The sequence below is a fragment of the Ammoniphilus soli genome (assembly GCF_040813775.1).
In genome coordinates this window covers 343,475-401,145 of sequence record NZ_JBEGDL010000002.1, presented here as the reverse complement: position 1 = coordinate 401,145, position 57,671 = coordinate 343,475, and the positions used below count along the sequence as shown (strand labels likewise).

Annotated in this window: 49 protein-coding genes and 1 pseudogene (2 of these 50 running past the window's edge); 13 read left to right on the top strand and 37 right to left on the bottom strand. The window is 43.9% G+C overall.

All coding sequences use genetic code 11. The features are described from left to right. On the bottom strand, positions 1-2,070 hold the 5' portion of the coding sequence (gene nirB, locus ABLT31_RS06710) for a nitrite reductase large subunit NirB (protein WP_367749955.1). Its footprint begins 336 nt before the window's first position; the window shows 2,070 of its 2,406 coding nt (coding positions 1-2,070); its start codon is at positions 2,068-2,070; the stop codon falls past the left edge of the window. Between the two features lie 207 nt (positions 2,071-2,277). On the opposite strand from nirB, the gene ABLT31_RS06705 reads away from it, so the two are divergent. Next, complete coding sequence (locus tag ABLT31_RS06705; RefSeq protein WP_367749953.1) at positions 2,278-2,664, top strand: MarR family winged helix-turn-helix transcriptional regulator; 387 nt, start codon at positions 2,278-2,280, stop codon at positions 2,662-2,664. A 68-nt stretch (positions 2,665-2,732) separates the two neighbouring features. Here the strand turns inward: ABLT31_RS06705 and ABLT31_RS06700 are convergent, their stop codons facing one another. The 6 genes from ABLT31_RS06700 to ABLT31_RS06675 all read right to left on the bottom strand — a co-directional run bounded on the left by ABLT31_RS06700 (position 2,733) and on the right by ABLT31_RS06675 (position 8,179). Beyond that, a complete protein-coding gene (locus ABLT31_RS06700) occupies positions 2,733-3,911 on the bottom strand; it encodes an MFS transporter (RefSeq protein WP_367749951.1) in 1,179 nt (392 codons plus the stop codon). A gap of 215 nt (positions 3,912-4,126) precedes the next feature. Continuing rightward, on the bottom strand, positions 4,127-4,795 hold the full coding sequence (locus tag ABLT31_RS06695) for a TetR/AcrR family transcriptional regulator (protein WP_367749949.1): 669 nt from the start codon (positions 4,793-4,795) through the stop codon (positions 4,127-4,129). 16 nt (positions 4,796-4,811) lie between these two features. Then, a complete protein-coding gene (locus tag ABLT31_RS06690; RefSeq protein WP_367749947.1) occupies positions 4,812-5,972 on the bottom strand; it encodes an ABC transporter permease in 1,161 nt (386 codons plus the stop codon). Beyond that, on the bottom strand, positions 5,969-6,727 hold the full coding sequence (locus tag ABLT31_RS06685; protein ID WP_367749945.1) for an ABC transporter ATP-binding protein: 759 nt from the start codon (positions 6,725-6,727) through the stop codon (positions 5,969-5,971). The genes ABLT31_RS06690 and ABLT31_RS06685 overlap by 4 nt, the downstream gene beginning before the upstream one ends. Further along, positions 6,724-7,905, bottom strand: coding sequence for an HlyD family secretion protein (locus ABLT31_RS06680; RefSeq protein ID WP_367749942.1), 1,182 nt, complete (start codon positions 7,903-7,905; stop codon positions 6,724-6,726). The genes ABLT31_RS06685 and ABLT31_RS06680 overlap by 4 nt, the downstream gene beginning before the upstream one ends. 121 nt (positions 7,906-8,026) lie before the next feature. Then, complete coding sequence (locus ABLT31_RS06675) at positions 8,027-8,179, bottom strand: hypothetical protein (protein ID WP_367749940.1); 153 nt, start codon at positions 8,177-8,179, stop codon at positions 8,027-8,029. 664 nt (positions 8,180-8,843) lie between these two features. Between ABLT31_RS06675 and ABLT31_RS06670 the strand changes: the two genes are divergently transcribed. The 3 genes from ABLT31_RS06670 to ABLT31_RS06660 are packed head-to-tail and all read left to right on the top strand — an operon-like array spanning position 8,844 to position 14,012. After that, positions 8,844-11,543 (top strand): ATP-binding protein, encoded by a 2,700-nt coding sequence (locus ABLT31_RS06670; RefSeq protein ID WP_367749938.1) that lies wholly within the window; start codon positions 8,844-8,846, stop codon positions 11,541-11,543. Between the two features lie 11 nt (positions 11,544-11,554). Continuing rightward, a complete protein-coding gene (locus ABLT31_RS06665) occupies positions 11,555-12,415 on the top strand; it encodes a CheR family methyltransferase (protein ID WP_367749936.1) in 861 nt (286 codons plus the stop codon). Then, positions 12,369-14,012 carry a response regulator gene (locus ABLT31_RS06660; RefSeq protein WP_367749934.1) on the top strand — a complete coding sequence of 548 codons (1,644 nt, stop codon included), beginning with the start codon at positions 12,369-12,371 and terminating at the stop codon, positions 14,010-14,012. The genes ABLT31_RS06665 and ABLT31_RS06660 overlap by 47 nt, the downstream gene beginning before the upstream one ends. Before the next feature lie 49 nt (positions 14,013-14,061). Here the strand turns inward: ABLT31_RS06660 and ABLT31_RS06655 are convergent, their stop codons facing one another. From ABLT31_RS06655 to ABLT31_RS06645, 3 genes are all read right to left on the bottom strand, one after another. After that, on the bottom strand, positions 14,062-15,333 hold the full coding sequence (locus ABLT31_RS06655; RefSeq protein ID WP_367750245.1) for an ammonium transporter: 1,272 nt from the start codon (positions 15,331-15,333) through the stop codon (positions 14,062-14,064). Between the two features lie 129 nt (positions 15,334-15,462). Then, on the bottom strand, positions 15,463-16,038 hold the full coding sequence (locus ABLT31_RS06650) for a hypothetical protein (RefSeq protein ID WP_367749932.1): 576 nt from the start codon (positions 16,036-16,038) through the stop codon (positions 15,463-15,465). A gap of 80 nt (positions 16,039-16,118) precedes the next feature. Next, positions 16,119-18,050: a primary-amine oxidase gene (locus ABLT31_RS06645; protein WP_367749931.1), complete on the bottom strand. Its 1,932-nt coding sequence runs from the start codon at positions 18,048-18,050 to the stop codon at positions 16,119-16,121. Between the two features lie 187 nt (positions 18,051-18,237). Between ABLT31_RS06645 and ABLT31_RS06640 the strand changes: the two genes are divergently transcribed. Next, positions 18,238-19,053 (top strand): helix-turn-helix domain-containing protein, encoded by an 816-nt coding sequence (locus tag ABLT31_RS06640; RefSeq protein ID WP_367749929.1) that lies wholly within the window; start codon positions 18,238-18,240, stop codon positions 19,051-19,053. A 114-nt stretch (positions 19,054-19,167) separates the two neighbouring features. On the opposite strand, the gene ABLT31_RS06635 is transcribed toward ABLT31_RS06640, so the two are convergent. The 7 genes from ABLT31_RS06635 to allB all read right to left on the bottom strand — a co-directional run bounded on the left by ABLT31_RS06635 (position 19,168) and on the right by allB (position 25,933). Then, on the bottom strand, positions 19,168-19,659 hold the full coding sequence (locus ABLT31_RS06635) for a hypothetical protein (protein ID WP_367749927.1): 492 nt from the start codon (positions 19,657-19,659) through the stop codon (positions 19,168-19,170). Positions 19,660-20,021: 362 nt separating this feature from the next. Beyond that, a complete protein-coding gene (locus ABLT31_RS06630; protein ID WP_367749926.1) occupies positions 20,022-20,672 on the bottom strand; it encodes a GntR family transcriptional regulator in 651 nt (216 codons plus the stop codon). Between the two features lie 145 nt (positions 20,673-20,817). Then, positions 20,818-22,026 carry a CaiB/BaiF CoA transferase family protein gene (locus tag ABLT31_RS06625; protein WP_367749924.1) on the bottom strand — a complete coding sequence of 403 codons (1,209 nt, stop codon included), beginning with the start codon at positions 22,024-22,026 and terminating at the stop codon, positions 20,818-20,820. Between the two features lie 31 nt (positions 22,027-22,057). Next, entirely contained in the window at positions 22,058-22,819 is a 762-nt protein-coding gene (madM, locus tag ABLT31_RS06620) for a malonate transporter subunit MadM (protein WP_367749922.1), read from the bottom strand. After that, positions 22,819-23,220 (bottom strand): malonate transporter subunit MadL, encoded by a 402-nt coding sequence (gene madL, locus ABLT31_RS06615; RefSeq protein ID WP_367749920.1) that lies wholly within the window; start codon positions 23,218-23,220, stop codon positions 22,819-22,821. The genes madM and madL overlap by 1 nt, the downstream gene beginning before the upstream one ends. A gap of 116 nt (positions 23,221-23,336) precedes the next feature. Beyond that, positions 23,337-24,104 (bottom strand): enoyl-CoA hydratase/isomerase family protein, encoded by a 768-nt coding sequence (locus ABLT31_RS06610; protein ID WP_367749918.1) that lies wholly within the window; start codon positions 24,102-24,104, stop codon positions 23,337-23,339. 431 nt (positions 24,105-24,535) lie between these two features. Then, complete coding sequence (gene allB, locus ABLT31_RS06605; RefSeq protein WP_367749916.1) at positions 24,536-25,933, bottom strand: allantoinase AllB; 1,398 nt, start codon at positions 25,931-25,933, stop codon at positions 24,536-24,538. Between the two features lie 192 nt (positions 25,934-26,125). Here allB and ABLT31_RS06600 point away from each other — a divergent pair, with 192 nt between their 5' ends. Then, positions 26,126-27,028 carry a LysR family transcriptional regulator gene (locus tag ABLT31_RS06600; RefSeq protein ID WP_367749914.1) on the top strand — a complete coding sequence of 301 codons (903 nt, stop codon included), beginning with the start codon at positions 26,126-26,128 and terminating at the stop codon, positions 27,026-27,028. 28 nt (positions 27,029-27,056) lie between these two features. Here the strand turns inward: ABLT31_RS06600 and ABLT31_RS06595 are convergent, their stop codons facing one another. Both ABLT31_RS06595 and ABLT31_RS06590 read right to left on the bottom strand, forming a co-directional pair. Beyond that, positions 27,057-27,197: a hypothetical protein gene (locus ABLT31_RS06595; protein WP_367749912.1), complete on the bottom strand. Its 141-nt coding sequence runs from the start codon at positions 27,195-27,197 to the stop codon at positions 27,057-27,059. A gap of 328 nt (positions 27,198-27,525) precedes the next feature. Beyond that, positions 27,526-28,098, bottom strand: a pseudogene (locus ABLT31_RS06590) (peptide-methionine (S)-S-oxide reductase); the annotation flags it as partial. Between the two features lie 198 nt (positions 28,099-28,296). On the opposite strand from ABLT31_RS06590, the gene ABLT31_RS06585 reads away from it, so the two are divergent. The 3 genes from ABLT31_RS06585 to ABLT31_RS06575 all read left to right on the top strand — a co-directional run bounded on the left by ABLT31_RS06585 (position 28,297) and on the right by ABLT31_RS06575 (position 31,493). After that, on the top strand, positions 28,297-29,517 hold the full coding sequence (locus tag ABLT31_RS06585; protein ID WP_367749910.1) for a CynX/NimT family MFS transporter: 1,221 nt from the start codon (positions 28,297-28,299) through the stop codon (positions 29,515-29,517). A gap of 187 nt (positions 29,518-29,704) precedes the next feature. After that, the gene (gene thrC, locus ABLT31_RS06580; protein ID WP_367749908.1) at positions 29,705-31,096 is read left to right on the top strand and encodes a threonine synthase; all 1,392 of its coding nucleotides are present in this window, start codon (positions 29,705-29,707) and stop codon (positions 31,094-31,096) included. A gap of 220 nt (positions 31,097-31,316) precedes the next feature. Further along, the gene (locus tag ABLT31_RS06575; RefSeq protein WP_367749906.1) at positions 31,317-31,493 is read left to right on the top strand and encodes a hypothetical protein; all 177 of its coding nucleotides are present in this window, start codon (positions 31,317-31,319) and stop codon (positions 31,491-31,493) included. Positions 31,494-31,557: 64 nt separating this feature from the next. Here ABLT31_RS06575 and ABLT31_RS06570 read toward each other — a convergent pair whose 3' ends face one another. After that, positions 31,558-33,423: a CocE/NonD family hydrolase gene (locus tag ABLT31_RS06570; protein WP_367749904.1), complete on the bottom strand. Its 1,866-nt coding sequence runs from the start codon at positions 33,421-33,423 to the stop codon at positions 31,558-31,560. 250 nt (positions 33,424-33,673) lie between these two features. Then, entirely contained in the window at positions 33,674-34,288 is a 615-nt protein-coding gene (locus ABLT31_RS06565) for a YitT family protein (RefSeq protein ID WP_367749902.1), read from the bottom strand. A 433-nt stretch (positions 34,289-34,721) separates the two neighbouring features. Between ABLT31_RS06565 and ABLT31_RS06560 the strand changes: the two genes are divergently transcribed. After that, complete coding sequence (locus tag ABLT31_RS06560; protein ID WP_367749900.1) at positions 34,722-35,654, top strand: aldo/keto reductase; 933 nt, start codon at positions 34,722-34,724, stop codon at positions 35,652-35,654. Positions 35,655-35,715: 61 nt separating this feature from the next. On the opposite strand, the gene ABLT31_RS06555 is transcribed toward ABLT31_RS06560, so the two are convergent. The 15 genes from ABLT31_RS06555 to ABLT31_RS06485 form a co-directional block, all read right to left on the bottom strand. Continuing rightward, entirely contained in the window at positions 35,716-39,258 is a 3,543-nt protein-coding gene (locus tag ABLT31_RS06555; protein ID WP_367749898.1) for a UvrD-helicase domain-containing protein, read from the bottom strand. 1 nt (position 39,259) lies between these two features. Further along, positions 39,260-42,253 (bottom strand): PD-(D/E)XK nuclease family protein, encoded by a 2,994-nt coding sequence (locus tag ABLT31_RS06550; protein ID WP_367749896.1) that lies wholly within the window; start codon positions 42,251-42,253, stop codon positions 39,260-39,262. Positions 42,254-42,479: 226 nt separating this feature from the next. Continuing rightward, on the bottom strand, positions 42,480-43,406 hold the full coding sequence (locus ABLT31_RS06545; RefSeq protein WP_367749894.1) for a DMT family transporter: 927 nt from the start codon (positions 43,404-43,406) through the stop codon (positions 42,480-42,482). Positions 43,407-43,578: 172 nt separating this feature from the next. Then, positions 43,579-44,262, bottom strand: a complete 684-nt coding sequence (locus tag ABLT31_RS06540; RefSeq protein WP_367749892.1) for a lysyl oxidase family protein — start codon at positions 44,260-44,262, stop codon at positions 43,579-43,581. Between the two features lie 88 nt (positions 44,263-44,350). Continuing rightward, a complete protein-coding gene (locus ABLT31_RS06535) occupies positions 44,351-44,941 on the bottom strand; it encodes a class I SAM-dependent methyltransferase (RefSeq protein WP_367749889.1) in 591 nt (196 codons plus the stop codon). A gap of 41 nt (positions 44,942-44,982) precedes the next feature. Further along, complete coding sequence (locus ABLT31_RS06530; RefSeq protein ID WP_367749887.1) at positions 44,983-46,377, bottom strand: FAD-dependent oxidoreductase; 1,395 nt, start codon at positions 46,375-46,377, stop codon at positions 44,983-44,985. Beyond that, the gene (locus ABLT31_RS06525; RefSeq protein WP_367749885.1) at positions 46,365-46,928 is read right to left on the bottom strand and encodes a GDSL-type esterase/lipase family protein; all 564 of its coding nucleotides are present in this window, start codon (positions 46,926-46,928) and stop codon (positions 46,365-46,367) included. Before ABLT31_RS06525 ends, ABLT31_RS06530 begins: the two co-directional genes overlap by 13 nt. A 124-nt stretch (positions 46,929-47,052) precedes the next feature. Further along, entirely contained in the window at positions 47,053-48,516 is a 1,464-nt protein-coding gene (locus ABLT31_RS06520) for an aldehyde dehydrogenase family protein (protein ID WP_367749883.1), read from the bottom strand. 18 nt (positions 48,517-48,534) lie between these two features. Further along, positions 48,535-49,356 carry an MBL fold metallo-hydrolase gene (locus tag ABLT31_RS06515; protein WP_367749881.1) on the bottom strand — a complete coding sequence of 274 codons (822 nt, stop codon included), beginning with the start codon at positions 49,354-49,356 and terminating at the stop codon, positions 48,535-48,537. A gap of 23 nt (positions 49,357-49,379) precedes the next feature. Continuing rightward, the gene (locus ABLT31_RS06510; protein WP_367749879.1) at positions 49,380-50,120 is read right to left on the bottom strand and encodes a sulfite exporter TauE/SafE family protein; all 741 of its coding nucleotides are present in this window, start codon (positions 50,118-50,120) and stop codon (positions 49,380-49,382) included. Between the two features lie 47 nt (positions 50,121-50,167). Further along, positions 50,168-50,425 (bottom strand): hypothetical protein, encoded by a 258-nt coding sequence (locus tag ABLT31_RS06505; RefSeq protein ID WP_367749877.1) that lies wholly within the window; start codon positions 50,423-50,425, stop codon positions 50,168-50,170. A gap of 62 nt (positions 50,426-50,487) precedes the next feature. Further along, positions 50,488-51,264, bottom strand: a complete 777-nt coding sequence (locus tag ABLT31_RS06500) for a hypothetical protein (RefSeq protein ID WP_367749875.1) — start codon at positions 51,262-51,264, stop codon at positions 50,488-50,490. A 31-nt stretch (positions 51,265-51,295) separates the two neighbouring features. Then, positions 51,296-52,615 (bottom strand): MFS transporter, encoded by a 1,320-nt coding sequence (locus ABLT31_RS06495; protein ID WP_367749873.1) that lies wholly within the window; start codon positions 52,613-52,615, stop codon positions 51,296-51,298. Between the two features lie 63 nt (positions 52,616-52,678). Further along, positions 52,679-53,773 carry an NAD(P)-dependent alcohol dehydrogenase gene (locus ABLT31_RS06490; RefSeq protein WP_367749871.1) on the bottom strand — a complete coding sequence of 365 codons (1,095 nt, stop codon included), beginning with the start codon at positions 53,771-53,773 and terminating at the stop codon, positions 52,679-52,681. A 360-nt stretch (positions 53,774-54,133) separates the two neighbouring features. Further along, positions 54,134-55,315: an ROK family transcriptional regulator gene (locus ABLT31_RS06485; RefSeq protein WP_367749869.1), complete on the bottom strand. Its 1,182-nt coding sequence runs from the start codon at positions 55,313-55,315 to the stop codon at positions 54,134-54,136. Positions 55,316-55,845: 530 nt separating this feature from the next. Here ABLT31_RS06485 and ABLT31_RS06480 point away from each other — a divergent pair. The 3 genes from ABLT31_RS06480 to ABLT31_RS06470 all read left to right on the top strand — a co-directional run bounded on the left by ABLT31_RS06480 (position 55,846) and on the right by ABLT31_RS06470 (position 57,094). Beyond that, complete coding sequence (locus ABLT31_RS06480) at positions 55,846-56,220, top strand: sensor histidine kinase (RefSeq protein WP_367749867.1); 375 nt, start codon at positions 55,846-55,848, stop codon at positions 56,218-56,220. Between the two features lie 131 nt (positions 56,221-56,351). Continuing rightward, on the top strand, positions 56,352-56,522 hold the full coding sequence (locus ABLT31_RS06475) for a hypothetical protein (protein ID WP_367749865.1): 171 nt from the start codon (positions 56,352-56,354) through the stop codon (positions 56,520-56,522). A gap of 392 nt (positions 56,523-56,914) precedes the next feature. Then, on the top strand, positions 56,915-57,094 hold the full coding sequence (locus tag ABLT31_RS06470; protein ID WP_367749863.1) for a hypothetical protein: 180 nt from the start codon (positions 56,915-56,917) through the stop codon (positions 57,092-57,094). A gap of 57 nt (positions 57,095-57,151) precedes the next feature. Here ABLT31_RS06470 and ABLT31_RS06465 read toward each other — a convergent pair whose 3' ends face one another. Beyond that, a protein-coding gene (locus tag ABLT31_RS06465) for a hypothetical protein (RefSeq protein WP_367749861.1) crosses the window boundary here: on the bottom strand, positions 57,152-57,671 show its 3' portion. 80 nt of this gene lie beyond the right edge of the window; 520 of the gene's 600 nt are visible here — the last part of the coding sequence; the start codon falls outside the window, past its right edge; its stop codon occupies positions 57,152-57,154.

The window sequence follows — 57,671 nt, the reverse complement described above, 5'->3', positions numbered from 1 at the left end:
TACTCCAACCACTCCGATATCTTTAATGCCCGATTCTGCACAATTTCGCGGACAAGCGGATACGGCCATCTTGACCTTGTGCGGCGTCCAAAGACGCTCGAAACGCTTTTCCATATCGATTCCCATCTGGATGGAATCCTGTGTGCCGAAGCGGCAGAACGTTTCACCCACACAAGTTTTTACCGTGCGCAAGGCTTTAGCATAGGCATAACCGGATGGCATATCAAGATCAGCCCACATCTTCGGTAAATCTTCTTTTTTCACACCTAACAAATCAATCCGTTGACCGCCCGTTATTTTAACCATAGGAACCTGATATTTATCTGCCACATCCGCAATTTTGCGCAGCTGATCTGGGTTCGTTACCCCGCCATAGATTCGTGGAATCACCGAGTAGGTTCCATCATTTTGTATATTGGCATGAAGACGTTCATTAACAAAGCGTGAGTGACGTTCGTCCTCATGAGCTTCCGGCCATACCATTCCTAAGTAATAGTTCAAGGCAGGGCGACATTTGGAACAACCCTCTTCTTGCGTCCATTCCAGCACATTCATGACTTCCTTGCTCGAGGTCAGCTTCATGGAACGAATGGCCTCCACGACCTCATCTCGGCTTAGCGTTGTGCAGGAACAAATCGGCTCTTTTTCTACAGCCTGAAAGCTATCCCCTAGCGTGCATTTTAAGAGGTCTTCTACCAGCGGTTTACAGCCTCCGCAAGATCTTGAAGCTCCTGTACAGCCCTTTATAGCCTCAACTGTATTTAGGCCCTGCCCTTCTATGGCCTCTACAATCGTTCCTTTGGATACCCCATTACAGCCACAAATGAGTTCATCATTGGCCATGTCTGCCACATGGGAAACAGGGGCTTTCTTTCCTTCTCCCGCACCGAATATTTCTTTTAACTGAGATGCATCCGCTCCGTTCCGAATCATTTGGAACAGCCGCGTACCATCAGTTGTATCCCCAAAAAGTACAGCACCAGCGATTTTGTTTTCCTTCACTAGTACTTTTTTATAAACCCCACTGAAGTCATCTTGATAGCGATAGGCCCGAGTATCCGGTCCATCCATAAACTCTCCGGCAGAGAACACATCCACTCCGGAAACTTTTAATTTGGTAGAAAGAACAGACCCTTCATAAGGCGTGGTTTCGGCTCCGCAGATTCGCTTCGCCAGTACGGCTCCTTGTTCATACAGCGGAGCCACTAAGCCATAGACCATTCCACGGTGCTCGGCACATTCCCCTACTGCATATACATGTTCTACATTGGTTTCGAGGTAGTCATTGACTACAATCCCACGGTTCACTTCAATTCCATGATCTTTTGCTAGTGAAACGTTCGGCCGGACTCCTACAGCCATTACTACTAGGTCTGCGTCTAATTCGCTGCCATCTTTAAAGCGAAGTCCTTCGACGCGGTCCGTTCCGTATAGTTCCTCTGTTTGCTTGCTCATTAGAAACTTCATGCCTTGTTCTTCTAATGTGGCTTGCAAGAGTTTACTAGCGGTCGGATCCAGCTGGCGTTCCATTAAGTTATCAAAAACGTGGATGACCGTAACGTCCATTGATAGGTTCAATAGACCGCGTGCTGCTTCCAAACCCAACAGCCCGCCTCCAATTACAGCAGCCTTTTTGTAAGTTTTGGAGGCCTCCATCATCATTTCGCAATCTTTTATATCGCGATACGATATAACTCCCGGCAGATCAGCGCCTGGTAAAGGCAGAATAAAAGGATTCGATCCTGTAGCCAAAATCAGCTCATCATATGGCTGAGTCATCCCGCCATCGGTATGAATGCATTTCATTTCCGTATCAATTTTGGTCACGGTTTGGCCGGTATGCAGCTCAATGTTATTGTCTTTATACCAATCCCAATCGTTAATAATAATGTCTTCGAGCTTAGAGTCTCCTGCCAGTACATAAGAGAGCTGAATCCGATTATAGTTCGGATAAGGCTCCGCACCAAAAATCGTAATTTCAAATTCCTCATCGGAAAGCTTCAGGATATGCTCGATACAATTGACACCTGCCATACCATTTCCAACTAAAACTAGTTTTCTTTTACCCACCGTTTCTCCCCCTCGTATTTGTTCTGTTCAGGATTATGGATTCATTGTATACGCAAAGGAAAGGAGTCTCTATAACTATGTTAAGTTTCCTGACATAGATTTTCACCTGTTTAACCCGTGTTAAAGGTAGAAAAGGTTCAAACCCTAGTCCTGAAGCGTTTTTTCATGATAAGATAGAATCAATATTTTGAAAGAAGGTCTATCTTTGTGAAAGCTCCCTTATCGAAAGACATTTATGAATATTTAGCGGAATTCAGATACCGTTTGAGGAAATTTCTTCATTTCAGTGAAACGGCAGCCCGCAATGAAGGGCTTACTCCTCAACAGCATCAACTTCTTTTGGCGGTAAAAGGGTTTCCAGGAAAGGATAATGTGACGCCAAGAGAGCTTGCGGAACGTTTGCAGATTACGCACCACGCTTGTGTAGGATTAATCGATCGGTGCGAACAGCTTGGTCTGGTCATTCGCAAGCCTAATCCCGAAGATGGGCGCAGTGTTCTGGTTGAAGTCACGGCTGAAGGGCTTGCCAAACTGGAAAGGCTGTCTGAAATTCATTGGGAAGAAATCACGCGCATCGGCTTGTTTAAGAAATAGGTTTCAAAAGAAAAATTAGCAGAAAGGGCAAAAGTCCCTTCCTGCTAATTTGCTGTCGCTATACTCCCTTATCTCCCAAGACTCGCTTGTTTGTGCAGAGAAGATTTGTAGAATCCGCTATTTAAAACCAGACAGATTACAGCAAGCAGGGATAATAAGATAAAACCCATGGTATAATCCCCACTGAAATCTTTAATCACGCCGAGCAGGATCGGCGGGAAAAATCCGCCTAAGCCTCCTGCAGCCCCTACAAATCCTGTTACTGCCCCCGTATTTCCTGCCGATACCTCTGGTACCCGCTTGAATACTGCCCCGTTTCCTATTCCCAGCGTGACTGCCATAACGAGACAGCCCATGCAAAATACCAGCAGGTTTTCAATCCCGAAGCCAATCGCTAGGGCACTTACGAAGATGACGAAAAAAACAGTCGTTAAGATATTGGCTGCTCCATGCCGATCGGATAAATAGCCTCCCAGCGGTCTTACCAAGGTGGCAGCTAGTACAAAAACCCCCGTTACAAATCCGGCGTAAATTGCGCTAAGTTCGTGTACTTCTTGCAAAAGCACGGGCAAATATACGCTAAAGGCTACAAAACCTCCAAACGTCAGAAAATAATAAAGTGACAATACCCATGTATCCTTATACTTTACAACGAATAAGGAATCTTTCAGCGATCGCTTCACCATTGGGCGCGGATGCTCACTGGTTCCCTTCCAGAAAAAGACCGCCATGAGAACAAGAGCGATGGCAAATAAGCGAAACGTCCAAGCAATTCCCCATTGACTGACTAGCCATGGTACGGAAAAGCTGGCCACGGCCGACCCTAGATTCCCGATTCCGGCAATTCCCAGGACTAGCCCCTGCTTTTCAGGCGAATACCATTTTGAGATATAAGCGATGGATATGGCAAAGGTCGTGCCCGCCATTCCTATCCAAAAGGCCCAAAATAAAAGACCAGCATACGACTGGGAAAAACTTGCCCCAAGCAAAGGAATCACGAGCAATAGCAGGATTGCGGCATAAACCTTTCGACCGCCCATCCAATCGGTTGCAATGCCCATCGGTATGCGCATGATGGAGCCCAGCAGTACGGGAATGGCTATTAAGATACTTTTTTCTGTAGAACTTAGCCCATATAGCTTTTGCAATTCTCCGGCCATCGGAGAGAAGATAGACCATACCGAAAACGCGACAATCATCGAAAGCGTAGAAAGCAACAGCGCTGAATTTTGACTTTTGATCTTCATGTCCTAATCCCCCATACAATTCTTGTATCAACGTTTGCTGGCTTCGAGTTATATCTGAATGCGATATATCCAGGCCAAGCAGTTATTTTGTATGGGGAAATTATAACTTTTTTCTTGAATTTTCATGTGTTTAATGTCAAGTTTTATGACATGGTTTTTGCAATGCATAAAAAAAGACGAAGAAAACAATCAATTTCTTCGTCTGAATATTTCTTTTAGGCTTTGACCCCATGGAGCAATATATCTACCATGTGTTCAATCTCTTCCTCATCATCCAATTGCATGCCTTCTTCAGGAAAGATAATATATTTAAAAAAGACATAGCCAATCATCATCGACACCATCGCTCGTGTAACGGCCAGAGGAGGAAGCGGACGAAATTCGCCTCCAGCTATTTTTTGTTGAATAAACGTCTCCGCCCAATTCCGCACTACGCGAATTAAGTTCTCGACCACGATCTCCCTCAATTCAGGATGAAATTGAATCTCTTGGAGAATCAGCCTGATACGGTCCCAATTTTTCTCAATGAGCGATAGCCTGTTTTGATAGAGTTGCTTTAGCAATTCTTCAATAGGCAAATCGCTGTCCATGATTTTTTTAACATCTCTCAGGATGAGAGGCGCTGCAAATCGAAGGACCATAGGGGCAACCAGGCTGATCAGGATATCCTTCTTTGTCTTAAAATGGCGGAAGATCGTTCCTTCTGCAACTCCTGCAGCTTTTGCAATTTCACTCGTAGAAGCTGCATGAAAGCCCTTCTCCGAAAACAGCTTTATTGAGGCCTCCATAATCCTCCGCTGTTTTTCAGTTAGATTGTCTTCGTCCTTTATTTCTTCCAAAAACTTTTTCATAATATCATCAAAGTAAAGACTCTCTTCTTTCATCCCGACCTCCATAGAATCAATCTAGAGTTTTTCTGAATTTTAAAATCGCTATGATACAAATCAAGAACGTAAAGCCTGAGAGGATAAGCGTCTCCTCCCAAAGCTGCTCTAAGCTTATTCCTTTTAAGAAGATCCCTCGCAATATCTCTAGAAAATACGTCAAGGGGATGGCCCCTCCCATCCATTGAATCAGTGTGGGCATGGTTTCTCTTGGGAACATAAATCCTGACAGCAGGACGCTCGGCAGAATGATGGCAAAGGCCATTTGCATTGCTTGAAGCTGCGTTTTGGCTACGGCAGAGATAAGCATTCCGATAGCCAAGGTTGTGACGAGAAATAAGGCACTCAAAAGGAGGAGCAAAGGAATACTACCCTTAACAGGAACACCGAACCAAGCAACTCCAGTAAGGAGAACGATACTGAAGGAGATGATGCCGACGCCGACATAGGGAAGCAATTTTCCGATGATCAGTTCGATGGGACGTATGGGCGTGACCGATAACTGTTCCATCGTACCGCGCTCTTTCTCCCGAACAAGGGAAAAAGCGGTTAAAATGGCGGTAACATTCTGCATGATGAGCCCGATCAAAGCCGGGATGTTAAAGACCAAGCTCTCCATATTAGGGTTATATAAAACTCTCGGCTCAAGTGACAGCGGGAGTTCCAGTGGGCCTAACCCTTGTTTTTCTAGTTTTTGCAGCTGAATCGAGGAAGATTTGTTTTGTACGATCAATTGAGCATTGGCTAAGGCAGTACGCGCTGCATTCGGATCAGCCCCATCGAACAAAAGCTGAAGCTTAGCTTCCTTACCCGTATCTAAATTCTTGGCATAGTTTGAGGGAATAACCAAAGCGACTTTAATCTTCCCTTCATCCATTAGGTTTTGAAGTTCCTGATAACCATTCGCTTGATAAACATAGTCGTAATACTCGGTATTGATGAACTGCTGAATCAGCTCCCTGCTATGAAGACTGCGATCCTGGTCCCAAACTGCCGTAGGCAGATGATCCACATCCGTATTCACTGCATACCCAAAAAGAAGAATCATCATAATAGGCATCACAAGAGCAATAGCGATAGAAGGAGGATCTCGACGAATATGGACGATTTCCTTGCGCATAATGGCGATCAACCGCAAGAAACTGAACCCTTTATGATAGCTCCGAGCCTTATTCATCGTTCCCCTCTCCCCTCCGACTGTTCCTGTCGAACAAGATGAAGAAATACTTCTTCCAGATTGGAGAGTCCATATTTCTGCTTCAGTTCCTTCGGGGTCCCTTCCACCAGCAGCTTGCCAAAAAAGATAAATCCAATTCGATCACAGGCCTCAGCTTCATCCATGTAATGGGTACTGACAAGGACACTGATCCCCTTATCCGCAAGGGATCGGATTACATCCCAAAATATTCTTCGTGATACAGGATCGACTCCTGCCGTGGGTTCATCTAAAATCAAAATATCCGGCTCGTGAATCAAGGCGCAGGACAAAGCTAACCGCTGTTTCCAGCCTCCAGACAGCGAATGGGCTAATTGATTTTCCCTGCCGTTCAAACCAGCCATGCTAATGAGTTCCTGTTTCCGTTCCTCCGCTTGTTTGCCGGAAATGCCATAGATTCCCGAATAGAAATCAAGATTTTCCTTAACGGTAAGGTCTTCGTAGAGACTGAATCTTTGGGACATATATCCGATATGATGCTTGATTGTCTCGGTATCCTTCACAATATCATATTGAAGGGCGTGGCCTTCCCCAGCGGTAGGGGTCATTAAACCGCAAATCATGCGAATCGTGGTCGACTTTCCGGATCCATTGGGCCCAAGGAATCCGTAGATGGACCCCTTTGGTATGGCCATGCTGATTTGATCGACTGCTGTGAAATGGCCGAACTTTTTGGTTAAATTCCTGCATTGAATGGCCCATTCCTTTTCATTCATGGAGTTTGCCCTCCATTCCAGGGTACATCTGCAGGCATGCCAGGTTTCAGCTTATCTAGTCCTTCTACCATTTGTAAGGTAACCGCAAAAACCATTTTTGTCCGCTCCGCTGCCGTCTGTACGTTTTTCGGAGTGAACTCTGCTTGCTCGGAGATGTGTATCACTTTCCCTTGGAAAGTTTCACCTGGGTAGGCATCAACAGTGACTTCGACACTCTGTCCACTTTTGACAAGATTCAGCCGGTTTTCTGGAATATAGACCGTGAGTTCAAGCTGATCAGCCTCCAAAAGGGTAAATAGCTGATAAGATGGCTTTACCACTTCCCCTAAAGCTATATTCTTCCGAGCCACTACCCCATCAACGGGCGAATGAATAAGAGCTTTGGATTCCTGGATCTTGGCTTGCTCCAGTTTGGCTACAGCCATCTTCTTTTGGGCTTCTAATTGCTTCAATGTATGAGAAGTGGCTCCTTCCTTCAGCAGATGATATTGGGCTTGAGCGGACTTCACCTGGGCTCTAATGGACTCAATCTGCGGGCCCATAGCTTCCCATTCCTTGATCGCTATGGCTAACTGGGCCTCTTGGGAAAGCTTTTGGGATTGGAGTGTTTCGACCGCAATGGCAGCCTGCTGGACCGTCTCCCTTTGGGCTGTGACGTGTTCTTCTGCTACTGCCCCATGGCCGGCCAAAGCCTCTAGGTCTTTTAGCTTATCCATTTGAAACTGCAAAGATGATTTTGCGCCTTTCCACTGGATACCTACCTGCTCAAGCATGGCCTCTTTTTGCTGGATCCCCGCTTTTAACTTTTCCTGCTGCATCTGCAGCTGGCGAATTTGTGCTTCGTTTTGCTCGATCAGCGATGCAGATTTGGAAAGCTCCTGTCCCCGGGTTCCGGCATGGGCTTCATCCAACTGAGCTTGAGCAGACTCTACAAATGCTTCCGCTTCAAGGATCTGCTGGTGGATCAGCCGTTGATCGAGTACAGCAAGAATTTCCCCTTTTGTTACTTTCTGCCCCTCTTTAACCCCTAGTTCAAGAATAGTTCCTCCGATTTCGGTTAATACCGGAACCTCTACCCCTTCAATCGTTCCCGAATAAAGCTCTGTCTCCGTTCGGCTGCAACCGAGTAGGCCAGTAAAAGATATAGCAACTAAAATCCACTTCCAAGTGGGCATCATTTTCTTCCTCCCCCGAAAATGAGTGATTACTCACTTCAACAATACGACGCGAAGAGGCAATGGTCAATCTTGAATTAATAAAATTCAAAATCATGCCACAAAAAAGCAGGCCAATCGCTTGTTACGATTGGCCTTGGATAATCATAAATGCACCAACAATCCCCCACAAGGCTGCCGCAAAATAAAAGGCAATTCTCATCCGGCCTTGCTTCTTTCTTGCAAAATAAAGATTAGCCAGGATCATAAGTCCAAACAGCAGAATATTTGCATTCATATAAAATCCTCCATTGAATATATTGCCCTTCAGTATAATTTGCGCCTAGATATTCATGAATAAAGGGTTGTTCGCCGAGGGTCGATTCGCCCTCTCCACCCATCCATTCAGCGAATAGGATAATTAAGAGAATGATTCTGAAAGGGGCGCTAAGATGAAATCTTATACTGGTTATAAATCATGCCGCAAAGCCCAGAAAGTCAGCAAAACAAGCAGGCCACCCAATCCGCCGAAAACTCGTCTTTCTTCTACTAAGAAAGCGAGTATCAGTCAAAACGTCGGCGGCGTATGGTGTTGCCGCTGTGTAGGATACACCTGGGTTTGCAGATGCAGACCTAACCGTTACTCATGCAACTTTGGCGAAATAAAAAACGGTTTCTGTCAATCCTGTCTTCCATTGTAGCATAGATGTACCCTCCCTCTCCTCAAGAATAGGGGCAGGGAGGTTTATAAAAAATAGATCCCTGTCATAAATAATGGTCGATAAACTAATAACTGCATGGATGCAGCAGTTTTGGCACAATTTCAAAAAGTATAAATTTCAATGACGGCAAAGTTTTTTACCTATTACTATCATCTCAAAGCTTATTGTATTAGTACATAAAACGAGTATAATAAAAAATTATAACTAAGTATCATAAGATTAACGCGAAAGGAAAAATAGATGAAATTCAAAACAAAACTATATGTTGGTTTGGGCTTTATTTTATCTCTCATCGTCATTCTCTTATGGATGCTATTGAATATGCTAAGCCAGCTCAATCAAAATATGCATCATGTAGTAAAAGAACGCTATGAGATGGTGCGGCTGGCTAACATCGTCGTCTATGAGCTAAACGTCTTCAGCAGAGAATCAAGAGGCTTGGCTGCCAATCCTCCTCCTGAGCTTCGGGAAACATTGATAGAAAATAGGGAAAAAGCTCTCCTAAACGCTAACATGGCGCTATCTTCCCTCGAACAATTGGATACCAGTGATAAATCAAGGGAACTGGTGCAAAAATTGAAAGCGCTAAGCCAAAACTATAACCAGATCAGAACAAAATCTGATGAATTGAATCTAGACTTGACACAAGGGTCTATCGAGTTTATGTGGTATGACGGCAGAGAAGTCCGGGAACAAATGCAAGTCTTGATTGAAGAGCTTCGAACTTTTCAGGAACAGGACATGGAAGCAGCGCTGAACAAGTCTCAAGAAACCTATCAGTTTGCGGTAAAAGTCATCTCTATTTATATCGTGGTCTGGCTTCTCATTGCGATTGGAGTAAGCATCTGGCTAATCCGCAGCATCTCTAGCAATTTAGGGAAAGTGACTTCTGTGATGTCAAGCTTCGCTTATGGGGAAACGGAGAAGCTTCCGCGAATTGAAATCGCTGTTAGGGATGAGATCGGCGCCATTGCCGAAGCCTTTAATGCTATGGCAACTACTCTAGAACAGCATGCCCGTCAGGAAAAAGAATTAATGGAAGCCGCGCAACAGCAGAGTTGGTTGAAGACAAAAGTCGCTGAAATTGCAACGATGTATGCAGGAGTTCAGGATTTGCAGACCCTTGCACAGCTGTTCATCGCGAAGATTACACCGATGGTGGGCGCCAGTTACGGGGTATTCTACATCAAAGGAACGGAAGAAAGTGATTCGTCTCTTTATAAAATGGCTGCTTACGCGGATACGGGGCAAGACATCGGTAAGGACAGATTTCAATTAGGAGAAGGGCTAGTTGGACAATGCGCGCTGGAGAACCACATTATCCAGCTTACCCATCTGCCTGACCGATATATCACCATTTCATCCGGAACGGGCAACGCATCTCCTACTGCTGTTATCATTCTTCCTGCGGAATATGAAGGCGAAGTATTAGCTGTCATAGAATTGGCCTCTTTTGAACCGTTCTGTCCTCTCCACCAGATGGTTCTGCAAGAGGTAATGGCCAATGTAGGCATCACGATCCACAGCATAACGAATCATATGAAAGTAGAGAGGTTGCTTCAAGAGTCGCAAGCGCTAACAGAAGAATTGCAGCGGCAATCGGAAGAGCTTCAAATGCAGCAAGAAGAGCTAAGAACGATCAATGAAGAGCTGGAAGAGCAATATGAGCATTCACAGCAGAAAAGCCAAGAGCTAGAGAAAGTACGGTTAGTACTTGAAGAAAAGGCTCAACAATTAACGCAAAGCTCTCAATATAAATCGGAGTTTTTGGCCAATATGTCCCATGAGCTGCGGACGCCGCTTAACAGCTTGTTAATCCTAGCCCAAATGCTAGCCCAAAACCAAGAAGGAAATCTTACGGATAAGCAAGTAGAATTTGCTCGAACTATTTTTTCATCTGGCAATGATTTGCTTCTGTTAATTAATGACATTTTGGATTTAGCGAAAGTGGAAGCAGGAAAAATGGACGTCTTTCCTGAATCAATAGAGGTTAGAGAGGTGCAATCCTTTATAGAAGGTCAGTTCACTCCCCTCGCCAACAAAAAGGGAATTGCTTTTAACGTTCAATTAGCTTCCGATTTGCCAGACATGTTCTATACGGATAAGCATCGCTTATTGCAAATACTAAAGAATTTGTTATCTAATGCTTTTAAATTTACCAAGCAAGGTCATGTTCGCATGCAGGTACGGAGGTCGGAAGGAACCCTAGCCTTCTCCGTTTCCGATACGGGAATAGGGATTCCGCAAAATAAGCTGAATATTATTTTTGAAGCCTTCCAACAGGCTAACGGGACAACCAGCCGCCATTACGGCGGAACAGGACTCGGCCTCTCTATCAGCAGAGAAATTGCCCAATTGCTGGGAGGTAGAATTGAAGTCAAAAGCATAGAAGGAATAGGAAGCACTTTTACCTTATATTTACCGATCCACGATGATGCTTGGAGGCTGAAGGAGTTGAGCACTCTCACCCAGGAAGCCGCTGCAAGCTCTATTATGGAAGCTGAACCGTCCCAGCTTTTGGAATCTGTCGTGGATGTGGGTTCGGGTCCAATGAAGGAGTCCTTATTGGTTGGCAAGAAAGTTTTGATCGTGGATGACGATATGCGTAATATCTTTGCATTGACAACGGCCTTTGAAAGCTACCAAATGGAAGTGATATTTGCAGAAAACGGCAAAGAGGGAATTAAGGCTCTAAAGGAAAATCCGGACACTCATTTGGTCCTCATGGATATCATGATGCCTGAGATGGATGGTTTTGATACGATGCGGAACATCCGCAAGATCCAGCAATTTCAATCCTTGCCCATTATTGCGCTAACGGCGAAAGCGATGAAGTCTGACAGAGAACAATGCATAGATGCAGGGGCATCTGATTATATTAGTAAGCCTATCAACTTGGAACAACTATTATCCCTGATGAGGGTATGGCTTTATAAGTAGGTGGAAAACCAATGAATATAGCAGAAAACCAGTTGAATAAGTCCATTCGTGAACAACAAGAAATGGAGAAAATTGAAATTGAGTTGCTGTTGGAAGGGATTTTTCGCTACTATGGGTTTGATTTTAGAAATTATGCTTACCCCTTCCTTCAGCGCAGAATCTTGCACCGTGTTCGTTCTGAGAAGCTGAATAGTATTTCAGCGCTGCTAGAACGAGTGTTGCATCAACCGGCCATGATGGAGAAACTGATTGCTGACTTTTCTATCAATGTAACGGAGATGTTTCGGGATCCTAGCTTTTTTCGAGCTTTTCGAGCTCATGTCGTTCCCCAGTTGAAAACGCATCCGTATATTCGGATCTGGCACGTCGGTTGCGCTACCGGAGAAGAGGTGTATTCTATGGCCATCCTGCTCCATGAGGAAGGTCTCTATGAAAAAACTAAAATCTATGCCACCGACATGAATCAATACGTACTAGAAAAGGCCAAACAAGGCATTTTTACATTGGACAGGATGCAAGAATATACGAAGAATTATATGAGTGCGGCAGGAACTAGAGCGTTTTCTGAATACTACAAGGCCGAGCAAGGACACGTTTCGTTCCATTCCTTCCTGAAGAAAAACGTAATCTTTGCCCAACATAATTTAGTCACCGATCGTTCCTTTAACGAATTTCACGTTATTATATGCCGGAACGTTCTCATTTACTTTAATAAAATGCTGCAAAACCATGTACACAATCTCATTTATGAGAGCCTGAGTCTGTCAGGATTTCTCGGATTGGGTATTAGAGAGGGGGTGGCCTATACAAGCCATGGTCACAAATATGAAGAATTTCAACCAGCTGATAAAATATACCGAAAAATCAATTGAGTCGGAACCTTCTAAGGCGGAAAAACCGGTAAACATTTTGATGGTTGATGATCGACCGGAAAATTTGATCGCCTTGGAGGCTGTCCTTCTATCCCCCAATTACCGTTTGGTTCGTGCCAATTCAGGTGAAGAAGCATTAAAGCGGGTTCTTATGGAAGACTTTGCTATTATTCTATTAGATGTACAAATGCCAGGATTAAACGGATTTGAGACTGCTAAACTGATCAAGTCAAGAGAAAAGTCAAAAAATATCCCAATCATTTTCATCACGGCCATAAGTCAAGAAGTCGAGCATGTCCTTCGTGGTTACAAGGTCGGAGCCATTGACTATATTTTCAAGCCTTTTCATCCCGAAACGCTAAAACTGAAGGTTGCAGAGTTCGTCAAGATTTACCAAAATCATGAACTTATGAAACAGCAAAGTGAGATCCAGCGAAAACAAGAGCTGGAGGAAGAACGCAAACAGCAGTATTCAAGGCTGGAAAAGCTTGTCGAAGAAAGAACTCTCGATCTTTTATCTGCTAATGAGAAGCTCCAGCAAAAGGTGTTGGAGAAAAATAGCATAGCTGAGGATCTTCATCGGTCCAGAGAGCATTTTCGCAAGGTTTTCGAGTCCAGCCCTTGCTTAATCTCCATTCAATCCCTAAAGGACAAAAGATACATTGATGTGAATTCCAGTTGGTTAAATTTCACGGGCTATTCTTATGATGAGGTAATTAACCATCAGTGTGACCTTCACCTTACGGGGGATGCTGGAACAGCAACGTTACCTCATTTTCCGGAAGCGGAAAAACCGATTCATAACGCCAGTATCAGCTATATAACGAAAGATGGAGAAACCCGAAAAGGTTTACTTTCTTCCGAAGTCATTGACATTCAAGGTGAGTCCTGCTTGCTTAATGTCATTACGGATATTACAGAAAAGAAGAAGTTAGAAAAAGAAATTGCGCGCCTTGATCAGCTTAACCTTATTGGTGAAATGGCAGCTGGGATCGCACATGAAGTGAGGAATCCTTTAACCACAGTCCGAGGATTCCTGCAAATGTCTAGGAATAGTCAAGAAGTCCTCTCTCCCCCATTTATTGAGCTCATGATAGAGGAACTTGATCGAGCCAATGCTATCATTACAGAATTTCTTAGTTTAGCCAAAAACAAGGTAAATTCTAAAAAGGTACAAAATCTAAATGATATCATAGATTCCCTCTTCCCTTTGATACAGGCTGAAGCATTACTGTTGGATAGGCATATTTCCCTTGAATTAGGTAAGCTTCCTCCTCTCGATCTGGATGAGAAAGAAATACGGCAACTCCTATTAAATCTAAGCTTAAACGGAATTGAGGCTATGCCCTCCGGTGGAGTACTCACCATAAGGACCTATGTGGAAAATGAAACCGTAGTCTTAGAAGTAACTGACGAAGGTACAGGGATTAAAGAAGAATGGCTTAGCAAAATCGGCACCCCTTTCTTTACAACTAAAGAAAAGGGTACGGGCTTAGGTTTAGCCATTTGCTATAGCATTGCCAATCGTCATTATGCGACTATTGATATTAAATCGAGTGAGAAAGGGACATCGTTTTTTGTTCGCTTTAAAAGATAGACAATGAAAAACCATCCGCCGATATACGGTTGGATGGTTTCGTTCTTCTTTAGGAGGCATCCGATTTCGCTGCGCGCTGGTGAAGGGCGGGCAAAGGAGTTTCTGTATTATAAGCGGGCTCCTCATGGAAGCTTAAGTCCAATCCCATTTGTTCATCTTCTTTGCTCACACGCAATGGAGTAAATAAGCTGATTACTTTTAAAATAATATAAGTTCCCGCCGTTGCCAGGACAATCGCTGTAGCCACACCGACTAACTGATGAAGAAGCTGTTCTGGGTTGCCATAGAGAAGTCCGTTGTTACCTGCGGGATTTACCGACTTTGTGGCGAAAATCCCAGTAGCAATGGCTCCCCATATTCCTCCAAGACCATGAATGCCGAAGGCATCCAGTGTGTCATCATATTTTAAGCGTCCCTTGACAAAATTAATTCCGAAGTAGCATACAGGTGCGGAGACTAAACCTATAATTAAAGCCGAAGGTACGGTAACGAAACCGGCAGCAGGTGTAATCCCCACGAGTCCTGCAATGGCACCCGTCGCCGCCCCGACAAGTGTTGGCCTTTTCCGTATTTTCCACTCTATCAAGAGCCATCCTAGTCCGCCCGCAGCAGCTGCCACTTGTGTATTGGCAAATGCGAGTGAAGTCACTTCCCCGGCAGCAAGTGCGCTTCCTGCATTAAATCCGAACCAGCCGAACCAAAGGGTGGCTGCACCAATTAAGAATAAGACAATATTGTGAGGTGCATGGCCTTTTTTTAGATGTTCAAATCTAGGACCGATAACTAAAGCTGCTGTAAGGGCACTTACACCGGACAGAATATGGACGACTGTACCGCCTGCAAAATCAAGTTCACCCATGGTGAATAGCCATCCCCCGCCCCATACCCAGTGAGCCATCGGGGCGTAGATGAAGGTAACCCACAAGCCAGAAAAGAGAACCCAAGCCGGAAAGGCAATCCTTCCGGCAATACCTCCGGAGATAATGGCCACGGTGATCGCTGCAAAAGCGCCTTGGAATATCGCGAAAATCGAGTGAGGAATGGTCAAAGTCCCGAATGCCGCCTCTCCCCCTACATTGTTAAACCCGAGGAAATCCAATCCCCCGATGAATCCTCCAATGTCTGTGCCGAAGGTGAAACTGTAACCCCAAAGTACCCAAACGATGGTAACAATCAGGAGACTGACGAAACTATGCATCATAGTTGACACAACATTACGTTCACTAACCAGTCCCCCGTAAAAGAGAGCAAGACCGGGAACATGCATGAAGATGACTATAGCCGTCGCAACAAACATCCATGTCGTATCTCCACTGTTAATGACTGGTGATGCTTCGGCAGCAAATGCACTAATTGGGCAAAGGACCAGAAAGATGGCAGCAAATAAAACTACTCTACTCATTTTGTACTTTCCTCCTCTTCGTGATATTAGATGAGATGAGTCCAAATATTAAGGAGTATGGTGGTGCACTCCATGACTGTTCATTTCTGGGTGAGAAGCAGGATTAATACTATAGAGGTTTATAGCTCCTGTTATTAAAAGGGGAATAATCATGGCAATGACGAAGGAGAAAGATGGCTTGGAGACTTGAATAGATATCTCTCGCTTCCTTTCCATTCTGTTAGCCATGAGAATTACAGCACTCATTGCAATAATATAAAGACTTTCCATAAACATCATCATCCATGCCGCTTGCATGGGTACAGTCAACATCTCCCCTAACATCGCTCCCATCATGCTGCCCATAAGGCTTGCAGAAATAGCTTCCGCTAATCCATGTACGCCAAATGGTTTTCCTATCGCATACGCTATCCCAAATCCTATAAGGATAGCCACTATCGTAGATACAGCTAAACTCCCTTGAAAGAGGAGCCCTAAAAGCAAGCCCATCATTAAACCATTGATCATTCCTAGGCTCATGGAAACCATTTTAGCCGTAACGGAGTGGACATGCTTACTTTTAGGATAAACGAACTGGATATAGACAACGACATAAGCTATGATGAGCAAAGAACCTAGGATCATTTGTTTTCTCCTCCCATCTTGCATTAATATAAGAAGGAGCGGGATGCTAATATCCCGACTCCCAGCTTTGGGTATAAATTCTAGCAATGGCAACTTGTTGCCTTTTTAGGTTTCGGGCGAGGCAGATCCAGCGCCGGGTTCCGATCAAAGAATCCAACGGGCTTTAACTGAAAGCTGATGTATGCCGTCGGCATAACCGGCCAATCCTCAGTTCGTGTGATATGATGATGACCCATTGTATACCAAACAACTATATCCTCATTCTCAATATTGCGGTTGGCTTCTGCATACTTGCTTAGGCCATCTCCCCCTTTATGCTGATTTGGATATTTCCCCGAAGCATACAGCTCTTCACGGTCGTACTGAGTTACATATAAATGATGTTTCAGGAAGGCTGCCCGCTTCATCAGGCTTGAATCAGCGCTAGCAAACGGCAAGCAATTTTCTCCTGTCATAATCTTGTATCCGACAGGCTGCCCAACGGCATTAAGCGAATTCGGATTGATGATTTTCCACGTGCGCTGCGTTTCAAGGTTCATGATTCGACGAGCTGCTTCTTCTGTTTTAAAGGTTGTTACTTCCGGATAGAAGGCATTATGATAAGGATTGTCCGATCCTGCCTTTTCCGCTACCGTATTGATCTCCTGTACGGAGTTCTTCATTCCATCCAACTGGGTATCCAGGCGGAAATTAAAGAAATGCTGATGGAACGGCGCATTCAGTTGCGGCGCAATCATGGTTCCATATTTTGATTTTTCCCCCTCCTCCAAGGCACCTGTATTCAGCATCCCAGTTAATTTCACTTCACACTCCAAAGTTCCATCCTGGTAGAAGGACCAGAAAAACCCGTAATCGTAATTGGCTACCGTGGCAAAGAAGGAAATGACAAGGCGACGAGAGCGGCGCACTTCCACTTCTTCCGTTCTCCAATCGGTGTGCTTCCAGGCAATGCCGTAATCTTCCTCGTGAAGGCAAATCGCATTAGGAATGGTCTTCACATTACCGCGGCTATCAGTCATTACAGCATCGAAATAACGGATTTCTCCAAGGCAGTCGCAGCCCAAAGTCAGGGAATTGGCCAATTGTCCCAATCCGTACTCACCGGCATCAAAAGCATTCTGCCGGTTATGGGCTGGGCTAGCGTCCGCATAAGGGACCACCATCTCCGCAAGAGAAGCACGGTAAAGCACCGGACGGACTTTTCCTTTATCTTCATAGCCTATCGTGTGAAGAACCAAGCCTTCGCGAGGAGTGAAGCTGAAACGGAAATCCCATTTCTGCCAGCGAATACGATGTCCTTCCACACTGAAGCTAGGGCCTTCCGGCTGGATAATCTCTAATGGCTTCAGATCCTTGCGCACTTCAATCGAGTCAGAAATATCCGGCGAATAATTTGCATCTGTCGGCGGAAGAGGCTTCACTGCGAAATCTTCGACTCGCAGAACTTCCATGGCGTTTAAATCGACCACAGCCACTAATCCGGTTAGCGGATAAGCGTAACCATTGTCATGGGGGAATTTTCGTACCCAGGCTAGGGCACGGGCGACCCTTTTCCCCTCGTCTTCCTCAATATTGAAATATCCAGCCGACCAGGGATCCACCATAACCAAATCTGGATCGGTGATGCCGCGTTTCAGCAAGGCAGCCTGGTATTCCGGATTTTCCTTCACCACTCTCTCGCATTCCTCGAACTCATCGAGCATGAAACTGGGCTGTACATCAGGGATGTATTCATAAGACGTTACTTCCCCATTCGTAATCGACACAACCGCTTCATATGTAAAACCAGTAGCATTGTCTAACAGTATGATAAAAGCTTCACGATCAATGGGATCTCCTTTTTTAAAGTTTAATACGACTTCTTTTAACGGCTCATTCAGCGTTACTTGAGCAAACCTTACTTTGGGACCCAAATTTTTCTTTTCTCGGATAATGGAAACGGCCTCTTGAATTTCCGCAACAGTTAACGGCTCTAATGGATGGAAAACCTGAATCTTTTCAGTTGTACTCATTGTCTAATCCTCCTCTTTAAGAATGAAATTGATTTCGTTGTGATAAATATATCCGCTTTTTTACCTTTTTCATTGTAAAAAACGAAACTATGTTATTTGTATGTCACAAAACCTAACAATTTTATAGAGAACAACTATAAAATAGGCAATAATCTCAATATTAGAACATTAGAAAGGGATGATTACTATGAAACAACAGAAAGCAACCGAAAACCATTACTTTCCTTTTCAACCCGAGATCCAATCCACAACAGATTTCTATAGAGAAGCAAAAAAAATAAAAGACCACGTAAATAAGGATGTTGCATTATTTTACCAATTTAACACCAATAAGCATTCCGTTGATTCCCTATCCCTTGTTCCTGACGGATGCTTTGATATCCTATTTTGTTGCGAGTCTGTTTTTCCCTCGGCTATCCTTTGGACGAGTCCATCGCAACGTAGAAAGCAGCCCAACCTCCTGCCTGGCTGCGAGTATTTTGGCGTACGTTTCTACCCTGAACAAAGTGCACTCAAACTCGAATCTCCTATGAAGGATTTAGTAGATCAGCAGATCCCTTTACTTGATGTTTTAAAGTGCGACTCTTCTATAATTGAACAAATTGGAACAAGCGGTTCTTTCACTGACCGGATCCAACTCTTTGAAAGCTTCTTAAATCAAAATCAACAGGAAGCAGGCTTTGATCAGAGAATCATTGATTATGCGATGGAAAAGATCTATTTAACGAAAGGAACTATAAATATAGGGGAATTATCGAGAGATATAGGGTATACGGAACAGTATGTACGGAGGAAATTCGAGGAATATATTGGTTTCTCGCCAAAGCAATTTTGCCAAATCGTAAAATTTCAAAACTCATTACATAGAATCCTTACATACGACGGAACGACTTTACTTGACGCCATTCATGAAAGTGGGTACTATGATCAACCGAGTTTCATTAAAGGTTTTAAAAAATTTGCCAACTTTACCCCAAAACAATATAGGGAATATTTGAATTGATCTAGAATTGGACCTGCGAGAAGAAAGATTCTGGAGAATGGAGGAACGTCCGCTGATTTTATCATTTTCCTATTAATTGATTAAATCAGCAGATGAACTACTCTAAAATAGGAATTAATCCATAGCTAGTTGCCTTTTTACAACGTCAATGAATTCTTTAATCGTATTAACACTCTGAGGAAAAAATGGCACATAGTCCAATGGCTTCACAAACGAAAGGAACTGTTCCGCAAAACGTAGGACCTCTTGGGCATATTCAGCCTTACTAATGATCCATTTTTGATATAATCGATACTCTCCGTTTACTCTTTCTTCAATCTCCATAATCTCTATCTTGTCTTCCGATAGATGTTGAACGATAAAAGAGTAGGCTTTACAATCGGGGTCCCCACATCCGCACACGAAAAAAGGCATGTCCTCCCATTGTTGAGACCACCGGTTAGGATGAACGTCAGCAAGGATACTTCTTACCAAAGAAGGAAGTCCAATATCGACACACTGTGTTTCATTGATTACTTGGTCATTATTGATAATTAAACAAACATCTCCTTGGATGATTTGCAAATCTGGATCAAAATCCAGGTTTGTAACGGTTAATTGAAACATGAACATCTCTCCTGATTCTTGTAATAACGAGTGAGCTTAAACCTCGGAGATTAAGGGCTTAATTAGAAAGATAAAGGAGAAATATTCCCTTATTTGAAAAAGATACATTAAAAGTATTCAAATAAGGGAATTTTTCTCTCTTATTTAGGTAAACCATTCAAAAAAATGGCCTCATCATTAGAATAATGGTAATTTCTTCCCTTAAATCCCTCTATTTTCTCTCATGAACCAAAATAGGGGAAAAAATCTTTCTTATTTTGAGATCTCAGATTGGTCTTAGCAGTTAATCGAGGACAGTCTCCTTTTTCCTGCATTTTATTCCGAATCTGCTCTTTTCCTGAAATAGCAAGAATTTCTCCTTATTATATTCCCTTCATTTCACGAACCCTTGGATAGACAGCTTGATTATGGGAGTTCAGCAATGCTTTCGCCTCTTCGAACCTTTCTTCGGCCAAGAGTGCGACAATTTGCTTATGCTCTTTTAAGGAAATCCTGATCGCTTCGTCTTTCATAAAAGCAATGGCTTGGAGCGACATTAACGGGCTAGCTAATCTAGAATACGCATTCTGAATAATTTCACTATGACTGGCTAAAATCAGCTGAAAGTGGAAATCATAATTTAATTTGGCATAGGCCTTTGTGTCCAATCCCTCTGTTCCCATTTCCTGAATGATCCTTCCCATCTGTTCAAGGCAAGCCCTCTGACTTTCGCCACTCATACGATCTATGGACATTAATTCCAGAAAATTCCTGATTTCTAAAATATCTCGCATCTCTTCAACAGTAAAGCCTTTTACTACCGTACCCCTTCTCGGGATCTTCTGTACATACCCTTCTAAATTCAACAAATAAAAGGCTTCCCGCACAGGGGCTCTGCTTGTTCCAAACATGTCCGAATATTTGGCTTCCACCAATTTGTCTCCAGACTTTATTTTCCCTTGCATTATTTCATCAATGATGCTTTCCTTGATGAGGTTGGGAAGCGCATGATTGTCGAGGGTCTTTTTTTCCATTGTCTCACCCTCCAAATGATCTATTATTCCCAATTATATCATATTCGTTTGAACCTAAGGATTTTTATTAAGACAAAATAAAGAAGGCAGACTCACCCTTTTTATAAATTAAGGCAAGTCTGACCTATTTATTGTCGATTGTCGACTATTTGACTAAAGCTTTATTACCCACAATCACTCCTTTTTCCTCAAAGCGCTCCATATCTTTTTCCGTGTAGCCAAGTTGCCTTAGAATCATTTCATTATGCTGGCCAAGCAATGGTGCAGGTTCATCTATAGAACCGGGATTTTTAGATAGTTTAATAGGAATACCGGGCACCATGATTCGTCCGGCTATCGGGTGCTCCTGATGGACAATCATCTCTCTCGCCTGTACTTGCGGGTGTTCTACAACTTTTTCCACATCATTTATCGGGCTCGCCGGGATCCCCGCTTCCTCAAAGATCGTCAACCATTCTTCCACTCGCTTGTGGCTAATGACTTCATTCATGATCGGCTCCAACGCATCCCAGTTATCGGTTCGATTCCCGTTTGTTTTGAAGCGGGCATCCTCGGCCAAATCCGCTCTTCCAACTGTAGAGCACCATTTCTTCCAAAGGGTATCGTTCCCAGCTGCCACGATAACATAGCCATCCGATGCTTTGAAAACGGAAAACGGCGTAATGGAAGGGTGGCGATTTCCCGTTGGCTTAGGAGAAGTACCAGAGACGGCATAACGGGCAATGGCATTTTCCAAGATCGCCACTTGGCAATCCAGCATGGAGACATCCACTTTTTGTCCCTTTCCCGTTTCCTTTCGCTTATTGAAAGCAGCTAGAATGCCGATCGTAGTGAATAAACCGGATGTAATGTCACCAACGGAAGCCCCTACTCTTGTAGGAGGGCCCTCTGGATCCCCTGTCAGGCTCATGATGCCCCCCATGCCCTGGACAATCAAATCATAGGCTGCTTTTTCCCTGTAGGGACCCGTATGACCGAAGCCTGAAGTTGCTGCGTAAATAAGGCCAGGGTTGATTTTTTCAAGTTCCTCGTAACCTAGGCCGAGTTTTTCCATGGTTCCTGGACGGAAATTTTCCAAAACGATGTCAGCATCCTTCACAAGCTTAAGGAAAATTTCTTTGCCTTCTTCCGTCTTCAGGTTCAGGGATAAACTCTTTTTATTTCGGTTCAGACTAATAAAGTAAACGCTCTCCCCATTGACAAATGGGCCAAATCCTCTTGAATCATCTCCCCCTTGCGTATTTTCGATTTTTATAATATCGGCTCCCAAATCGCCGAGAATCATTGATGCATAAGGACCAGCTAATACTCTCGTCAAATCCAGTACGCGTACACCTTCTAAAGCTTTTTCCATTTTTCTTCCTCTCCTCTTTTTTTGTATGATTTTATCCAAACAATGCCTTCGTCGCCAAGAATAATATCGATGGAGCCATCAAACATCCTAATCCAGTATAGAAAGTAGCCGTCATTGCCCCATAAGGAACCAGCTTGGGATCCGTCGCAGCCAACCCTCCGGCCACACCGCTTGTCGTGCCCATCAAACCGCCGAATACGATCGCGCTTCTAGGATTATCCAAGCCGATATATTTGGCAATGAATGGCGTTCCCACCATAACTAGAATCGATTTGACCAAACCTGCAGCAATACTTAAGGCCATGACTTCCGAACTGGCCCCGATCGCCGCTCCTGTTACTGGTCCAACAATATAAGTAACCGCTCCGGCTCCGATCGTGGTCAAGCTTACGGCATCCGTATAGCCGAAACTGAAGGCGACCAAGACACCAACCAGGAAAGAGACGACAACACCCAAGAACAAGGAGATGACACCGCTTATCCCCGCTTTCTTCACTTCATCAAAGCTAGCCCCAAAGGCTGTGGAAACAATAGCCAAATCGCGAAGCATCCCTCCGCCCATCAACCCGATTCCGGAAAACATTTGCAGGTCAGCCAGGCCCTTATTCCCTCCTGTCGTGATTCCGCCCAGATAGGCCAATATTAACCCAAGAATAATCGCAATGGCTGATCCATGAATCCTTCCCTTGGTCAGCTTTTCCGATATGATGTAAGACAGGTACATCGTAATTCCAACTACGGCAAAGGCAGTAATGAGACCATTTTTTTCAAGAATTCCAATGAGAGCTTCCATTATGCCTCCTTGACCTCCTTCCATTCGCTTAATGCATTTTCTTCTTTCTTCAATCCGATCTTAGCTACAACGGGTACCAAGGCAAAGCTGACTACAGTTGCCAACACCCCGGCTAAGATGGCCACAGGCCCCCCCTTGACTGCCGCCACGACATTCTGTCCTGCTGTCATGGCGATCACGATCGGAATATACATTGCACTCCAAAACGCGATTCCTTCCTGCGACTTCACGGCTAGTTTCTTTTTCTTAGTTAAATAATCTACAAGCAAAACGAGCATTAACATGGCGATCCCTACTCCGCCGACATTCGAATCGACGCCAACCATCTGTCCCAGCAGATCCCCTAAAAAAATGCCGACTAACATGCAACCCGATAGCAAAGCAACTCCATAAATAACCAACTTTCATCACCTCTAGCTTTAATCACCTTGCTATGCTCGTTATGATTCCGCTTACAATAGAAGCAAAAAAGATAATGCAGAGAATTTCTGCCACCCTATTTTTTATTTAATCTTTTTTATTTAAATTTTGGTTTCCTCTTTTCAGTAAAAGCAAGGCATCCTTCCGGAAAATCTGTCGGATCAACATAGCTCCAGGGAATTTCAGGCCGCCATTCACATAGCTCAACCGCCTTTTTTGCCGCTTTCAAAGATGCAGTGGACTGGCGCATGATCGTATGTGCCAAGTTTAAGACAGTGCGATCTAAATGATCATTTTCCACTAATTGATTCAGAAGTCCGATTTGGTAAGCTTCTTCGGCATGGTATATTTTTCCTATGTATACCAGTTCCTTTGCGCGGCTGGGACCGATCTCTCTTACGATTCGCCTCATGAAAGAGGGGCCTAGCGTAATCCCGAGGCGTCCTACTGGAATTCCCATTCTTGTGTTAGCCGTACCGATACGCAAGTCACATGCTAGAGACAATACGAAGCCGGCACCCATGGCAGGGCCATCAATAGCACCAATCACTGGAATGGAAAGGTTTTCAAAAGCAGAAATCGCTTCTTCCATCATTTGAAACGCAGCATCAGCGTCACCAAGAGACATTGCAGAGAATTCTTTAATATCCGATCCTGCCGTAAACTGGCCTGCAGTCCCTCGCAAAATCACCACTTTGATCTTATTGGACTGACTTATTTGCTTACCAATCTCAGCTAATTCTTTCCACATACCTGCTTTAAGAGCGTTTCGGGAAGCTGAACGGTTCAGCGTTACAATGGCTATTTTAGAGGTCTGCTGGAAAGTTATTTTACCATCCTCTACTCTCTTAATAAGAACTTGCATCAGGGTCACTCCTCCACTTAACTGACGTATTTCTTATTGGCACCAAACACAAGGGCGTGTAGATCACCTCTTTCATTAAAGTCGATTGTCGACAATTTGATAATACCAATAATGGTGATTTTAGTCAATATTTTCTCACAAATATAAATTATAAATATTTCGACCTTTTCACTCCTTTTTCGACACTAAGGTTAATATACAATACAAAAGGGCGTTCCCGAACGGGAACGCCAAGTTAACTCTCACATAAACCGTATCAAGGAAGTTATCCACATTATACCACGGTATCCACAATTTGATAAGTGTAAGATGACAGTAGTCCATTCATGGTATATAATGGAATAGCCAAGTACATAGCAGTACAGGGTTGAGAGATTGGTGTTTGCCTTCCAGATAAAACTGGAAGGCATTTTTTTCTATCTAAACTTCATTTATTTGCTAGGCGACAGAACCACTTGTCCGATCGGAGGAGAAACGATTTCTCCGTTTTTCATGACGGTTTGTCCCCTCACGATGGTTGCAACGGGATAACCTGTAACCTCTACTCCCTCATATCCGGTATTTTGGGAACGACTATGCAGATTTTCCTTTCTAATGGTTACTTTTTTTTCCATGTCGACGATGGTGAAGTCGGCATCGGTTCCAATCGCTAAAGATCCCTTTTGCGGGTAGATTCCATATTGTTTTGCTGGATTTTCAGAGCAAAGCGCCACAACTTGCTGGAGAGTTAGTTTTCCTTCCGATACGGCATTCAATAAAAGAGGCACCATGGTTTCGACGCCAACCATACCTGCTGGAATCGACCATAAATCCCCTGTCTTCTCTTCAATGGTATGTGGAGCATGATCGGAACAAACTACGGTGAGTACCCCGTCTTGAATTCCTTTCCAAATGCGTTCTTGATCTTCCCGATACTTAATGGGCGGATAGATCTTCATCATAGGTCCCACACGGTCGTAATCCTCGTTACTTAGGAACAGATATTGCGGGCAGGTTTCAGCTGTGATTGGCAGCCCCTCCCGCTGGGCCTGTTCAATGACATCGACAGAGCCCCCGGCACTTACATGGAGGATATGAAGCCTAGCTCCGGTTGATTTAGCAAAAGCGATTCCAGTGGATACGGTGACGGTTTCCGCCAATGGGGGTCTGCCTTCCAAGAACGCATTATAATCCGTACGGCCGCTTTCTAGGACTTTTTCGGTTAAAGACTGAATCAGATCATTGTTTTCCGCATGAATCGCAAAGATTTTCCCCGTTTTAGCCACTTCATCGAAAATGAGGTAGACTTCTCCATCATGCAGCGGTGGAATGACATCCGGCATACCCGGCGTGTAATTATAGGCTAATTCAAACGTCTGGCTGTTGATCGCATACCCCCAGAAGAATTTGAACCCGATAACGCCAGCTTCATTCAGGCTTTGAATATGGTGAAGATTAAGCTTACCCAAGCAGATGGCCCATAATCCAAAGTCGACATGAGCTTTCGGGGTTAAGTTTTCAATCTGTGCATGAAAGTTTTCAACACTGTTAACCGTCCTCTTTGTATTTGGCATTTCAAAGACGGTAGTAATTCCGCCTGCTGCCGCGGCTTGCGTAGACGTAAAAAAATCCTCTTTATAAGTTGGTCCCGGATCGCGGGAGTGAATATGCGTATCCATTAGACCAGGGAGGACATAAAGGCCCTTTGCATCAGTTTCTTCCCTGGCTTCCCCCTCTAATCGTTCCTTGGAAATGGCTGCAATTTTACCATCCTTTATGTATACATCAGCTTCAAACATGTTCTGTGGAGACACAAGAACGCCGTTGCGAATGACATGATCCCACTTCATTTTATTTCCACCTTTCCGTTTGCTATTAGTCATTATTACATCATGTGATCCATAACGCAATGAAATCCTGATATTTGTTTTCCTTCCTAATATTTATCTCATTGTTTATTCCATGGTTTCGTATTAATATAAACTATATATAATTTAGATAAAATTGTTCTTGTATCAAGATGAATAGAGAGAGGGAAGAGAATGGAGCTGCGTCAATTAAGATATTTTATGGAAGTCGCCGAGCGGGAACATGTATCAGAAGCGGCTGAACATCTTCAAGTCGCACAATCAGCCATCAGCCTGCAGATTTCGAAACTGGAAGCGGAGCTGGGGGTCACTTTATTTGAAAGAATAGGGAGAAATGTAAAGCTAACGCCCATCGGGAAAATTTTTTTAATCCATACGAAAACAGCCATTAAAGCGATTGATTTTGCTAAGGAGCAGATTGACGAATACCTTGATCCTGAACATGGAACGATTAAGATTGGCTATCCGACAAGCCTAGCCAGCTATTTGCTGCCCACTGTCGTATCTGCTTATAAAGCAGAGCACCCGAACGTTTCCTTTCACTTGCGTCAGGGCTCCTACTCCTATCTGATGGATGCGGTCAAAAATGGAGAGATAAACTTGGCTTTCATTGGACCTGTTCCGAAAAAAGCACCGGACATTGAAGCAGATATTTTATTTACCGAAAGCTTCTCTGCACTTGTCCCCGCGGACCATCCGTTGTCTGACCGGAAGAGCTTGTCGCTTATTGAATTGCAGGATGATCCCTTCGTATTATTTCCTAAAGGGTATATTTTGCAAAAAATTGTGGTAGAGGCATGTGAGCAAGCTGGCTTTTTGCCCAACATCGCGTCAGAGGGAGAAGACATGGATGCCCTAAAAGGTCTTGTGTCAGCGGGCATCGGAGTAACGCTTTTGCCAGAAAGCACATTTTACGACGCCACCCCTCGCTTTACCTCAAAAATCCCAATCGATGCCCCGCAGGTGAGACGGAACGTAGGCATCATCACGCCCAAGAACCGAGACTTGGCGCCATCTGAAATGCGCTTTTATCAGTTTGTCAAAAAGTTTTTCTCAATGCTCGAGCAATATCAATAATGGAATAAACCAGGCAGCCATGGAAAAATTAATCCATATCGGTTAATTTGGAGGATGTATAAAATGAACCAACGTTTCCGTCCATGGCTTTGCTTATGTCTATCGCTCCTCTTGACAGCTTGCGCGTCGGATCCACAGCCGCAGGCTCAAACCTACGCTTCGTAAACAAGGGATAGATTTTGTTCCAGTAACTAGGTTGTTAGATATACCTAACAAGAGGTAGCCGCCAACTTGGTCTCAAAAGTAGTTAAGTTTAGGTGGAGCCAATAGTATAACTGGAAATTCTCCACGTACAATAAAAATTTATGAGATTTCAGATGAGATAGTTGGAAATTCCCCTGGCTAATCACGATAAAGACTCGGTTTTGGATCGTTTTATCGATGATAAGTGGACTTTTTCCAACTATCCCCTTAATCTTTTCTTCATTTTAAGACATAAGTGGAGTTTTTCCATTAAGGTATCTGGATGAACCAACTGTCAGGACAGCCTCTCTTCGTTACCAACGGAGCGAAACCAAGACTTCAATAACTGCCTTTTCATCCGCAAATGGCAGTCCCCAATCCTTAACCTCCCTTTTAAGCCCTTCCCATGTTCCAAATCCCCGAACAAATCCATTTAACCGGGCTGTTAAGGTTGATTGAACAAAATCCGCGTGATTGGGATACAGGCTGATTAATGTTTGTGTAGCCGCTTTGAATTTTTTCAAATAGTATTTTTGATGATAATCCTCTGCTATAAAAAAGCCTGCATACTGCATCATTTCTGTCTGGATCTCTCCGCCCAAGGTTTGTTCCCACTCCGTTTTTTTTATTAGTGCTTGCTCTTCTTGGGAGGAGTTATGAATAAAAAGAATGGATCGGTATTGTCTGGATCGGTCCTGTCGAAGCGAGTTGTGGTTGCTCCAAAAGAGGTCCAATAGTTCATTAAAAGTTATTTGATTAGGGTCATACTCCATTTCAACCGTTTCCGAATGGTCTCCCATCTTTCGATAGGTAGGGCTGGGGATCGAACCGCCAGCGTAGCCCACGCGAGTGCGGATCACACCGGGAAGATGCCCGAACCGGGCATCAGGGCCCCAGAATCAGCCCATAGCAAAGGTTGCCGTCTCTATCTGACGAACCGTTTTGGTAAAATACTTCGCAGATATCATGTATTCCCTCCTTATAGTTAGGTTGACCAAGTCCCTTATTTCCTATTTAATAGTTTATAATAATAGGAATGAAAGTTCCTAAACTATTATAGAGGAGCGAAGAAGGAAGGATTTTTTATGAAACAAAATATCAGCATGGAAACCCACCGATCACAGATGGAAACCATTCTCTTAGTTGCTGGAATCATCTTCGTCGCTTCCAATCTTCGAGCACCGATCACTGCTCTTGGGCCGCTTATAGGTTCTATTATCGACGAGACGCACTTGTCCAATTCGTCCGCAGGGATGCTTACGACCCTACCGCTGCTAGCTTTTGCTGCCCTTTCCCTACTTGCACCCAAGCTGGCTCGTCTGTTTGGTATAGAAAGGATTCTTTTTTCCAGCTTGCTATTATTGTGTTTGGGTATCTTTCTCCGATCCGTACCGTCTCTGCCGCTATTATTCATAGGGACGGCCCTGATTGGACTAGCAATCGCTATCGGGAATGTATTGCTTCCCAGCCTGATCAAAAGAGATTTTCCCCATCGCGTTGGATTATTGACTGGAATTTATACGATGTCCATGAGCATTTGGGCAGCGATTGCATCTGGGGTTAGTATCCCGATTTCACAGGGACTTGGTTTAGGCTGGAGAAATGCCTTACTGATTTGGGGAATACTTACACTAATGGCCGTTGCCGTTTGGCTCCCTCTGGTGCGCTCACGCCGTCAGCTAACCCAGCAAGGAAGCACAGGCAGCGAATTAAATCTATGGTTTTCTAAGGTTTCATGGCAGGTCACCTTTTTTATGGGACTGCAGTCCATCGGTTTTTACTCAACGATTGCCTGGCTTCCTGAAGTGCTGCACGACAGGGGGATTAGTCTTGCTACTGCAGGCCTGATGCTTTCGATCATGCAATTTGTCAGTCTTCCCGTCACCTTCATCGTCCCATTGCTGGCTGGGCGTCTTCCTCACCAACGAGGAATAGTTGCGATAACAGGGCTTCTCTTCTTGATCGGCTATGCTGGACTGATCTATGGAGGAGCATCTTTGATTAAGCTATCTATCCTGGTGATCGGACTTGGTCAAGGAGCAAGCATTAGCCTAGCCCTCACCATGTTTGGACTGCGTACATCAAATGCCAGAGAGGCAGCAGAATTATCAGGGATGGCTCAATCCATTGGCTATCTGCTTGCAGCCATAGGGCCTGTGTTATTCGGTCTTTTCCATGATCTCACCGACTCCTGGATCGTTTCCCTGCTCTTCCTCCTTGCGGCAAGCCTACTTCAATTTTTGGCTGGACTTGGTGCAGGGCGCAATGTCAAAGTGTCGCAGGAACAAAGAGAAAAAGCCGCCTGATCCGTCGGACAATACTTAAAGATTGATAACCTAATAATTTTGTATTAAGATTATTCTGATCCGAAAGTCACTAATCGTGATACATTTCAGTGAACACAATCAAGCAGCAATGGCGAGTATCGCCATTCACCTCTTGATGCACATGTTTTTTTATAAATCATTTTAAGGAACTAATAAGGAGACAACCATGGAATTTATTAGCACACGAGGCAAGATACAAAAGATTGGATTTGTAGATACCGTTTTAATGGGACTAGCCGATGACGGAGGGCTTTTGATCCCTAGTCATATCCCACAAATCCCTGCATCAAAGCTCAAGGAAATGGAAAAGCTGTCCTATCAGGAATTGGCATATGAAGTTTTCTCCTATTTTACCAATGATGAGATTCCGCAAAACGACCTGAAGGAACTCATTAAGGAAAGCTACTCCACCTTCCGTGATCCTGAAGTGACGCCAGTTCGAAAAATTAACGACAATTTGTATGTGATGGAACTGTTCCACGGACCTACCTTCGCATTCAAAGATATTGCCTTGCAGTTTTTGGGTAATTTGTATTCGTATATTTCCAAAAAGGAAAACAAAATCATTCATATTCTCGGAGCTACCTCAGGGGATACAGGGGCATCGGCGATCGAAGGCGTAAGATCCAAAGAAGGCATTCGCATCTGCATCTTGCACCCTCATCAAAAGGTCAGCAAAGTACAGGAATTGCAAATGACTACGGTTCAAGATGAAAATGTTTTAAATCTTTCTGTTCACGGAACGTTTGATGATTGTCAGAGAATTATTAAAGAATTGTTCGCGGATGTGGATTTCAAAAACAAATATCATCTTCGGGCTATCAACTCGATCAATTTTGCCCGGATTTTAGCCCAAACCGTTTATTATTTCTATGCTTATTTCCGAGTCAAAGACCAAGCAGCGGGCAAGAGCGTGAATTTCAGTGTTCCGACCGGAAACTTTGGGGACATCTTTGCGGGTTACCTTGCCAAAAGAATGGGCCTTCCCATCGGAAAGCTTATCCTTGCTACGAATGAAAACAACATTTTGGAACGCTTTGTCCAAGAAGGCGTCTATATGCCGGGACAATTCCACAGTACTTATAGTCCTTCAATGGATATCCAAGTGGCAAGCAATTTCGAACGCTATCTTTACTATTTGGTTGGTGAGGATTCAGAGATGGTATCTTCACTTATGGAAACATTCAAGAAAGATGGAAAGATTACAATAAGCAATGACCTTCTTGATAAGGTAAAAGAAGATTTTGCGGCCTACGGCGTTATGGGAGACCAATGTTTATCTACCATCAGCAAGTACTATAAAGAGTCCGATTATTTACTTGATCCGCATACAGCCTGCGGAATTGCAGCCTACGAGAAATGCAATGAATCCGATGAGGTGTGCGTGACTCTTGCGACCGCCCACCCGGCCAAGTTTAACGAATCCATTGAACGCTGCGATATCGAACAAACCTATCCAGAAGAAATTAAACAACTCTTCGATAAGCCTCAGGTTCAGAAAATTGTAGATGCAGACAATGATGAGATAGCCCGTGAGCTTGAGAGATTCTTTAGTTAATGTTAAGTATCCCAATAGCCAACTAAAAATAAGCAGCCAACTCGCAGAGAGATTGGCTGCTTTTCCTTTAAGGAGTAGCTGCTTCCTATTTCCTAATACTAGTTCCATATTACCATTTTGTGGACAAAGTGGAATTTAGCGGACAGATATCCTGTCCACATTTCGAATGGTTTCCTAAATAAGCTGATCGTTCATAAATCAGACAAGGAGGACCATTGAAATGATACCACCAGTAAGCTATGTACCAAATATCTGGGATTTGCTATCGAAGGTTCATCCCATTGAACCTAAAGCTGTACAGCGTCCAAAGAGGAATGGCAGTTCTCCCGTCTCCACTAAGCAGCAACCAAATATCCCGGACCCCGTATTAGGAAAAATCATTGATATCAGAATTTAATTTATATAAAAAAAAGATAACACGGTGCTTGAACCGCGCTATCTTTTTTTTATAGGGTTAGCATTTAATTAACGACAGGTAAAGAAATGTGGGAAGGATAAACTTCATTATGATAAATCGTGTTTCTGGCTACTAACAAATCTTGTTCTTGATCGGTCCCGATGGGATTCCCTGTATTGGCATTCCGGTCAAAGCGCGGGAAATTGCTGCTTGCCACTGCTACGCGCACACGGTGGCCTTTCTTGAAGGTATGGCTAGTATTTCCTAAATCTATTTCAAAACGGTAGATGCGACCGGGCTCCATAAAAACTTCATGATGCTGCCCATCCCGGAAACGGGCTCTAATAATCCCATCTGTAATAAGATCAGATGAACCATCAGGATCCACATCGGTCAAGCGGACTACGAAGTCTGTATCTTTCCGATCTGATGATGCATATACCGTAGCCGTTATTTTTCCTGTGACGGCAACATCCTTGGTCAAAATTGGGGTGGTATACGTAAGGTTTCCTTTTTCCGCTTCCCTCTGGTCTTTGGGACCTGGCATTCCGCTTTTCCCTTGGATGTTCATGCTGGAGAACAGCAATTGGCCGCCTATGGTAAGGGTCGGATTCTTCGGATCATAGGTGTAGGCATCAGATTTTTCCATCGATTTCGGCTTTGCCCACGTCAATCTTCCATTATTTAAGGAATCCGATGCGGTTGTTCCTTTGCCTCCGCTATGGAAATAGACTTTTGTTTTTGTAGCCGGAATCGGCCAAGCATCCGCCTGCTGCCATTGATTGTTTCCCATATTGAAATAGCGTACAGGCTTCTCGTCCATAATGCCATTATCGATCCCTTTTAGCCAATAGTCAAACCATCGCTTCATTTCACCGGAGATGCTTACTTCATCCCCATCAATCAGCTTGCTGTTACCCATGTTTTGGTGATGCCAGGGTCCCATTAAAAGCTTTTGGTTTCCCCGTGCGCCCTTAGCTCCATGCTTTTGAAGACCAGCAAAGTTTTTAATTGTTCCTTCGCGGAACACATCATACCAGCCTCCCACATGGTAAGCAGGGATAGTACTATTCTTATATTTCAATGTAATATCCATATCATCGAAAAATCCATCTTTAATATAATGCTTAAAGTCCAGATTATAATCTGGGGCACCTGATTTATAATTCTTGCTTAACGTTGGGAATTCACGGAGCGGCAAATACCAGAATAAGCCATCCGGACCAGGGAGATCGCTCCAGGCTCTAGAAACCGCTTGATATTCGGGGCTGGAACGGCCGAATTTCTTTCCGGTATCCGCTACATTTTGACCTGCTCTCCATACTTGAGCTAACTCCTGGCGATAAGCACCGCCTTGGAACAACGTTTCTTCATACATTTTGGCAGGTGCAGCCATAATGAACATGGCCTTCAAGTAAGGTGAATCCGAATCCAACATGAGTGTTTGGTTGATCCCTTTAGCGGAGATGCCAAACATCCCAACCTTTGCATTGCTCCATTCTTGCTGAGAAATCCATGTGAGGGTATCCTCCCCGTCTTCAGCGGCATTCATGAACGGACGCGGGTCCCCCTCCGAATGAAATCTCCCTCTCGCATCTTGAACAACCACCGCGTATCCGTACTTGGGAAACTTCAATCCGTAGGATTTGGAGTCACCCAGTCGGGTTGTTCCATCTTTATTTTTTTGAAAAGCACCGCTTTGATACGGTGTCCGCGTAAGAAGAACAGGGTATTTCCCTGGTGCTTTTGGCCTGTACACTTTGGCCGCAAGTTTTATGCCATCTCTCATTGGAATCCAAACATCTTCAATAAGAATATCCTGATTTTCTCCCACTTCTGCGTAAAGGGTAGCGGAAGGAAAAATACAAGTCACTATAAGCGTCACGAACAATATATAGTTGAGCCACTTATGACTTTCCAGAAATCTCATCTGCTCTCCTCCTTGCATGATCGTGAATTCAACGGTCTATACAATTATAGAGACAGAACGCATCTAGATAAATGGCATCCTATTGGGAGTCAATCCTTATTTTTCTTGATCAAACGCGCCATCCTTGTTCGTCCTTATTACAAAGAATGCACAATAAAATAACACCAGCATATAGTACTATTATCCAAAACACTCCATTTAGGGCCGACTCCTTTGCCGGCCCTCTTTCATTTTGTTTTAAGGTCATCCGTTAATAATCGAGAATGACATCAATCGTTTTGAAGGCCACAAAATAAGCTGCTAACGAATTAATGGCTTCATCCAATCCAAAAACGAAACCTGCGCTCCCTAAAATAAACAGATTAAAAAACATGACACACTGCCCAATAGAAAAACGCGTCTTTTTACTGATTAGGATAGCGATAACTTCTGTTCCGTCTAAAGCCCCTCCGTAACGGATGATTATCCCTACCCCTATCCCCAATAGAATCCCTCCCGCCATGACGGCGATAACCGGATTTTGGGAGAGGACAGGCAAAGGTTCCAAGAGGAACGTTCCTATTGCCAACAGAAATAGCGAGTATAGGCTAAGGAAAGCAAATTGCTTGCCTAGGAGATTATACCCTAGGAGTAAGAATGGGAGATTTAGAATTATAAGAAGAATCCCAAGTTTATAATCGGTTAAATAGGATAGCATAATGGCAATGCCTACAAAGCCACCATCTATTACATGATTTTTCACGAGAAGCAGCTCCAACGCAATACTTACAAGCAAGGCACCAAAAAAAAGAACGATCCCGCTTTTATAAAGAGGTATCCTCGAGGATCGGCGATTGGATATAAATTGTGCACGGTATAGGAACATAAAATTCCCCTTGTCCTTTGTATTGGATAAGCTCTATCTAACGGTACTTAAATATATGCACAATAGCTCAGGAAAATCATCCTGCCATGAAAAATGGCACAAAAAGGTTGGTATTATAAAAATATAGTTGACAGATAATTATTAATATTTATAATAATTATTAAACAGGAGGTGCTAGATATATGGAGTATGTCATGATTGCCTTTGCTTTCCTAGCCTTTACATCACTGGGAATCGCAACCGTCATAGGAGTTAAATCTCCTTCTGATTAACTTCCGTCTAGCATCTTGGTAAAACTGATCCTGCAAGCTCAAAGCGGACAAGGAGCCCTCTATATACGAATAGAGGGTTTTCTTGCTGTTTGGAATTGCGTTCACAAAAAGAAAGGGATAAGCTTAACTCAGACAGAAAAAGCTGTAGAGGAGTGTTCGTGATGAAATATAGGCAATTAGGAAAAACAGGTTTAAAGGTTTCGGTCGTTGGTTTAGGAACTTGGCAATTTGGAGGTGAATGGGGGAAGGATTTTTCCCAAAAGGAAGTAGATGAAATCATCCAAACATCTAAAGATGTGGGCATTAACTTTATTGATACAGCGGAGTGCTACGGAGATCACCTCTCTGAGAAATTCATCGGAGAATCCGTAAAAGCAACTCGGACCGATTGGCTGATAGCCACTAAATTTGGACACCATTTTCACGGCTTGATGAATCGGGACAGGGATTACTCCGCCCAAGGAATGATTGCTCAGCTAGAAGCCTCCCTTAAAGCTTTACAAACCGATTACATAGATCTCTATCAGTTTCACTCCGGGCCTGACGAGGCTTTACGCAATGATGATTTATGGACGGCACTGGAAAAGCAAGTTCAGGCAGGAAAAATTAGGCATCTCGGAATTTCCATTGGGAAAACATTAGATCATGAAAAGCAACTGCAAATCGCAAGTAAGCTTCCGGTCGAAACCGTGCAATTAGAATACAATCGATTGCACCTTTTGCCTGAAGAAAAAGCGTTGCCTTTGTGTGAAGAGCATCAATACGGCGTGTTAGCCCGCGTTCCTCTGGCCAGCGGGTATTTAAGCGGAAAATACGCTCCAGGAGCCTCCTTTGCAGCTAACGATGTACGCATTCACCATAATCGGGAAGAGGTAAAACGAAAGCTGGAAGAAGTGGAAAAAATCAAAAAGGAAGAGGTTCCCAAAGGGATAGACATGTCTCAATGGGCGCTAGCCTGGTGTTTACGCCATCCTGCGGTAACTATGGTTATTCCAGGCTGCAAAAGTCCCCAGCAGGTGGTCGCTAACGCGAAAGCTTCTGAGATTGCCGAATTCGTTCATCAAAACCATCCGCAAGCTGTAGAAAACGTCTGATCCAACTACTTAAATAAAGGAGTACTCCGGGATCATCATCCGGGTACTCCTTTTAAAGAGTTTACCTATACTCCACCCGTCCAGCCTTTCGTCTCTTCAAATCAGCCATTTTAGCAATAGCTTGAAGTACCTTTTCCTCATACTTGACTTCGTATGGTATCTCAATCAATCCTTTTTCCTTATCACGCAAGAAAAATAAAGACATGGTTTCCACGAATTTTCCTTGATTAAGGCTTTCATAGGCTAGCTTGTATAGGTAAAGCTGAGTCTTATATTTGCTTATGAGGTCAGTAAGCCGATTAGTCCGGTTCGTCTTTAGATCAATAATTTGCAGTCCATTATCACTGCGGGTAATTTTATCGATCGTACCGATAATATACACCCCGTTCAGGTTCAATTCGAAGCTCCATTCATTTTCAACCGGTACACCAATGACAGCTTGATCTATGCCCCGATAGCTATCCACCATGGATTCTAGTGCTTTTTTATAGAGTCGAACGTTCAACCCTTCTACCAGGTCCAAAGCTTCTCGCACGGCTTTATCCCTATCCCAACCCGCATCGATCCATTCGCAGACGCGATGAACGAGAGTACCCAATTCACCTGCATCGATCCCGCTGAACTCCCCTTCTTCCGAGGCTTCCTTCAGCCATTCCGGATTGATTTTCAGGATGTGTCTTTGATAATAGGTTTGCGGGTTATCCATAAATTCCATCACTTCGGTAACGGAAAAGGTAATGGGCATGGCTCGTTCCCAGGATTGGGTGGGTCCAGGGTATTCCCTTGTGTCCAATTCTATAATTCTCTGGTGTACATGATTAGGAATAATGGAGAGGACAGCTTCTCCACCGTACCCATCCATCTGCCCCAGCGCATACTGTAACATCTTATACCAGGTTGTACCCGATTCCTCTTCCGTTTCCTTGCCGCTTCCTGCTGATGCGGATAAAACTAAGTAATCCCTCGCCCGAGTGGCTGCTACGTAGAAGAGACGTTTTGACTCTTCCAGTGCCTCATCTTTTAATTTAGCGTTCAGAGCTTTAAAGAAGGGCGATTTGATTTCCTGTTCCTGATGAGGATGCTCCGTATCGTCTTTTTTGTAGCTTACCAATAGCCGATGTTCTTTATGAAAACGCAAACTTCCCCGATCAGGCTGCAGCCGCTTGCTTAGGTTGGGAACAAATACGACGGGGAACTCCAGTCCTTTTGAGGCATGCACCGTCATGATATGGACACAATCGCCCTCCTCCAATTCGACCTCTGCCTCCCCTTCTTTTTCAGAGAGCTCAATTAGTCGATTGATTTGGTTAAGCATCTGGTCAATAGAACCATTATAAAGTCCTTCTAATAACCGGATGAGCTTTTCCACATTTTTAGTTTTCTGCAAGCCATTGGGTTGAAGCAGACAAATCAGACGCAAGCCGCTGTCCTCAAATAGGTTGAATAGCGCTCTTCTTATCCCCGTTTGATGCGTGTAAGGAATCCACTTTTCAAAAAAGGCATAGAATCGATCAAGCTTCTCGAGCAGATCATGCGGTAGTCCCCTATCTTGATACCCCTTTTCATAGAGGAGAGCAGAAAGAGGGAGACCGGCCTCTTTCTTTAGGCTATGGAGTTCAAACAAGTCGTTAATGGTCAGGCCGAAAAGAGGGCCCCGCAGAATCGAGAAGATATATAACTCTTCCCAAGGACGATTGATCCACTGGAGGAACGTGAGGAAATCGATCACTTCCTGTTTTTCATAAAACCCGATCCCTCCGTAAACCACATAAGGGATATTTCGTTTTTGCAGCGACATCTCCAACTGAGTCAATTGCGTACGGCTGGGTATTAAAATCGCCATATCACTCCAACCCGGTTTGACCCAGCTTTTGGTCTTTTCCCGGTATACCTTCGTGACTCCTCCTTGATAGACATCTACCATTCGGCTAGTTATGGAGTCATACTCATCGACTGGTTCTCCGGGATCGGACTCCGAATCCTGGGGGTCAGGCTCGCTGATTTTCAGCAATTCCACCCGGCGCTCGCCTTCCACCTCTGAATCCCGATGGGCAATCAGAGGAGAATAATGAATTTTATACGGAAGGTCACTTGGTTCTGAACCTAAAATGTTGGCAAAGATTTGATTAATAAAATCGATAATCCCTTGGCTCGTCCGGTAATTTACGGACATATCGATCAAGGACTCGTCACTGCCGTAAACAGCCGCTTCTTTCATATATTCCTTCAGCAAGCTTACGTCTGCCCCTCGGAATCGGTAGATGGATTGCTTGCCATCGCCTACGATGAACCTGTAGGCTGGCTGGATCCGTTGCAGCATCTGCATTTGCAGAGGATTTGTATCCTGGAATTCGTCGACCATGAAATGCTTATATTTTTTTCGGCATTGGCCGGCTACTTGGACATCAGACAGCACATCTACCCCTTTTCGCTGCAGATCAGAGAAATCCAGAACCCCACGGTCCCGTTTGATGCGTTCATAGCGCTGATGGAACTCGTGCACCAGATCAGCGAAGAGGCGAATAATAACCTTTAGTTCATCAATGCTCTCTTGAGTTAAATTCGGGTGATCCTCCCAAAAGCTTTTCACCGGCGACCAAACCGATTTGATAAAATGATAGAGCTCTGGCGCATGAGTTTTCCAAGCTCCTGCAAGGGCTGGGATCGCCTCCTGGCATTCGCTGTACCAATGAGCCGGAGATTGTACTGCATTATCGCCCATTCCTTCCAATAGCGCAATGATCCGTCGGAGGTGGGCAGGCGTCTCGCTTGTGCTTTTCTTTTTACCTTTGCTTTCTTTCTCTTCCCGCATCGCTAAGCCGTGCTTCAATGCTTGCAGGTGATGGGGTGCCTGCAGGCAAAATTCCGCCATCAGCCTTTGCTTCTCCGAGTATTCCATCTGAAGAGGGATATCAATAATGGTTTTCGTATCAAAGGCTTGCTTCAAATCGAAATAGGCGCTTTCCCGCAACTGCGCATAGACCTCTTGGATACTGCTCTGTAGCGACGCTTTGCTATAAAAGGCAAAAAGAGGCTGAGTTGCCTGATCCACTTTTGGATCTTCCCACATCTCATCCAGGATGCCTGCTTGCAGCAGCTTGGACTCGACATCATCCAAAATGGCAAAGGAAGGCAGAACATCAGCTTCAAACGCATGTTCTTGAAGCAACTTCTGGCAGAAGCTATGAAAGGTGGTAATCGGTGCACTGGCCAGCCCTTCAATTTGCTCCGTCCAAAATTGAAGGGCGTGCTCTTGTTCCTTCCCCTGATAAATCCTAGTGGCTTCTTTTTTCTTTGCATGCAGGGCCTGAGAGATCCGCTCCCGCATTTCCCGGGCGGCCTTCTTGGTGAAGGTAATCGCAACAATCTGTTCCACCCCCGCCCCCATTGGATAAGGGTGACCCTCCAGGATGCTTGTTAATTCATTTTCGCAAATGTAGACATAGCGTTCCGTTAAGACTCTTGTTTTACCAGAGCCCGCCCCGGCGGATATGACCACCAGGGGGTGCTCACTGGTAACAGCACTGACCTGTTGCGGGTTAAACCCTGCCTCTACTAGCTGTCGCTTTTTGACTGCAGCCATACTCCTATCAACCAAACTCATCCTACACCTCCGACTCTTCCAGCTGTGACTTGGTAATCCGACAGACCGGCTTATATACGCAGGACTTAGAACACCTTAACGGCTTAACGGAAAAATCGCTTTGCATTCCTTTCCATAGCTCCCCAATCCGTTTCTTAATGCCATACTTATTAAAAATAGTATTAGCGTCCATGTCTTTTTCTTTATTTGCCCAGCCACTAACCTTGAATTTCGATCCTTTACCTGCGTGCTTGCCGTCCCACACGGCATTGGAGGCTCGCCTACCGGGGTCTTTCATCGAAATATAGCTTCCTCCATAGGCGCGCGCCCCGCCAAACTCCTCCTCCAACGCCCAGATGTACATAAGCAGCTGGAGCTTCAAGCCGTTCGTCGCTTCTTTCTCCAATTGGATGGAAACACTTTTCCCTGACTTGTAATCGTACACTGTAAAGCCGGTTCCATCCCAATCAACACGGTCGATTTTTCCTCTGATCATCAGGGTGGTTTGGGTTCCGTCCAATTCTATGTGCAGCTCTTTCATGATTTCCTTTTCCAGATGGGCGATTAGCATCTCGTGCAACTCTTCATTTTGCCAAAAGTAATAGCGTTCGGCTGACCACCATTTTCGGATATTTCGCCAAAGCTCATCCCGTTCGCTTTTCAGCTGAATGGCCGAAAGGTGACTATTTTTCTCTTCGACCTTGTTCCATAAGGTTTGGAAGGTCTTGATTAACGTTTCTTCAGCTTGAGCTTGCAGCCCATTTTGGGTGAAATGGGAGAATGGTGTATTGACCAAGCCGAGGTTCTCATAAAATTGTTCGATAAACCGATGTTGGGCCGAACCCTTTTCTTTAACATCCAGCTCGATCATCCGTTGAAGGGGTTCCCCCACTTGCAAAAGATCTTCCATAGCATACTTAAACCCGCACGCCGCATACCTTTCCAATGCTGTCACGGTTACGGTACCGCTATAATGGGCCTGCTGTCCTTCCACCCATTTGGCAGTCAATAGCTCAGAACCTGTTTCCAAACGGTCCAAGTGGATCTTGGCCTCTGCTATAATTGACGGGAATTCTTTTACAGTCCTCTTGAGCCCCGCATGGTAGGCCAGCTTCTCTAGCTTGTCTTGCTCGTGGTAGAAGACGTATTCCCCATTCGCCATTCGGCTCATCCGCCCCGAAGCCCCAAAAGTAAGTTCTTTTTTATATTTCCGGTTTTCTGCGATAAGTGCTTTTACCGCGTCCCTCGGAATGGTTGCGGCAGCAGCACGGGCCTGACCAAGTACTTTCACTTTGCGGTTTTTAATATATTTGGAAGGGAGCAAAGGGTTTTTCTCATCTACTCCCACCACATAAGAAAAAGTTAAATACGGAGCCAAAAAAGAAAGCTGACGGAAAAGCACATCCTGCATTTTCTGAAAGGTAGCTTTGTCCGGTTGACCATACGGAAACTTCTGATGCTCCAGGTCACTTTCCTGGAAATAGCCTTGCAGCTTAAATGAATTGGGGAACACCCCGTCATTCATGCCGAGGATAAACAATTGCTCTCCTGAAAATAAACCCACGTCGCTAATGGAATAAAGAGACAATCCATTAACTGGGGATCGATCCTGATAGATTTTTTCTTTCTGCAGTCCCTCCATAAACCAGTCCTTAAAGGTAAAGTAATAGACGGGCATCGCCATTAAGCCCATAGCATGAAGTTCTTCCCTCTTGTCCTGGGCTAATCCCAGCAATTGATCGTAAGCCTTCCATTCCGTACATACTCTCTGAAGAAGTTCGGTTTGGCCCGATTCAAGATGCCTTCGCCAAAACGCTGGAAGGCCGAGGCCCTCTAGAAAATGCACCAACTGCATCAAATAGTTCTCTAATGTATCCTCATCAGCAAGCTGGGAACGAAGGCCAATAAACCCATGGAAGATTGATTCGACTTCCTCAGGCAAAGCCGCATCCCCAGAGAGGTAATCTCGCTTATAGTTCGTGTACTGTTGGGGAGTGACAAACAAAAGGCGCAGAACACTGTCCAATACTTCGAGCTTCTCCCACGTGTCCCTGTAATCCCGATCATCAAGTACCATGGCTAACAGGCGAAAAAGCTGAGTGCACGATAAGGAAATCGAAGACGGCTGCTTGATCGGTATGGATCGCTTGTCAGCGATTCGCATCCAATCATCCAGATAGTTTTCTTCATCTGCCAGCAGGACACCAAACCGGCTAAACCCTTCTTCCCCCGCCTGTTGACAAATCAAGTCCAACACCCCGTGGATTTCTTCTTCCTGAGTGGTGGCCTTTATTACTCTTTGATGCTTAAGCATAGGCTTAGAACGCGGCCCTGTTCCATGCTCCAAAAACCCCATGCTCTTTAAGCGATGTGCAGTCTCCGTCAGGATCGGTTCTCCAGGAAGCTGCGGTAAATAAACCGTAACAGGGATATTCAAGCGGATGATGGACTGCAGCAATTGGTATTGTAAGGGATTCAGATCAAAGAAGCCATCAATCACCAAGTGACCAATAGGCATGAAAGAAGTGGCCTGTGCCGATTGAATCGAAAAGTTTTCAGGGTCAAAAAAACCTTGCTTCAGCCATTTTTCTTCATAGCTATTAAATACCGCTGCCATTTGCTGAAGCCTAGGAGGCAGTTGGTCTAATGTCCAAGCCATGCGCTTTAATTGCCCATAAGTATGGGAGTAGGCTACGGCCCTATTCTTTGTTTCCTCCATACCTTTTCTGCTCGCATGTTCCCGCAGCATGATTTCCTGTATCAGGATCCGTCGCTGTTCATCAGTTATTTCAAAATAGGGTTCTCCAGCTAGCTCATGGACCCACTTCTCCATATCGTAAAAGGTAGCGAACGCTACTCCTGACTGTCTTTTCTGAGCCACTCGCACCCACTTTTTGGACGGAAGTACATAATATACAGGCTGCCCCGTTTTCTGCTGCAGCTTATGCCAGCTCTTTAATCGGTTTGTATAAGCGATTTCGGTTATTTTGGACCATTTTAATGCCAATTGGCGCACATGATTCCCCTCCCGAAAAATAGAATAGAAAAACGCCTCCACCCAACCCCGGAGGGTTCAGGCGGGGCGAGTCCACTTGATCGTATAGCTTCATCTTATCACATCTTTATAAAAGCTGCTTCCAAGAAGCCCCATCTTCAAACGATTGCTTAGCTTTTATGAGCAATTGGTCGCTTGAGGATCATTATTATGATCACGCCTATCAAACCTGCAAATAGAATAAGACTCATGCGGTCCCCTCCTCTTTCTTTGCTAGCGATAAGATAATGATCGTACTGATAATGCATAGTGTCCCTAGCCAATCTATGGGACCAAAACGAACTTGGAGCCAAATGACCGATAGGAAAGCTGCCGACAACGGCTCAATACAAGCCAGCACGCTCGTTTCTGAGGCTGTCAGATAATGTAAGCTTTCAAGGTAACAGTAGAAAGGAATGACTGTACCAAACAAAATAATAAAAATGACCGCAAAAAACGACGGAACAGACCACTGCCCTTCAAAGATCCATGGAGGGTGGATAAAGCTAAAACCGAACCCTCCAATCAGCATCGCCCATCCAATGACAATCGTGGAACCCCATTTCGCCAGAAGCTGTTGGGGCTGTAACGTGTAGAATGCCAAGGCCACCGCAGAGGAAAGCCCCCAAAACAAAGCCCAACCTGAAATGGATAGACTCTGAATATTCCCATGTGTAACCAAAAGAAAGGTCCCCACTACGGCTAATATGACAGCTATCATTTCTTTTAAAGTAGGTACCCTTTTTAACCGAAAAGCTAGATAACAGGTAATAAGGACCGGTGCTAAGTATTGAAGCACCGTTGCTGTAGCAGCATTTCCGCGAAGAATAGCGGCAAAATAAGTATATTGAACAGCCAGCATACCTAGAATCCCTAGCAGGATGAGCTGAAAGCGGTCCTGGCTATTCTTCCAAATTCCCCATGCCCGTTGCCCTTCTTTTCGATATGCGATTGCTAATAATATAACGCTGGCTAACAGCAAACGTGTTACCACAAGCCAATTGACGCTAAAGCCCTGCTGCTGAAATAAAAATTGAGCCACTGTGCCGGAAACTCCCCATAAAGTCGCGCCCGTAAAGACTAGCAGCATGCCTCTTGTTCTTGTATCCGATAAGGTCATTCTTTCGGAAATCATATACTACCCTCCACCCATGTCGTAACCTTTTATGTTTTTTATAATTACGGACAATCATTATGTAAATATATCAAAATTTCAACAGAACGGCTATCATCTGCTGCGCATGCCATTCGGCAATCGGTGCATATAAAAACCTATCCATCATGTGAGGATAGGTTTTTCCTAATCTTTATATTACATTACGTCGGTTATTATAAATCTGTATCCTTCGCCAAATGACATTATTACTCCTTGTTTCTTCCTGAAAGACTTCGTCAGGGTTTACAGTAACCCGGAGATAGTAAATACCGTCCGGGACATCAGTCACGTCAATCCATTGGCCGTATACGCTATAATCATAATCCTCGGCCCAGCCGGGGGTTAAGCCAAATATCTTGCGTTTGCAAGAACGATAACGCTTCTCATAAGATGGACCTTGATAATAACGCTGATCCAACCGAAATTCGTCCCCTACACAAAAAGAAACCTTATCTGTCGCAGCTACTGTATCACCGATTCCTCCCGTATACGGATGAACCCGACATAGATCATAGTTTGCCATGTGGGCAATATGCCAATGCTTGTGTACGGGGTGATAGACCATACATTGTTTCATCCTGATCGACTTTGTTGATCCATCACTAAAAAATATCGTTTGGTAACCAGCCGCTTTACCTTTACCAGGACAAGCCCTGCTAGAATCAACGCGCCTTACTTGTAGAGGGCCTCTTCCGATATTTCCGATGGCCTGACTAAAACGAAGACGGTGTCTTGTCTGCCCGCCCTCCTCAATGGTTTCCATCCGCAAATCACTTGGGGGGAGAGGAATTAAATCGGGAAGCTGGGCAATTGCATTTATAGAACCTTTTTTCATCATTCAGCTCCTCATTTTGTCGTATATTGATAACCTACACAACAAGATGAGAATTGGTGAACGTTGACTTATTTAAAGGAAAGCCCATCTATTTTTTGGTTGCCTGTATGGCGACAAAAATATCCTTATAGTATGAATCGATTTCTTTGATCTGAAAACCCGCTCGCTCAATTTTTGACACGGTGTTACGATTCAACTCACACCCATCGCATAGGCGGCTCCAAGCTGGAGTCAGCCAATCCTGCAGCTTACCAAGATATTTGTTATCTAACCTAACATGTTCAAAGAAAAGGACTTGGGCATGAGGCTTACAGACTCGCTTGACTTCTTGAAGAGCCAGCTCAGGATGTGGAATGGTGCAAAAAACGAGTGTAGCTACTACAGAATCAAAATAGTTATCCGGAAACGGCAAACTCTCGGCACTTGCGTCTAAAATTTCAATGGCTACCTGGGCTTGATTCTTTTTTTTAATAGATTGCTCCCTCATAAGCCTGCCCGGTTCAATTGAAATAACCTTCTCGACATTGTGATAATACGGGAAGTTTACCCCCGTCCCAGACCCCACTTCTAACACGAGGCCACTTGCTTTCGATATTAGCTCTTGGCGAATCGCCTTGAACCTTCTCCGTTCCAAGGGGCCCATTAATAAGTCATAATAGGATTGAAAAAATCTGCTCACTTCGGCACCCTCCTGTTTCTGTTTTTACCATTAAGTACCGCTCATTTCCTGCGAAGGGCTTTCCATATAACCGAGGGATGAAACAGTGTATTCGCTGGTCTCAGTAAATTCATGACATAGACAAAGGCATTATAAATATCCGTATCCTGAGAAGACCGTTGGAATATACGTTTGGTGTACCATTGGAGGAACGTGAGTCCCATAGGTTTGTTTCCTGTCACATGGCGATGGCGAAAATCTTCGATCAAAATCATAAGCCATACTGGGTCAATGATTTTAGATATTTTTCGGAAATACCGAGAGGCTAGGTCAGATGAAATTCCCCTCCCCTGTTTCCAAGCCTTTTGAAGGCATTGGTCCAGCGCAAGAGCTTCCATAGCCGCAACAGACATGCCTTGTCCAAAAACAGGGTCGAAGCGGCATAGGGTATCACCAAGAAACAAAAATCCCTTAGGAAAATTCTGTAGTTTTTCATATCGATAGCGAATCATATATGGAACTTTATATACCTGGATATCGGAAAGAGGCTCTGATCCCTGAAGTTCCTGGTAGATGGTATCTTGGGACAATTTCTTGGTCATTTCGATGAATTCCTTGGCATTCCGAGGCAAGGGGCGATCTTCATCTTGATCATAATCAAATAACGTGACAATATAGCGATTTCTCTCCGTACGGGATAAAGCAGCTCCTGCTTTTTCCGCGGGGGGTGATGGGTACACCATGAGGACGGACCAATCTCGTTTCTTCTCAGGTTTCAGCTGATAGGTTTGACTGATATAACGAAGGTTAATGGTTACCTTCTCTACAGGACAGATATAGCCCTGATCGATAAACCATGTTTGAAACCTTGAACCATAGCCGCTCGCATCAATGACGAGCTCAGCAGATAAATCGGTAGGTACAGGTGAGCCTTCCTCTTGTACCTGAAGTCCTTTAATAACCTTCTCGCTTGCATGAAAGATAGGGCGTAAAGCCTTTGTTTGATATCGGATCAGTATATGAGGATTTTGTTCTACTTGGTTTCTGATATGACCTTCCAAAAACGGACGACTTTGAAGAAGGATGGACAAGTCCCCTTCGAATCTCTTCTTCCAGACGCCATGATGGAACCATTTTAAATCCCGCGTTCCATTAATAAGAACCGAACCGTTGCCCAGCATGGCCTGGCCAATTCCGGGAAAAAGCTGCTCTAATGCTTCTTCTCCCCTTTTCAGCAAAACATGAAGATGATACCCTTGCGGAACTTGTTTTCTCGGTTCTTTACCAAGAGGTCTGGCTCCCTGTTCCAATACTGTCACCTTTTCAAAATATCTGGACAACACTTGAGCCGCACATAATCCGCCGATTCCTGAGCCTATAATGACGGCGTGCGACCCCATTCTTCGTTTTTCAAACATGTTCCCTTGCTCTCCTTGCTGATGATCTATTTTTTCCATTCTTTCAAAAGTGCATAGGCCTCCTCGGCCATGCGTTTGAATCCTTCCCGGTTAGGATGTACCCCATCCGCATTATACCGGGACAGAATTCCTTCCGCTTGCGGGTCCAACAGAGCAGAATAAAAATCGATCACCCCAAGATTCCTTTCTGCCGCAAAAATTCTCATCCCTTCACGATACTGCCTTAGCAATAATTCCTCTGCTTGATAGTCAAGAGGAATAGGCAGACCGATTACCACAGCAGCAGGGGTTTTCGCTTGCAATTCTTCAACTATAGCTGTTAACTCCTTGCCGGCTTGTTCGACCGTTATTCCTTCAAATGCATCATTGGTTCCGCCTGTAACAATGACAAGATCCGGCCGATCCTGAATCACTTCCGGAACCCTCGCTCTCATATCAGCTAAGCATTCGCCATTGACTCCGTGATTCATCACCCTACAAGACAACAGTTCTCCTAAAGCGTAAAGCCATGAATAAGAAGGTCCGAAGGGAAAACCCCACGTATTGGAATCTCCCAATCCAGCGATTTTCATTATAATCCCCACTTTCACTTTATAACTTCTCCCGATCTTGTGATGCCATTAACTATTATAATACTATCCAGGTGACATAAAAAAGAAGAGGAGTCAAGTATTATACCTGACTCCTACTTTTATGCAAGACGGTTCATCTCATCTAGGACCCAAACGGATAACTTCTCGCTTTTTCCTGAATGGAAATCCATTTCACCGTAGTAAACTCTTCAAGTGCCCATTCTCCGCCGTGCCTGCCAATTCCGGAATCTTTTTCCCCGCCAAAGGGTACCATCGGTTCATTATTCACAGTTTGATCATTGATGTGAATCATCCCTGTTTTAATTTGCATTGCCACCTTTAGCGCTCGTTCATGAGAGCTAGAAAAAACGGCCCCGCTTAATCCATATTGGGATTCATTAGCTATTTGAATTGCATCTTCTTCATTTTCAGCGCGTAAAATCAAGGCGATGGGACCAAAAATTTCACTTTGAGCAATGCTCATCTTATTGTGTACATCTGTCAGGACAAACGGCTTAACTACATTTCCATCAATTTTTCCTTCCAGAGACAGCGTTGCACCCTCCTGTAGTCCCTCTCTTAACAGCTTCTGAATAGTCCTGACCTGCTTTTGATTAATTAAGGGACCGATAACGGTCTCATGATTAAAGGGGTCGCCTGATTTTAGCCTGGATGTTTTCTTAATGAAAGTATCAACAAACTCATCATAAATCTTTTGGTCAACAATAATGCGGTTAATCGCCATGCAAATCTGTCCTTGGTGCAGAAATTTCCCAAACACGGCGGAAATTGCGGCTTGCTCGATATCCGCATCATCAAGAACGATAAAAACATTGTTGCCGCCAAGCTCAAGGGAAACTTTTTTCAAGTTTTCCCCGGCTACCCGAGCAACCTTCCTGCCTGCTTCTGTTGAACCCGTAAATGAAATAATTCTCGGGATGGGGTGTGCAATAAAAGAGTCGCCAATATCTTGGCTAGAAGCGACAATCACACTGATGAGGCCGCGAGGAATTCCCGCGTCTTCGAATATCCTTGCCAGTAGAAGGCCACCACTAATAGGAGTGTCGAGAGATGGCTTAATGACTACTCCATTTCCTGTAGCCAATGCAGGAGCTAACGAACGCATGGTTAAGGATAAGGGAAAGTTCCAAGGCGTAATGACACTGACTACCCCTAATGGTTCCCGCACTATCATATTTCTCTTTCCAGGGACGATGGAAGAAAATAGGCGAGTTTCCATCTGAAAAGGATACATCGCTGCCTCATTGGCTAAATGAATCGAAGCAGATACTTCCATATTGGCTTTTAGTCGTGTACTTCCTGATTCTTTAACGAGAATATCTACAATCTGTTCTCTTCTTGACTCAAGTAATTCTGCTGCTTTCCTAAAAATTCTTTCTTTCTGATAAGCTGAGGTTTGTGCCCAATCCCTCTGGACCCTTTCGGCTTCTGCATAGGCAAGATCTACATCTTCCCTTGTGGCCATTTTTATTTTTAGCAACTCTTCCATTGTATAAGGATTTTGCACCGAAAGAACGCGCTCGCTCGATCCTTCTCGCCATTCTCCACCGATAGGGGATACTGACCATTCAACAAAATTTGTCATTGAGTCCTCTCCTAGCTATTAATCTACTTTAATCACGTCTAAATCTTCCGGTACAATAACCACACCCGAGAATGTCTCCGAAGCCTCTTTTAATGCAATGCTTGCATCTGCCTCCGGCAAGAAGTGAGTAAGTACCACTTTTTTAACCCTTGCTCTTTCCGCAATTGTACCGGCCTGAGCAGGAGTGCAATGCTCCTTTTGAAGATTGTTCCAAATCCTGTCAAGGGCCGCACTTTTTCTTCCTGTCGTCAGACCTGCATTTTGAATAAGGATGTCCGCCCCTTCGGATAATTCGACGATCTCTTCATTCGGAGCTGTATCACTGGATATAACCACAATTTTTTGACCGATATCAAAACGGAAGGCATATGTCGGAACGTTATGTACCATGCGGGCAGTTGTAATAGGGTATGGCAGTGGGTTTTCCATTAACTTACCGGGTTCACTGATTTCGATTATTTTCACATCTAGAATTCCGGCTCCCGAACGTCCGAGTGAACAGCGATAATCTATATCGAAGGAGTACATTTCTAGTATTCTTTCATGAAAAGCCTTCGTACCTTTAGGACCGATAATAGTCAGTTCGGATCTTCCTTGACCCCAGCCGCCTAGCAAAAACTGGCCATATCCTAACGTATGATCTGAATGAAGATGAGTTAGGATCAAATATTTGATGGATTCGGGTGCGATCCCGGCTTTCATCAATTGGGCAGTCGTACCTTCCCCACAATCCACTAAGATGGTATCTTTACCGATATTAAGAGCCTGTGCGGGCTGCGACCGGTTTAAATTCGGGCGCGGACTCCCTGTTCCTAACATGACAACGGATATTTCTGACATCGTAAACATCTCCTTTTATCCAGCTACATTTGGGAAAAAATAATAAGATTTAAACCTGCTATGAAAATGATGAAACTGGCAATTTTCCTTGTCATTGCATGAGGAATGTGCTCATACCATCTCAACCCAAGAATCGTACCCGAAAATACGATGATAGAGCCCAATAAGAAATAGGTATATAGCTCACCATGAAAATCCCCATTTAAAACGTGCAAAATGACGGTGAACAGGTCAGTACATAAGAATGAGGCTTGAAGATTCGCATTATAAACGAATTTATCCCGGTGATATAAAAGAAAATAAAAGACAAAAAACGGACCTCCAATGGCAAAAACCCCTCCAATGAAACCGCCAATAAAACCCACGAAAATACCTGCGTTGCGCATGTTAAGGTCGGAACCCGCAACGGGATTCTGCTTACTTGCCAATAGGTAAATAACCATGCCGACCAGAACGAATCCAAGCCATTTTTTCATATCGTCCATGTTGCCGAAATAACTTAATATAAAAAAAGATAACACTCGGCCTGCTAGGGCTGGCACCAAAACGAATAATAAGCTTTTTACATGAACGTGCTTGAAGTACTTGATAAATATCTTAAGGCTTATCACTACGGCTAATGAAACAATAAGCAAGGTACTGTCTTGGAGACTGATCAACATGGGCAGAAAGCCCATGGCAAAAAGACCGAAACCAATACTGCTAGATGCTTGTATAAAGCTTCCTATGAATAAAATAAGCAAGATTCCTAAAAGTTCCCACACTCATCGCTTCACCTCTTTTCACTTATTCAAGCGTGTATTTTAAACCGTTAGAGCTGCTCGCTTAAAACTTTGTCTCTCATTTCATCTACTATTTGATTAAGTTCAGACTGTAGTACTTTTCCCTCTACAACCCCTTTAGTTGTCCATAATAAGTGATTTAGGAAAGAAACATAAGGGTTATCCGCTTGTTGGGTCATTTCGTGCCATAAGGCTTCCAATTGCTTTTGAGTGGGCTCTTTTAAATCCTTATCATTCATTTCAACTAGATCGTAGACTTTTTTGCTCCATAGCTCGAAATCAAACATTGCTCATTCCTCCTTTAGGGTTGGACCTGCCATTCGAAGATGGCAGACCCGATAAATTCTTCTCAGCCAATTTTAGGGAATGGAGCAATGCGCTCTGCTCCTAATAATTCCATGTCACGAGTCATAATTTTTATCGTATTCTCAAGCTTGGTTGACTGTAGCTTTAACAAGTGACGACGTTTTGCAGCATCGCCGCAATGTTTGATCATGATATCCCGACCTACGGCAATATGTCTAGGCTCGTCCGCTACCACACTTTTTTCAATATCCGACCGCAAATCCTCAGGCAAAATGGAATAAGTAATACTCTCCTCTGGGTTTAACGTTCCATAACCAAATAGAAACACTAAAATGGGTTCACCTGTGCACTGCAAGGCAAGAGCAATCTCCGCTGGATCATCATAATTACTGGTAAGCTGGAATTGCTTGATGACTTCTGGGCTCACTTCGTAATCCTGTAGCCTGGCACTTCCTCCATAGTGCTTGGCCCACTGGCTCCAAATCCGCTGATGCTGCACTTCATCAATGATTTGTTGCGCCAAACGGATCCGAATTCCTATAGTTTCGGGATCTGATTCCAACATCACGATTTGCTTCGAAGGAGGGTGAACCCCATTATAAAATTCTCTCCAAGCGAGACGAGCTGACAATTCCAGCAATCCTTTTCTCTTGGCTTCCTCATCTAACTCCACCACACGCCAAGCGTCTTTACGAAAGAACGCTTCTCCGAACATTTCCGATCTGCGAATAAGTCTCTGTGCAAACTCCTCCGGAGACCATGCCATCACTTCCTCATCTGTTAATTCCTCATACTTTGGCAATTCAACGAAACTGATCATCCCAATCTCTCCTCATCACTTAAATTTAATGTTAATGATTCGCCACAAACATAGGGGGCTCTTCAGAAATTGCTGTTTTTTGCACCGATGGCGGACGTAGAAACAGTAGTGTCGTAACCACCCCTGAAGCTACTAGTATAGCGGCGAAATAAAAGGCATTATCAAAGCTTTGCGTCGTGTCAACAATATAGCCTGTAATGATAGGCGCAAAGATACCTGGAAGCGTCTGGAATACTTGCAATACTCCAGCCTGGGATCCTGCTTGTTTCGGTACGGTATCTGCAATGACAGGCCCTACCGTTCCACCGGCGCAAGCATTGGCCAAACCGGCAATCGTGAGTAATATAATCGCATGTACAGCGGACTCTACCCTAACAACCATGGTGAGAGATACCACGACCACAGCAAACCAGCCTGCTGCCCAGTAAGCCCTTGCCACTCTTTTGCTGCCAGTCCATTTAAATAAGCCATCGGAGATCCTGCCTCCAACCATCATTCCAAATGCCGCACCTAACCAAGGAAACATAAGGGCAAATCCCATCGACTGTAAACTTAAGCCTCTTTGTATATTTAAGTAACCGGGAAGCCAAGTCATTAAAAAGTATAAGGCGTACCCAAAGCAAAACGCTGCCCACCAGTTGGCTACGATTGTCCCTCTGACCTCTTTCGGAATCGCTAATAAATCTCTAAGTGAATTTTTTCCCTTAGTTGACGTTTGAGGGGCACTGTCTCCCTGTTCTGAACGTATCCAACTTTTTTCCTCATCACTCATATACTTGTTCAGTTCCGGCCTGTCCGTAAACCACTTAAGCCATCCAACTACCCATAGAATACCGAAAATTCCCAAAACATAGAATGGGACTCTCCATCCATATTGACTAATCATCCAAACGATGATGGGTGCACCTAGTGCTGGACCTAAGTATACGCCTCCGAACGCAATGCCGTAAGCACTGGAGTACTCCTTCGGGCTCATCCAATTCGTAATAATCCGGATCCCGTTGGACATGGTTGGCCCTTCGCCGACTCCAAAAAATATTCTGGCAATGAGGAAAGAAACATAGTTCCATGCTGTCGCCGTTCCCATTGTAAAAATGGACCATACGGTAACCCCCCACAACCAAATCTTCTTAGGACCATATTTATCTGCGCCAATCCCCGCTAAAAAGGAAAAAGGAACCAAACCCCAGAAGAAGGCACTTAGTATAACTCCCCACTGCGTAGCAGTAAAGCCAAACTCGCTCATTATGGGCTCCGTTGCCACAGAAATAACTATCCTGTCCAGAAAATTGATAATCATCAGTAGAGAGATGAACCACATGATAGCCCATCGATAATTCTTCTTAAACACACTTACCGCCTCCTTCGAGAATAGGCCCAACCCATATGAAACTAAAGCGTTTCCAAAAGCTGATTAAATATACTTAATGACAGGTTTAATTGATATGCCTTTTTCCATATCTTCACTGGCCTGATTGATCTCTTCTAAGGAGTAGAAAGTAATTAATTTATCTATTGGAAGAAGGCCATTCTTATATAATTCAACGAGTTGTGGGATGAAGGTATGGGGAACACTGCTTCCTTCCACCACTCCGGTTACAGTTCTCTCAGATCGCAGCGTTTTGATATCCAAACTTACTTCCGTACCTAGCGGGGGAGCACCAATCACGGCGGCTGTACCTAAAACGGCTAGACAATCAACGGCTTGCCGGAGTACTTCGGCTCTTCCGCTTGTTTCCAAGGAATAGTTCACGCCTTTTTCAGCTATCTTATAGATTTCTTCTAGCGGGTTGCTTCGATGCGGATTAATGACGTGAGTCGCACCTAATTCTTTTGCAAGCTCCAGGCGATTATCTTGTACATCAACTGCGATAATCCTTGTGCATCCAACTAGTTTTGCGGCCATAATTGCACTTAAGCCCACTGATCCACAGCCAAATATAGCTACACTCGAGCCTGCTTCAGGCTTTAGTTTATTGAAAACCGCACCACAACCCGTTTGAATACCGCAGCCCAATGGACCTAAGATATCCAAGGCCACATCATTGGGTACCTTTACCACGTTCCTTTCACTACAGACAGAATAATAGGCAAAACTGGATTGTCCAAAGAACGTAGATATTTTTTGACCGCTTACATGTAATCGATGGCTGCCGTCCACCATCTTTCCGCCGAAATTTAGGCCAAAAAAGGTTTCACAAGCATATGGCTTAGCATTATGACAACTGCTGCAGGTACCGCAGGAACTGAACGTCAGTACCACATGATCCCCAGGTTTAATACTCGTTACTCCGTCTCCTACTAACTCTACAACACCAGAACCTTCATGTCCTAGTACAGCTGGCAGCGGAACCGGAAAGTGCTGGTCTCGTACAATTAAATCCGTATGACACATTCCCGAGGCAACCATTCGAATCAGCACTTCCCCTGTTTTGGGCCGTTCAATTGAAATATCTTCTATCTGAAAAGGCTGTCCTTTGCCGTGTGTTACTGCCGCTTTTGTAATCAACTTTTGACCTCCTAAAAAATCGTAAATTTAGCTGTGTTTTATGATATATTTATAATAGAGTTTTTTTATCAGGGAGGAAGTCCTACACTTCCTTCTTTTTTTTGCCACAGTCTCCACCCATAAAATCCATTCAAAATCTGTGGATCAGGACGTGGTTGGATGGGAATCAACCATACAGGTTTAATGCCATTCAATTTTCCAGTCTCCTTTCGATACTTTTAACCATTTTTGTCAAAAGTGTAGATTTTTTAAGGTACTTTCAACCATTTTTAGTAAAAGTACCTATGGATAGATATTAGCTGATTTATTTAAAAAACACAATAAAAATTTTTATATATTTTCTAAAAATTTAAATATAAACTATTTGAAATGGGATTCAAATACCATTACGGCTCCGCCGACCATGCCTGCTTCCTCTCCTAATGCACCTTGACTAAAAATGACCTTATTGCTGCCCACGTACTCTTGCGCTGTTTCGACGACTGTTTCATAGTACTTAGGGTACCTATAAATAAGGGGTCCAGATAGGATGACAAGGTCCGAATGATAGAGTTTTGCCATATTGGCTACCCCGATCCCATAATAATAGGCAGAATTTAGAACAACATCAGATGATGCCCATAGATCCTCTATCAACCTATTTGTGATTTCAATCGTAGAAAGCCGTCCAGCCTCCTGCATTCCCCAATTAATCGCAGGGTATCTATCACTCAATTCGTTCATAATGGAGTATAAAGAGGTATAAGCCAAAAGACAGCCTCTCTTTCCACAGGTGCAGGTATGTCCGTTTACTTGAATAATGATATGACCATATCCGCTTGCATCCCCCGTTTTCCCACAAAAGAGCTTGCCATCAGCAATTACGCCACAGCCTATTCCCCATCCATTTATGCAATAGAGAATGTTATTCGTATGATCAGAACACTCGCTAAACTCACCTAAGACGGACGTATTCGATCCATCCTCAAGCAGGATTTTGACATCAAACACTTTCTTTAAATAGTCAACAATTGGTACGTCAGCCCAACCTGGAGCAAAAAACGGATCCGGACATAAAATCATTCCCTTTTGACTGTCCAAGGGTCCTATTGCACCAATCCCAATGCCCAACAATTCTTTTTCACTAAAATGATGTTTAATCATAAATGATTTTATGCATTGAACAATTTCATTCAAAACGAATTCCGGAGTATGATGAGGGGTCATCACAAAGTTTATCTTTTCGATAGATTGATAGTGAAGATTGTATAGTCCAATGCTTGTATACATCCGACTAATAAAAACGGAAATAAGGTATCCTAGATTTGGCTCCACATGAAATAATACAGGAGGCCTTCCTCCACCCGAATCGCCTACCCCATGCTCTTTAATAAAATTTGCCTTATGCAATTCATCTATCATTCGAGCCAACGTGGTCAATTTCATTTTTGACATTTCGCTTAATTCTGCTTTTGATATCGGTCCGTGTTTTTGAATAAGACGAAATATATTTCTAATATCCCGGTTTTTCGGCGTATCATCTTCAATGAATTTTTTAAACATGGCTCCCTCACCTTATCGGTACATTATTCCTTTATCTATCTAGGATACCATAAACCGGTTCCTTACACCATTTTAGAAATGGCGACACCAATAAGGTAATCTAACGGATATGTAAAAAGTCAATGTTCACGGCATAAAAAAGAAGGGTCATCCTAAATAGAGACCCTTCTTTTTTCGGCCTTGGGGATAAGGCTTTTATTCAGGGCACCAAGGCACGAGAACCCTTGATCCTATATATATTTCTGAGTTTGTTTTTTTATGACATCTATATATTGATTAACCCATGAAATAATAGTCATATTCTCAACAAATGTTCGACAATTATTGTGCATTTTTCATTTTCTGACATGAAAAGTCCACTATCTTTTTACCCATTGCTATTGTAATATAATTCTAAAATCACTACTAGGGAGGTATGTAGATGTCCAGTTTTCTAGAGAACCTAGCTATCTCATCAATCAGACAGAACCAGGAAATCATCCTGAAAGATTGGACTGAGAGAATTATCATATCTCCTGATGACCCTCATCGTGCTTATTGATACGAGCATGGATAACGACCTATCCTTCTCCGGTTATCCTGATGAATTTAGACAAGTATTGATTAATATTCTAATAAATTCTTTAGATGCTTTAATTGAATCTCCCCAAATTGATAAGCATATACGAATAGGAGGACATGCAATAGATAAATCTGTAGTTATTATCATATCCAATAACGGCCCTATGATTCCACAGGAATCCCTAAACTCCATTTTTGAACCGTTCTTTTCCACGAAAAAATTAGGGACAGGAATTGGTCTCTACATTTGCAGAAAAATCATTGAAGAGCATCACGGTACCCTTCAATGTGAATCTGATCGGAATTGGACTCGGTTTCGGATGGTTATTCCCCAAATAGTGTAATAACGAAATGAACCCCACGGATATAGCCCATTGGGGTTCTCTTTTCTATATATGATCAAATTAAGTTGGATAAAAAATTGATTTTTTGGGAGCCTATATTTTGTTCTTATCTTATTGAAGGAGGTGTCAACATGGCTAAGCGACAAAATCGCGCATCGAAAGCAGACGTCCAATCCACTCAGTTAAACAGATTCTCTACAGCTGGTGAAGCTGATACTGAATTTTCTGCAGAGGAAGCAGCAAACGTTTTTGAACAAAATCAGGCAAACGGTGCGGCTGACCAAAACCAACAACAACAGTAAAAAAACAACGAAGCCCGGTCAAAACGACCAGGCTTCGTTTCATTGAGCAGTGCTTGCTCAAACAGCCGATGGGCAAATCCACAGTAAGATTTGGCCCTAGGCTCATAACCGACCGCTAAAGAGTCCCCCAGGGACATATCGGTAGACGGTGGGTTGTTGCTCCTCCTTACGACCTGATGCTAGTGCCAAGGGAAACATGCTATTGATGACTAAAAGTAGCGCTAGCATTGATAGCAACCCCGATTTAAAACACATCTGTTAACCCTCCCAATCTATCATTTGTGTATAAAAAATTGCATAGGTAACATAATCATAGTGAAAAACTCACGATGAAAAAAGCTGGCATTTTCAAAAACGTTGAGGGGATATTATATTTGAAAGGAGGGAGCATGATGGACAAAATTCCACCCGTTTCCTGTGAACGCACCTCGTATTCCGTAGATCACAACATTATTCAGGAAGCCTCGGAGGAGGAAAATGCAGTCATCGAAGCCTATGAGGAAGAATTAGAATGGGCAGAACGGAATCAAGAGTCAGTCAAGCCAGATTTGATCACTCAAAAAAATGTATAAAAAGAGAGGGTTCCCATAGACAGGGAACCTTCTGAATTTAGAAGCGGATTCAACCACTCATTTCTCCCTTGCAGAGATCTCATCTTCCATCTTCAGTTTTAATAAAAATGCCCAATCTGCTTTTTGCGCTTGTTCCTCCAGTGACTCTGAGGTGCTAAAACTATCCGAGGCGAACAATCCCCATATTGCAACTTCTCGATCATCATCCACAAGCAGGGTCTTGTTCCAGTTCCTTGGTCCATACCCTTCAGATACAAGAGGATCAAACTTGTCAATAAAGAAAGTTGAACTACTATAACCTGTTTCACTTGATATAACAATCGTCCCTTTAAACTTTTGATTGTTGAGATCCGGGCTGGCATCTTGAAGGGAAACAGACACTTCCCCCTGGAATGGGCTCTTAACCGTAGAAGACATGCTGGCGTTTTGGCTTATTCTTTTTCCTTTTTCCCAAATCTTATAAGAGGTACTGATAAATTCCTTCGATCCATTATATCTAACTCCTACAGCACCAGTTGTAAGTCCAAGATGCGGCCTTAATTTAATCGCATCTCCCTCAAATACATCCGCGGGTGAA

What these genes read in the sequence shown, in the direction of transcription:
- ABLT31_RS06635 (WP_367749927.1), bottom strand. Translation starts at nt 19,659, where the DNA reads ATGTTTCAATTAACCGTTACAAACCTGGATTTTGATCCAGATTTGCAA.
- ABLT31_RS06530 (WP_367749887.1), bottom strand. Translation starts at nt 46,377, where the DNA reads ATGGAAAAAATAGATCATCAGCAAGGAGAGCAAGGGAACATGTTTGAA.
- ABLT31_RS06670 (WP_367749938.1), top strand. Translation starts at nt 8,844, where the DNA reads ATGAAATTCAAAACAAAACTATATGTTGGTTTGGGCTTTATTTTATCT.
- ABLT31_RS06545 (WP_367749894.1), bottom strand. Translation starts at nt 43,406, where the DNA reads ATGATTTCCGAAAGAATGACCTTATCGGATACAAGAACAAGAGGCATG.
- ABLT31_RS06700 (WP_367749951.1), bottom strand. Translation starts at nt 3,911, where the DNA reads ATGAAGATCAAAAGTCAAAATTCAGCGCTGTTGCTTTCTACGCTTTCG.
- ABLT31_RS06575 (WP_367749906.1), top strand. Translation starts at nt 31,317, where the DNA reads ATGATACCACCAGTAAGCTATGTACCAAATATCTGGGATTTGCTATCG.
- allB (WP_367749916.1), bottom strand. Translation starts at nt 25,933, where the DNA reads ATGAAGTGGGATCATGTCATTCGCAACGGCGTTCTTGTGTCTCCACAG.
- ABLT31_RS06540 (WP_367749892.1), bottom strand. Translation starts at nt 44,262, where the DNA reads ATGAAAAAAGGTTCTATAAATGCAATTGCCCAGCTTCCCGATTTAATT.
- ABLT31_RS06585 (WP_367749910.1), top strand. Translation starts at nt 28,297, where the DNA reads ATGAAACAAAATATCAGCATGGAAACCCACCGATCACAGATGGAAACC.
- ABLT31_RS06695 (WP_367749949.1), bottom strand. Translation starts at nt 4,795, where the DNA reads ATGAAAGAAGAGAGTCTTTACTTTGATGATATTATGAAAAAGTTTTTG.
- ABLT31_RS06520 (WP_367749883.1), bottom strand. Translation starts at nt 48,516, where the DNA reads ATGACAAATTTTGTTGAATGGTCAGTATCCCCTATCGGTGGAGAATGG.
- ABLT31_RS06625 (WP_367749924.1), bottom strand. Translation starts at nt 22,026, where the DNA reads ATGGAAAAAGCTTTAGAAGGTGTACGCGTACTGGATTTGACGAGAGTA.
- ABLT31_RS06610 (WP_367749918.1), bottom strand. Translation starts at nt 24,104, where the DNA reads ATGCAAGTTCTTATTAAGAGAGTAGAGGATGGTAAAATAACTTTCCAG.
- ABLT31_RS06675 (WP_367749940.1), bottom strand. Translation starts at nt 8,179, where the DNA reads ATGAATGCAAATATTCTGCTGTTTGGACTTATGATCCTGGCTAATCTT.
- ABLT31_RS06470 (WP_367749863.1), top strand. Translation starts at nt 56,915, where the DNA reads ATGGACAAAATTCCACCCGTTTCCTGTGAACGCACCTCGTATTCCGTA.
- ABLT31_RS06665 (WP_367749936.1), top strand. Translation starts at nt 11,555, where the DNA reads ATGAATATAGCAGAAAACCAGTTGAATAAGTCCATTCGTGAACAACAA.
- ABLT31_RS06570 (WP_367749904.1), bottom strand. Translation starts at nt 33,423, where the DNA reads ATGAGATTTCTGGAAAGTCATAAGTGGCTCAACTATATATTGTTCGTG.
- ABLT31_RS06505 (WP_367749877.1), bottom strand. Translation starts at nt 50,425, where the DNA reads ATGTTTGATTTCGAGCTATGGAGCAAAAAAGTCTACGATCTAGTTGAA.
- ABLT31_RS06565 (WP_367749902.1), bottom strand. Translation starts at nt 34,288, where the DNA reads ATGTTCCTATACCGTGCACAATTTATATCCAATCGCCGATCCTCGAGG.
- ABLT31_RS06515 (WP_367749881.1), bottom strand. Translation starts at nt 49,356, where the DNA reads ATGTCAGAAATATCCGTTGTCATGTTAGGAACAGGGAGTCCGCGCCCG.
- ABLT31_RS06630 (WP_367749926.1), bottom strand. Translation starts at nt 20,672, where the DNA reads ATGGAAAAAAAGACCCTCGACAATCATGCGCTTCCCAACCTCATCAAG.
- ABLT31_RS06645 (WP_367749931.1), bottom strand. Translation starts at nt 18,050, where the DNA reads ATGAGTACAACTGAAAAGATTCAGGTTTTCCATCCATTAGAGCCGTTA.
- ABLT31_RS06640 (WP_367749929.1), top strand. Translation starts at nt 18,238, where the DNA reads ATGAAACAACAGAAAGCAACCGAAAACCATTACTTTCCTTTTCAACCC.
- ABLT31_RS06685 (WP_367749945.1), bottom strand. Translation starts at nt 6,727, where the DNA reads ATGAATGAAAAGGAATGGGCCATTCAATGCAGGAATTTAACCAAAAAG.
- ABLT31_RS06600 (WP_367749914.1), top strand. Translation starts at nt 26,126, where the DNA reads ATGGAGCTGCGTCAATTAAGATATTTTATGGAAGTCGCCGAGCGGGAA.
- ABLT31_RS06650 (WP_367749932.1), bottom strand. Translation starts at nt 16,038, where the DNA reads ATGATCCTAGGTTCTTTGCTCATCATAGCTTATGTCGTTGTCTATATC.
- ABLT31_RS06560 (WP_367749900.1), top strand. Translation starts at nt 34,722, where the DNA reads ATGAAATATAGGCAATTAGGAAAAACAGGTTTAAAGGTTTCGGTCGTT.
- madM (WP_367749922.1), bottom strand. Translation starts at nt 22,819, where the DNA reads ATGGAAGCTCTCATTGGAATTCTTGAAAAAAATGGTCTCATTACTGCC.
- ABLT31_RS06500 (WP_367749875.1), bottom strand. Translation starts at nt 51,264, where the DNA reads ATGATCAGTTTCGTTGAATTGCCAAAGTATGAGGAATTAACAGATGAG.
- thrC (WP_367749908.1), top strand. Translation starts at nt 29,705, where the DNA reads ATGGAATTTATTAGCACACGAGGCAAGATACAAAAGATTGGATTTGTA.
- ABLT31_RS06690 (WP_367749947.1), bottom strand. Translation starts at nt 5,972, where the DNA reads ATGAATAAGGCTCGGAGCTATCATAAAGGGTTCAGTTTCTTGCGGTTG.
- ABLT31_RS06485 (WP_367749869.1), bottom strand. Translation starts at nt 55,315, where the DNA reads ATGTTTAAAAAATTCATTGAAGATGATACGCCGAAAAACCGGGATATT.
- ABLT31_RS06680 (WP_367749942.1), bottom strand. Translation starts at nt 7,905, where the DNA reads ATGATGCCCACTTGGAAGTGGATTTTAGTTGCTATATCTTTTACTGGC.
- ABLT31_RS06555 (WP_367749898.1), bottom strand. Translation starts at nt 39,258, where the DNA reads ATGAGTTTGGTTGATAGGAGTATGGCTGCAGTCAAAAAGCGACAGCTA.
- ABLT31_RS06475 (WP_367749865.1), top strand. Translation starts at nt 56,352, where the DNA reads ATGGCTAAGCGACAAAATCGCGCATCGAAAGCAGACGTCCAATCCACT.
- ABLT31_RS06660 (WP_367749934.1), top strand. Translation starts at nt 12,369, where the DNA reads ATGAAGAATTTCAACCAGCTGATAAAATATACCGAAAAATCAATTGAG.